Source organism: Anabaena sp. CCY 9613 (assembly GCF_963920895.1).
Lineage (GTDB): Bacteria > Cyanobacteriota > Cyanobacteriia > Cyanobacteriales > Nostocaceae > Cyanocohniella.
On record NZ_CAWUDE010000011.1, the window covers coordinates 1 to 57671 of the forward strand.

The 57671-nt window shown below is 41.0% G+C and carries 57 protein-coding genes and 1 pseudogene (1 of these 58 running past the window's edge); 33 read left to right on the forward strand and 25 right to left on the reverse strand.

The window, feature by feature from the left end; all coding sequences use genetic code 11:
* Positions 1 to 46: 46 nt before the first annotated feature.
* Both ACM0OT_RS14105 and grpE read right to left on the reverse strand, forming a co-directional pair.
* Positions 47 to 622, reverse strand: coding sequence for an Hsp70 family protein (locus tag ACM0OT_RS14105; protein WP_414564966.1), 576 nt, complete (start codon positions 620 to 622; stop codon positions 47 to 49).
* A gap of 72 nt (positions 623 to 694) precedes the next feature.
* Complete coding sequence (gene grpE / locus ACM0OT_RS14110; RefSeq protein WP_414564967.1) at positions 695 to 1528, reverse strand: nucleotide exchange factor GrpE; 834 nt, start codon at positions 1526 to 1528, stop codon at positions 695 to 697.
* Between the two features lie 526 nt (positions 1529 to 2054).
* Here grpE and ACM0OT_RS14115 point away from each other — a divergent pair.
* Positions 2055 to 2231, forward strand: coding sequence for a hypothetical protein (locus tag ACM0OT_RS14115; RefSeq protein ID WP_414564968.1), 177 nt, complete (start codon positions 2055 to 2057; stop codon positions 2229 to 2231).
* Positions 2232 to 2366: 135 nt separating this feature from the next.
* The gene (locus ACM0OT_RS14120) at positions 2367 to 2597 is read left to right on the forward strand and encodes a hypothetical protein (RefSeq protein ID WP_414564969.1); all 231 of its coding nucleotides are present in this window, start codon (positions 2367 to 2369) and stop codon (positions 2595 to 2597) included.
* 5 nt (positions 2598 to 2602) lie between these two features.
* Here ACM0OT_RS14120 and ACM0OT_RS14125 read toward each other — a convergent pair whose 3' ends face one another.
* Entirely contained in the window at positions 2603 to 4270 is a 1668-nt protein-coding gene (locus ACM0OT_RS14125) for an MBL fold metallo-hydrolase (RefSeq protein WP_414564970.1), read from the reverse strand.
* On the opposite strand from ACM0OT_RS14125, the gene ACM0OT_RS14130 reads away from it, so the two are divergent.
* The 3 genes from ACM0OT_RS14130 to ACM0OT_RS14140 all read left to right on the forward strand — a co-directional run bounded on the left by ACM0OT_RS14130 (position 4269) and on the right by ACM0OT_RS14140 (position 6068).
* Entirely contained in the window at positions 4269 to 4427 is a 159-nt protein-coding gene (locus ACM0OT_RS14130; RefSeq protein WP_414564972.1) for a hypothetical protein, read from the forward strand. The two genes, ACM0OT_RS14125 and ACM0OT_RS14130, sit on opposite strands and share 2 nt — an antisense overlap.
* Before the next feature lie 709 nt (positions 4428 to 5136).
* Positions 5137 to 5730, forward strand: coding sequence for a ParA family protein (locus ACM0OT_RS14135; protein WP_414564973.1), 594 nt, complete (start codon positions 5137 to 5139; stop codon positions 5728 to 5730).
* Positions 5731 to 5786: 56 nt separating this feature from the next.
* Positions 5787 to 6068, forward strand: coding sequence for a CopG family transcriptional regulator (locus tag ACM0OT_RS14140; protein WP_414564974.1), 282 nt, complete (start codon positions 5787 to 5789; stop codon positions 6066 to 6068).
* 10 nt (positions 6069 to 6078) lie between these two features.
* Here ACM0OT_RS14140 and ACM0OT_RS14145 read toward each other — a convergent pair whose 3' ends face one another.
* Positions 6079 to 6600 (reverse strand): sporulation/spore germination protein, encoded by a 522-nt coding sequence (locus ACM0OT_RS14145; protein WP_414564975.1) that lies wholly within the window; start codon positions 6598 to 6600, stop codon positions 6079 to 6081.
* Positions 6601 to 6724: 124 nt separating this feature from the next.
* Between ACM0OT_RS14145 and ACM0OT_RS14150 the strand changes: the two genes are divergently transcribed.
* The 6 genes from ACM0OT_RS14150 (at position 6725) to vapC (ending at position 10276) form a co-directional block, all read left to right on the forward strand.
* Positions 6725 to 8188 carry an integrase gene (locus ACM0OT_RS14150; RefSeq protein WP_414564976.1) on the forward strand — a complete coding sequence of 488 codons (1464 nt, stop codon included), beginning with the start codon at positions 6725 to 6727 and terminating at the stop codon, positions 8186 to 8188.
* A 79-nt stretch (positions 8189 to 8267) separates the two neighbouring features.
* The gene (locus tag ACM0OT_RS14155; protein WP_414564977.1) at positions 8268 to 8558 is read left to right on the forward strand and encodes a PAS domain-containing protein; all 291 of its coding nucleotides are present in this window, start codon (positions 8268 to 8270) and stop codon (positions 8556 to 8558) included.
* Between the two features lie 45 nt (positions 8559 to 8603).
* Entirely contained in the window at positions 8604 to 8771 is a 168-nt protein-coding gene (locus tag ACM0OT_RS14160; protein ID WP_414564978.1) for a hypothetical protein, read from the forward strand.
* Between the two features lie 47 nt (positions 8772 to 8818).
* Positions 8819 to 9457, forward strand: a complete 639-nt coding sequence (locus ACM0OT_RS14165; protein ID WP_414564979.1) for a Uma2 family endonuclease — start codon at positions 8819 to 8821, stop codon at positions 9455 to 9457.
* A gap of 148 nt (positions 9458 to 9605) precedes the next feature.
* Positions 9606 to 9872, forward strand: a complete 267-nt coding sequence (locus tag ACM0OT_RS14170) for a ribbon-helix-helix domain-containing protein (protein WP_414543858.1) — start codon at positions 9606 to 9608, stop codon at positions 9870 to 9872.
* Positions 9869 to 10276, forward strand: coding sequence for a type II toxin-antitoxin system tRNA(fMet)-specific endonuclease VapC (gene vapC, locus ACM0OT_RS14175; RefSeq protein WP_414564980.1), 408 nt, complete (start codon positions 9869 to 9871; stop codon positions 10274 to 10276). Before ACM0OT_RS14170 ends, vapC begins: the two co-directional genes overlap by 4 nt.
* A gap of 149 nt (positions 10277 to 10425) precedes the next feature.
* Here vapC and ACM0OT_RS14180 read toward each other — a convergent pair whose 3' ends face one another.
* From ACM0OT_RS14180 to ACM0OT_RS14195, 4 genes are all read right to left on the reverse strand, one after another.
* Positions 10426 to 12468 (reverse strand): SUMF1/EgtB/PvdO family nonheme iron enzyme, encoded by a 2043-nt coding sequence (locus ACM0OT_RS14180; protein WP_414564981.1) that lies wholly within the window; start codon positions 12466 to 12468, stop codon positions 10426 to 10428.
* Positions 12469 to 12700: 232 nt separating this feature from the next.
* A complete protein-coding gene (locus tag ACM0OT_RS14185; protein ID WP_414564982.1) occupies positions 12701 to 13039 on the reverse strand; it encodes a DUF86 domain-containing protein in 339 nt (112 codons plus the stop codon).
* A complete protein-coding gene (locus ACM0OT_RS14190; protein ID WP_414564983.1) occupies positions 13036 to 13347 on the reverse strand; it encodes a nucleotidyltransferase family protein in 312 nt (103 codons plus the stop codon). The genes ACM0OT_RS14185 and ACM0OT_RS14190 overlap by 4 nt, the downstream gene beginning before the upstream one ends.
* Before the next feature lie 120 nt (positions 13348 to 13467).
* Entirely contained in the window at positions 13468 to 13857 is a 390-nt protein-coding gene (locus ACM0OT_RS14195; RefSeq protein WP_414564984.1) for a hypothetical protein, read from the reverse strand.
* A 343-nt stretch (positions 13858 to 14200) separates the two neighbouring features.
* Between ACM0OT_RS14195 and rsmA the strand changes: the two genes are divergently transcribed.
* The 3 genes from rsmA (at position 14201) to ACM0OT_RS14210 (ending at position 16397) form a co-directional block, all read left to right on the forward strand.
* Entirely contained in the window at positions 14201 to 15037 is an 837-nt protein-coding gene (rsmA, locus tag ACM0OT_RS14200; protein WP_414564985.1) for a 16S rRNA (adenine(1518)-N(6)/adenine(1519)-N(6))-dimethyltransferase RsmA, read from the forward strand.
* Positions 15038 to 15057: 20 nt separating this feature from the next.
* Positions 15058 to 16002: a 4-(cytidine 5'-diphospho)-2-C-methyl-D-erythritol kinase gene (ispE, locus tag ACM0OT_RS14205; RefSeq protein WP_414564986.1), complete on the forward strand. Its 945-nt coding sequence runs from the start codon at positions 15058 to 15060 to the stop codon at positions 16000 to 16002.
* An 86-nt stretch (positions 16003 to 16088) separates the two neighbouring features.
* Positions 16089 to 16397, forward strand: coding sequence for a DUF3082 domain-containing protein (locus ACM0OT_RS14210; protein WP_414543852.1), 309 nt, complete (start codon positions 16089 to 16091; stop codon positions 16395 to 16397).
* Here the strand turns inward: ACM0OT_RS14210 and ACM0OT_RS14215 are convergent.
* Positions 16394 to 17272: a response regulator gene (locus ACM0OT_RS14215; protein ID WP_414564987.1), complete on the reverse strand. Its 879-nt coding sequence runs from the start codon at positions 17270 to 17272 to the stop codon at positions 16394 to 16396. The genes ACM0OT_RS14210 and ACM0OT_RS14215 overlap by 4 nt on opposite strands.
* A 57-nt stretch (positions 17273 to 17329) precedes the next feature.
* The gene (locus ACM0OT_RS14220; protein ID WP_414564988.1) at positions 17330 to 18856 is read right to left on the reverse strand and encodes an ATP-binding protein; all 1527 of its coding nucleotides are present in this window, start codon (positions 18854 to 18856) and stop codon (positions 17330 to 17332) included.
* Positions 18857 to 20149: 1293 nt separating this feature from the next.
* Here ACM0OT_RS14220 and ACM0OT_RS14225 point away from each other — a divergent pair.
* The 3 genes from ACM0OT_RS14225 (at position 20150) to ACM0OT_RS14235 (ending at position 23654) form a co-directional block, all read left to right on the forward strand.
* Positions 20150 to 20422, forward strand: coding sequence for a HetP family heterocyst commitment protein (locus ACM0OT_RS14225; RefSeq protein ID WP_414564989.1), 273 nt, complete (start codon positions 20150 to 20152; stop codon positions 20420 to 20422).
* Between the two features lie 72 nt (positions 20423 to 20494).
* Complete coding sequence (gene trpC, locus ACM0OT_RS14230) at positions 20495 to 21337, forward strand: indole-3-glycerol phosphate synthase TrpC (RefSeq protein ID WP_414565159.1); 843 nt, start codon at positions 20495 to 20497, stop codon at positions 21335 to 21337.
* 1057 nt (positions 21338 to 22394) lie between these two features.
* Complete coding sequence (locus ACM0OT_RS14235) at positions 22395 to 23654, forward strand: HhoA/HhoB/HtrA family serine endopeptidase (RefSeq protein WP_414564991.1); 1260 nt, start codon at positions 22395 to 22397, stop codon at positions 23652 to 23654.
* 52 nt (positions 23655 to 23706) lie between these two features.
* On the opposite strand, the gene ACM0OT_RS14240 is transcribed toward ACM0OT_RS14235, so the two are convergent.
* From ACM0OT_RS14240 to ACM0OT_RS14255, 4 genes are all read right to left on the reverse strand, one after another.
* On the reverse strand, positions 23707 to 24078 hold the full coding sequence (locus tag ACM0OT_RS14240) for a TSUP family transporter (RefSeq protein WP_414543847.1): 372 nt from the start codon (positions 24076 to 24078) through the stop codon (positions 23707 to 23709).
* Positions 24079 to 24090: 12 nt separating this feature from the next.
* Complete coding sequence (locus tag ACM0OT_RS14245; protein ID WP_414564992.1) at positions 24091 to 25056, reverse strand: acetamidase/formamidase family protein; 966 nt, start codon at positions 25054 to 25056, stop codon at positions 24091 to 24093.
* A gap of 401 nt (positions 25057 to 25457) precedes the next feature.
* Positions 25458 to 26417: an orange carotenoid protein N-terminal domain-containing protein gene (locus ACM0OT_RS14250; protein WP_414564993.1), complete on the reverse strand. Its 960-nt coding sequence runs from the start codon at positions 26415 to 26417 to the stop codon at positions 25458 to 25460.
* Positions 26418 to 26814: 397 nt separating this feature from the next.
* The gene (locus ACM0OT_RS14255; RefSeq protein ID WP_414564994.1) at positions 26815 to 27312 is read right to left on the reverse strand and encodes a hypothetical protein; all 498 of its coding nucleotides are present in this window, start codon (positions 27310 to 27312) and stop codon (positions 26815 to 26817) included.
* A gap of 233 nt (positions 27313 to 27545) precedes the next feature.
* Here ACM0OT_RS14255 and ACM0OT_RS14260 point away from each other — a divergent pair, with 233 nt between their 5' ends.
* The 4 genes from ACM0OT_RS14260 (at position 27546) to ACM0OT_RS14275 (ending at position 30690) form a co-directional block, all read left to right on the forward strand.
* Positions 27546 to 28220, forward strand: a complete 675-nt coding sequence (locus tag ACM0OT_RS14260; RefSeq protein ID WP_414564995.1) for an SDR family oxidoreductase — start codon at positions 27546 to 27548, stop codon at positions 28218 to 28220.
* Between the two features lie 171 nt (positions 28221 to 28391).
* Entirely contained in the window at positions 28392 to 29165 is a 774-nt protein-coding gene (locus tag ACM0OT_RS14265) for a class II glutamine amidotransferase (protein WP_414564996.1), read from the forward strand.
* A 32-nt stretch (positions 29166 to 29197) separates the two neighbouring features.
* Positions 29198 to 30421: a damage-control phosphatase ARMT1 family protein gene (locus ACM0OT_RS14270; protein WP_414564997.1), complete on the forward strand. Its 1224-nt coding sequence runs from the start codon at positions 29198 to 29200 to the stop codon at positions 30419 to 30421.
* A 2-nt stretch (positions 30422 to 30423) separates the two neighbouring features.
* A complete protein-coding gene (locus ACM0OT_RS14275) occupies positions 30424 to 30690 on the forward strand; it encodes a Precorrin-3B methylase (protein WP_414564998.1) in 267 nt (88 codons plus the stop codon).
* 287 nt (positions 30691 to 30977) lie between these two features.
* Here ACM0OT_RS14275 and ACM0OT_RS14280 read toward each other — a convergent pair whose 3' ends face one another.
* The 9 genes and pseudogenes from ACM0OT_RS14280 to ACM0OT_RS14320 form a co-directional block, all read right to left on the reverse strand.
* On the reverse strand, positions 30978 to 33053 hold the full coding sequence (locus ACM0OT_RS14280; protein ID WP_414564999.1) for a vanadium-dependent haloperoxidase: 2076 nt from the start codon (positions 33051 to 33053) through the stop codon (positions 30978 to 30980).
* A 970-nt stretch (positions 33054 to 34023) separates the two neighbouring features.
* Positions 34024 to 34953, reverse strand: coding sequence for a manganese catalase family protein (locus tag ACM0OT_RS14285; RefSeq protein ID WP_414565000.1), 930 nt, complete (start codon positions 34951 to 34953; stop codon positions 34024 to 34026).
* Positions 34954 to 35366: 413 nt separating this feature from the next.
* On the reverse strand, positions 35367 to 35708 hold the full coding sequence (locus tag ACM0OT_RS14290; protein ID WP_414565001.1) for a cupin domain-containing protein: 342 nt from the start codon (positions 35706 to 35708) through the stop codon (positions 35367 to 35369).
* Positions 35709 to 35722: 14 nt separating this feature from the next.
* The gene (locus ACM0OT_RS14295) at positions 35723 to 36892 is read right to left on the reverse strand and encodes a zinc-dependent alcohol dehydrogenase (RefSeq protein WP_414565002.1); all 1170 of its coding nucleotides are present in this window, start codon (positions 36890 to 36892) and stop codon (positions 35723 to 35725) included.
* Positions 36893 to 37044: 152 nt separating this feature from the next.
* A complete protein-coding gene (locus ACM0OT_RS14300; protein ID WP_414565003.1) occupies positions 37045 to 37431 on the reverse strand; it encodes a hypothetical protein in 387 nt (128 codons plus the stop codon).
* Positions 37432 to 37474: 43 nt separating this feature from the next.
* Positions 37475 to 37603 (reverse strand): annotated as a pseudogene (locus ACM0OT_RS14305) (glutathione-dependent formaldehyde dehydrogenase); the annotation flags it as partial.
* A 60-nt stretch (positions 37604 to 37663) separates the two neighbouring features.
* Positions 37664 to 38362 (reverse strand): SRPBCC family protein, encoded by a 699-nt coding sequence (locus ACM0OT_RS14310; protein WP_414565004.1) that lies wholly within the window; start codon positions 38360 to 38362, stop codon positions 37664 to 37666.
* Positions 38363 to 38466: 104 nt separating this feature from the next.
* The gene (locus ACM0OT_RS14315; RefSeq protein WP_414565005.1) at positions 38467 to 39570 is read right to left on the reverse strand and encodes a DJ-1/PfpI/YhbO family deglycase/protease; all 1104 of its coding nucleotides are present in this window, start codon (positions 39568 to 39570) and stop codon (positions 38467 to 38469) included.
* Between the two features lie 102 nt (positions 39571 to 39672).
* Positions 39673 to 40077 carry a DUF2267 domain-containing protein gene (locus ACM0OT_RS14320; protein WP_414565006.1) on the reverse strand — a complete coding sequence of 135 codons (405 nt, stop codon included), beginning with the start codon at positions 40075 to 40077 and terminating at the stop codon, positions 39673 to 39675.
* Positions 40078 to 40378: 301 nt separating this feature from the next.
* Here ACM0OT_RS14320 and ACM0OT_RS14325 point away from each other — a divergent pair, with 301 nt between their 5' ends.
* Positions 40379 to 40804, forward strand: coding sequence for a DUF6335 family protein (locus ACM0OT_RS14325; RefSeq protein ID WP_414565007.1), 426 nt, complete (start codon positions 40379 to 40381; stop codon positions 40802 to 40804).
* Between the two features lie 88 nt (positions 40805 to 40892).
* On the opposite strand, the gene ACM0OT_RS14330 is transcribed toward ACM0OT_RS14325, so the two are convergent.
* Positions 40893 to 41759, reverse strand: a complete 867-nt coding sequence (locus tag ACM0OT_RS14330) for a response regulator (protein WP_414565008.1) — start codon at positions 41757 to 41759, stop codon at positions 40893 to 40895.
* Positions 41760 to 41873: 114 nt separating this feature from the next.
* Complete coding sequence (locus ACM0OT_RS14335) at positions 41874 to 43871, reverse strand: scytonemin biosynthesis sensor histidine kinase (RefSeq protein WP_414565009.1); 1998 nt, start codon at positions 43869 to 43871, stop codon at positions 41874 to 41876.
* A gap of 1235 nt (positions 43872 to 45106) precedes the next feature.
* Here ACM0OT_RS14335 and scyA point away from each other — a divergent pair.
* From scyA to ACM0OT_RS14390, 11 genes are all read left to right on the forward strand, one after another.
* Positions 45107 to 46999, forward strand: a complete 1893-nt coding sequence (gene scyA, locus ACM0OT_RS14340) for a scytonemin biosynthesis protein ScyA (protein ID WP_414565010.1) — start codon at positions 45107 to 45109, stop codon at positions 46997 to 46999.
* 126 nt (positions 47000 to 47125) lie between these two features.
* Positions 47126 to 48187: a tryptophan dehydrogenase ScyB gene (scyB, locus tag ACM0OT_RS14345; protein WP_414565011.1), complete on the forward strand. Its 1062-nt coding sequence runs from the start codon at positions 47126 to 47128 to the stop codon at positions 48185 to 48187.
* 31 nt (positions 48188 to 48218) lie between these two features.
* Positions 48219 to 49187 carry a scytonemin biosynthesis cyclase/decarboxylase ScyC gene (gene scyC, locus ACM0OT_RS14350; RefSeq protein ID WP_414565013.1) on the forward strand — a complete coding sequence of 323 codons (969 nt, stop codon included), beginning with the start codon at positions 48219 to 48221 and terminating at the stop codon, positions 49185 to 49187.
* 11 nt (positions 49188 to 49198) lie between these two features.
* Complete coding sequence (locus ACM0OT_RS14355) at positions 49199 to 50437, forward strand: ScyD/ScyE family protein (protein WP_414565015.1); 1239 nt, start codon at positions 49199 to 49201, stop codon at positions 50435 to 50437.
* A gap of 121 nt (positions 50438 to 50558) precedes the next feature.
* The gene (locus ACM0OT_RS14360; protein ID WP_414565016.1) at positions 50559 to 51821 is read left to right on the forward strand and encodes a ScyD/ScyE family protein; all 1263 of its coding nucleotides are present in this window, start codon (positions 50559 to 50561) and stop codon (positions 51819 to 51821) included.
* A 36-nt stretch (positions 51822 to 51857) separates the two neighbouring features.
* Positions 51858 to 53033, forward strand: coding sequence for a scytonemin biosynthesis PEP-CTERM protein ScyF (gene scyF, locus ACM0OT_RS14365; protein WP_414565017.1), 1176 nt, complete (start codon positions 51858 to 51860; stop codon positions 53031 to 53033).
* A 95-nt stretch (positions 53034 to 53128) separates the two neighbouring features.
* On the forward strand, positions 53129 to 54019 hold the full coding sequence (locus ACM0OT_RS14370; RefSeq protein ID WP_414565018.1) for an EboA family metabolite traffic protein: 891 nt from the start codon (positions 53129 to 53131) through the stop codon (positions 54017 to 54019).
* Positions 54020 to 54030: 11 nt separating this feature from the next.
* On the forward strand, positions 54031 to 54939 hold the full coding sequence (locus ACM0OT_RS14375; RefSeq protein WP_414565019.1) for a TatD family hydrolase: 909 nt from the start codon (positions 54031 to 54033) through the stop codon (positions 54937 to 54939).
* A gap of 5 nt (positions 54940 to 54944) precedes the next feature.
* Positions 54945 to 55850 (forward strand): UbiA-like protein EboC, encoded by a 906-nt coding sequence (gene eboC, locus ACM0OT_RS14380; RefSeq protein WP_414565020.1) that lies wholly within the window; start codon positions 54945 to 54947, stop codon positions 55848 to 55850.
* A gap of 55 nt (positions 55851 to 55905) precedes the next feature.
* The gene (tyrA, locus tag ACM0OT_RS14385; protein WP_414565021.1) at positions 55906 to 56964 is read left to right on the forward strand and encodes a bifunctional chorismate mutase/prephenate dehydrogenase; all 1059 of its coding nucleotides are present in this window, start codon (positions 55906 to 55908) and stop codon (positions 56962 to 56964) included.
* 206 nt (positions 56965 to 57170) lie between these two features.
* On the forward strand, positions 57171 to 57671 hold the 5' portion of the coding sequence (locus tag ACM0OT_RS14390; protein ID WP_414565022.1) for a DsbA family oxidoreductase. Its footprint extends 147 nt past the window's final position; 501 of the gene's 648 nt are visible here — the first part of the coding sequence; it begins with the start codon at positions 57171 to 57173; its stop codon lies beyond the right edge, outside the window.

Below are 57671 nucleotides of genomic sequence, written 5' to 3' on the forward strand. Positions count from 1 at the left end.
CTTTAGATTCTTCTGATTCCTTGTGTCAAGCCTGATTGAGATGCTCTTACCCTGACACTCCTTCAAACATTTCTAATACTGAAATATCTAAAGTTCCACCCCCAAAGTCAAACACAACGATTTGTTCTTCAGACTCAATATTTTTGATACCAAATGCTAGTGCTGCTGCTGTCGGTTCATTGATCAAACGAAGTACATTTAAACCAGCTATCTCACCAGCGTTAAATGTTGCTTTACGAGCCGCATCTGGAAAGTTAGCAGGTACTGAAATCACGACATCTTTAATTGGATGTCCTAATGCCTCTTCCGCATTTTCCTTTAATTTGCGAAGAATCAAAGCAGCAATTTCTTCTGGGCGATAATCTTGTTCTTGCAAGCGAAAAACTTCCCCAGTTCCCATTAATCGCTTACTTTCTCGAACACCAAACCCCGGACGATCAACTGTTCCCCGTGCTGTTTCTCCCACCAGCAGTTTTTTTCGCTCATTAGTTGCCACAATTGACGGGATAATAGGAATTTTTGTAATTGGATCAGGAATTGGCAGAGGTTCATGATTTTTGTAAATACAAATTTCTGAAGTTGATGTACCCAAATCAATGCCAATGGCGTAATTAGTTTTCATTATTGAAATATCCTGAAAATAGCTTTCTTGGTGATGCAATTAAGGTTCAATCTTGAATATTGCTCTCTAAATTTACAGTGAAGTAGTTGTAGAGTCCTCTAAATGAGTGATTGTTTCCAAAACATTACTATTTACAGGGTTCTTGGCCATAATTACTTCTGCTCTCTCTAAGACTTTTGTATTTGATCTATAACCCCAGCGAATGCATTTTAAAATAGAACCATCTTCTGCCTCTGATGATAATTCTTCATCCTTATAATTATGCTCTTCTTCGTCAATGTTGCTATTGACAGGAGGATTGATTAGAGAGAAACCACGTTTTTTTACAATTAGTTCAAATTCTCGAATAATTTTCTGAATAAATTCCTGAATACCAGGATTTTTTTCATTTTCTAGGCTTCTTTCTAGTAATTTAAATAATTCAATAATGCTTTGATTCCAATTATCTAATTCACGATTTATGTTCCCCTTTTCTTGGCGTAGTTCCATTAATTCTTTGATTAGTTCTTTTTCAAGGGAATTATTGCTTTCTAAAAAACCTCTGATTTCCTGTCCAATATCATTATGTAATTTATTAACTTTCTGGCTATTTTCCTCAATAGCAGTAGTGTTTCTGTAATATTCTCTACCTACTCTCTTGATATCTTCAATTTCTTTTGGTAAATCACTAACAAATTTTTTGTCTTGCTCTCGCAAGTAAAACCACAAGAAAAAACTACAAGATACCAAAAGGTAAATTGCTGAAATAACGAAGAGAATATCGTGCTGAATTTTAAATTGGATATTAGGCAAAATCGCAACTGCAAGACCTACCAAAGAAATGATTAAAATAATTGTAGTAATACTATAAAAAATCCAATGCCCGTGAAAATAACTTAAACTTTTACGTTTATCTTTATTACGCATTTAAAAAACTTCCTTGGGAAAAATTTGTGATTTTTGGTTACTAGCTTAATTTGTGAACTTCCACAGCACATTAAATCTGCGATCGCCCGATTACAGACATCGCCACAACAAAACTAAATAAGGATCAATTTAATCAATACTTAGTCAACAAATTCTCAGCCTGAACGCCCACCTTTTCTCACATCTCCTCAATCTTTTCTGTCACTAGTATCGACGGTTTAGAATACTCATGTTCTTAGCGATTGATTGTAGAAAATGTCATACAATACTTACTGTGAACTATTCTGATGTCAGAGCAGTCAAAATTCACAGATTACGAATAATCTGTACTACCTACGGCTGTTTGATAGCAAAGGTTTATTGATAGTCATTGAGTACTTTTGACTTACTCAATCGAAGTAGCAGGTGCTATGTCATTTGCTACATCTTATCCATGCTAAAACGGAGTATTCATCCGTATATGTGCGGTAATATTTATTGCTTCACAGGATAAAAGTCTTGAACGTATTAGTTTTGGAGGTTTGCCATGAAAGTTAATATCAAAGATAGTGAAATACTCAAAACCGTTAATACTGATGTTGTCCAGGCGCACTTGCAAGCAACAGGTTGGCATGAAACGGGGCGTATCTATAATGATGCTGGGGCAATTTGGCGACTGAAAAAAGATAATAATTCTGAATATGAAATTTTGTTACCTCTTTAATATGATTTAGGAAATTATGCAGAAAAAATTAGCGATATATTAAAAACATTAGAGACTATAGAAAATAGAGAGCAAGTTGAGATATTAAGTGAATTTATTACCAATTATCGCCACTTTACTCTACAAGGCATAGTCATGCAAATTTCTACTCCATCAATTGATCAATTGCGTAGAGAAATTACTTTATTGGGTGAAGTTTTTCATAAATTACGAGAAATCAAAACCGAATTAGCAGACCAAGATTATATTTTAGCTATTAAACCTTATCAGGAAAGGTTCCCAATTCGCTGCACGGGTGATTTAGTAAAGGTTGATCACCATTTTATTCTCAAAAATCCCCACAATTTGCGAATTAATCATATTTAAATTATTCACTCAACATTAGACAAACGTTCAAAAGCCGGACAGTAACCCTCAAGAGTGACTTTGAAGTTATATAACGGGGAAGTAGGATTCCAACAGCGTTGTCCTCTTTGATGCCGACAAGTCCCACAACAATCTACATCAGTCCAGGTAAAGCGATCGCCATTTTGGTTGAGTAGTTCTCGGGGAGATAATCCCCGCAAGACTATTTCTTCACCTTGCCAACGCGCTTCAATTAAACCAGTATCAGCAAACTGTCGCCAGCGTGGGTCAGTTGTGATGGCATCGGGTAAGGAGATGGTAATGACTGTGCCTAATTCTGTGAGTTCGCCTTCATAGTTGGTTTCTGGGGGAGCGGGCTGTAAAAAGGTATCGCCAATGGGTAGTTGTACTAAGGTGTTAGCCAATGGAGAATGCACGTGATAACGGTTTTGTAGTTCCTCTAAGCTAGTCAAATCAGCCAAGTAAGCCGGGGAACCGTGGACAAAAACGACGTGTTGGGGACGCAAATTATGAATTAGCTGGGTAGTACCAGGGCCATCGCTATGTTGGGCGAGAAGATAGCTTTCGTCATTAGTGGGTGCAGCATATTCTTTATTAATTTTTATATCAATTTTTTCTGGTAACAGAATTACCCAAGGCCCTGTATCCGGTTGACAGTATTGATTTAAATTAGCTGTGGAGTCAGTCAGCACAATACAGGGAGACTTACCCACAGTACCCCGCTGTTGAGGTGGCAAACGTCGTACCCGTGGACGCACTCGTTCATCCCAAAATAAGGGTTGATGACGGGCAAAGTTCTGTACTGATGGTGGGAGGTGGGGCAAGAGTTCCAAGTAAGCATCACACCCTGTGGCCACAGCACCGTCAACCCAAATATCTAAATCTCTGCCTGTGAAGTGGTGATGAGAGCGTAACAACATCAGCAGTTCTTGACCCAAGCCTAAAGCGGGTGTGGGCAATAGCACTGAACAACGGTCGGCGATCGCTCGATTAATTCGCTCGGCTAGTTGATTTTCTTGGTTGCGGCGGTGGGGATGTCTGGCTGTGCCATATGTGCCTTCAATTATTAGTACATTTAACTCTAATCCCCGTAACTCTTCTAAACGCAATCCTTCTACTAAACGTGAGTTGGATAAGAAAAAGTCACCTGTATATAGTAGTTTATATGAGCGTTCTGCTGTGGTGTATGTCAGTAAAAATGCTACCGCCCCTGGTAAGTGTCCAGCGGGAAATAATTCTACTACCAGACCTTCTTGAATTTCCACAGGCGATCGCAACGGCAACGCATGACACAGTTGGGGAATATTTTTCGGGTCTTGGTCTAGCCAATTAAGTGGTAGTAATTTGCTGGTTACTTCGCTGGCATAAATCGGTAACAGAGGAAAAGCTTGATGTAAGTCTAGCAATCCTTTGGCATGATCTGGGTGAGCATGACTAATCAACACCACATCTGCGGGCATGGGCGATCTGCCTCGACGGGCTGACTTGGCCAACGAGTGTAGTAATAATGAAGTATCCTCCAAGCCACAATCTAGCAGTATGCGGTGTGGCCCCATCCGCACTAATAAACATACGCCCTCATCGTGATGCTGGACACTATAGGGCAAACAATCTAATTCATTAGCTACCTCCCCAGCATCAATGCCAGAGGATGCCGACAGATTATCCCTCATGCGCTCCTCTACTCCGACCTCATCATCATTGACATACCCCAAATACCAAGAACAGCGTAATTCTTGGTTTTGTGATCTAGGGGTAAGTTTTGCTGTGCGCCCCTACACCCTAAAAATGCAGATGATTGATTTGGGAGGACGCCATCAAGTTGGTTGACAAGAATGGGGCTAAATGAAGTTTGTCTCTTGCCTGATTTATCTTTTGCAGTTTTAAACGGTGAATTCTGTCCCAGGAAATTGGCTTAATGAGCAGAGCCATTACCGTGATAGTTATCTGAATCATAAAATCCATTTTTAGTGCCGAAGAATAGGCACAAAACAGTAAATATAACTGTTAACCCGGCTAAAATCAGCTTAACTTCCATTTGTTGGCTGTTCCTTACTCAAGACTTTCCTATATTAATAGAGTGCTTCCGCAATTCGGCTCAATCGCTAGAAAATCTTTACTATGGTTAAGTTGATTGGGCAATAGGTAATTTTACACAATTAGTTAAATTCTAAAACTTTTTGGGTCACCTGTCCATTTATTGTCAGGTTTCTACATCACCTACAGCTAGGGCAGGGAGCAGGTGGGAAAATATCACATGAATAAATTTCTGGAAGTACCTTACCCAACAGAATCTACACTTTCCATTCGCCAAGTATTTTTCTTGTGAATATTTTATTCATTTAAATACGGGTATTAAATTTACAACAATTACTCGATTTACTTGATAAATTTTGTATGTGTACTATTAGCTTATATATATTTAGTAAATAAAATATTAGTATATTAAGCATCTAGATGTTCAAGCATCCAAATAATTAAATATTCAGATGTTTAAATATACAGTAGAATCTTGACATTATTTATTTGCCACTGGAAAATGATCATCACCGTAGCAGCATTCAAGGGCGGTGTAGGAAAATCTACAACAGCTCTACACTTAGCTACATATCTGCAAAATCAAGCTGACACACTGTTAGTTGATGGCGATTTAAACCGTAGTGCTTTGGATTGGTCAAACCGGGGTTGTTTGCCATTCAAAGTTGCTGATGAGAAGCAGGGAGTCAGTTTAGCAAAACTTTATGAGCATATAGTTATTGACACACCAGTTAGACCAGAAGCGGATGAGTTAAAAACTATTGCTAAGGGTTGTGATTTATTAGTCATACCCACTACTCCAGATGCGATCGCTTTAGCTGCAACTCTACAAATGGTGGAACTACTCAAACCATTGAAGACGAATTATCGAATTTTGCTGACTATTATCCCCCCAAATCCCAATAAGGCGGGAGAGGAAGCGAGAACGGCTTTGTTAAATGCAGAGTTACCTATATTCAAGTCAGGAATCCGCCGCCTGGCTGTCTTCCAGCGCGCTGCTTTAGAAGGAGTACCAGTCAATGCTGTCAAAGACTCTTACGCCCAAATTGCTTGGCGGTGTTACGCCGAGGTGGGAAAAGAGATAATTAATTCGTAATAGAGCCTACGGCACGCTAACGCGAACGTAATTGAAGATGGAGAATTGGTATTACTTTGAATAACAAAAAGAAAACTAGCCGTTTTGATGACTTAATAGATGCTGCTCGTAGTCGTCAAATTAGAGATCAGCCACAGCCTACGGAAGACAAACCCACTTCCTACAGTAAAAGTACTGACCCAGCATATACCCGTACCACTATTTATCTCCCTAAACAATTGCATCGACAACTAAAAACCGTAGCCGCTTCACAAGAGCGACAGATGAGTGATATTGTGGCGGAATTAGTGGAGCAATGGCTGTTATCTAACACTCAGGAAAAAAATTCCCCTAGTTAAACTTTGCATTTTAAAGAATTACTTCTTTTCCTTGTTCTGTAAAGCGAACTTCTTGGATTTTCCATTCAGTATTACTGGTTAAAGTTTTGCGGAGACTACCAAATAAAGCAAACTGTTCACAACTAGAAAGAGAAACTAATTTGCGCTTTGACTCTGGGGATAAACGCAAATCAACTGTAGCTACACCATTTTCTACGTTGACACGATAACCGGACAAGTTAAAATCTGCTGTATCTCGTTCAGCGATAATTTTACCCACTGCACCTGTTACAGGTTGTTCTGCGGCTACTGACACTTGTTGGGGAATCAGTTCTTGACATTGGAGATCACTTGTATATAGGGTGACGTTAGTGGTTTTGCTTGTGGGATTTGTCGAGGTGGCTGCGGGGGTTTTAGTAACTGTGCTGGGTGTGGTGGTAGGCGCTGGTGTTTCACTATCAATACTAGTGGAAGTAGGACTGGAACTACAGCTACTAATGCTAGCTGCGATCGCTACTACAATTAACGGTAACAGAAGTCTTTGGCTTTTCATAATTTATAGTTCGCCTGTGGTTGTTAATTAACTTCAATACTGCTAGTATCAATTCCGCATAAATTTCCCAAAACTTTGCTGCTTGATTATTATTAGCTATCTTCTCACTCCCAGAGAAACACTTATGCCTAGCAACGAATCCAGCACTTATAATGTCCGAATATCTGAATGGGATGGTATCCCCATTGAGCAGTGGGAACCAGCTAAATGGAAGCTATGGAAACCTAAATATCCGGCATCAGATGAGTATGCCAAAATTGAGCGTGAATATCTCCGCATTAAACATGCTATTCAGCAGGCTAACTCGGCTTTAAGTTTAGATAGAATCAAGATTAAATTGAAACTAACTAGCCCGAAAACTATCGGTTTACAAGGCACATTTCCTTGTAGACCTGGTGATGTGGGCAGACACGGTAGTCCTAATAAGCAGTATACCATTTCTTGTGCTTTTACAGCTAATGAAACTGGGGTAAAAATGGCAGTTTTAAAAGCACGGGAATTAGATTTACAATTAATAACTAAACAATTCCAATGGACACCAGAATTATTAGGGAAGCAGTCTCAAAAAATAGAAATAAAAAATCAAGAAAGAAAGCTTGTTGATGAATTAATTCAAGAATATGAACAAGAGTTTTGGAAAAATCATCAAAAAAATCGCCAAGGAATTCGTACTTGGGAAACTCATTACATGAGGCATCTCAAAAAACTACCCCAAGATGTGCCGATGTCTGAACAAGCGTTGGTAACAGCTTTAGAAAAGACGCAACCCAATACATCATCGAGATTTTTTTTGGTGTGGCAACTGAAAAAGTTTGGCGAATTTTGTGGTATTGATGACTTTAAGGCAATTTATGCTTATATGACTCCCAATCCTCATCCAACTATTCGGAAAATCCCTTTAGATGAGGAAGTTTTACAAGGATTTGAGAAAATCGGAATGCCTTTATCAGCATATGCTAGTAAGGAGAATGTAACGCAACCTGAACAATGGCAATGGATCTATGGTATGTTAGCTACTTATGGGTTAAGACCTCATGAATTATTTGCTGTAGATATAGCAGCATTTTTAGACCCAGCTAATACCTTTCGTTTAGTAAATTTAAATCCCCAATTAACAGAGGGTACTAAAACAGGTGAACGCAGTTGTGGGATTCCACCATTACATCCCCATTGGGTAGAGTTATTTAATTTAAAAAATATTCGCTTACCCGATAGTGAAGGTACACTTAGTAATAAAACTGCCAAGATTCAAATTAAATTTAGAACTTCTCAGCTAGGTTTTAGACCTTATGATTTACGTCATGCTTATGCCATTCGTGGTCATCGCTTGCGAGTCCCTATTAAGACGATGGCTGATTATATGGGACATACCGTGCAAGAGCATACTCGAACTTATCAAAGATGGATGAATGAAGATACTAACTTAGAAATTTACAAAGAAGTGGTAATTTACAGACAAGGTACGAGTAAGGAAGCCTTGAAAGAGAGAATTAGGGAATTAGAGGCGGAAAACGTGGCTATCAAGGCCGAAAATGCCACCCTTAGAGGTTTGCTGGTTCAACATCAATTAGGCGAATTATTGAGTTAATTTCAGATTTTAAATTAGAGATTGGGCAAGATAGATACTGAAGTTAACTTCAGTCCCTAAGCTGGGAATAAACGAGACTATGACTGGTAATCTCATTACTGTAGATAAAAATACTTATGAATCCCTTCAACAAGAGTTGACAGAGCTGCGTCAGCAACTAGGGCAGAATAATTTGCAATCTAGCCCACAACAGATGGGTGTATTTATAGAATATACCCCAGCTGCGATCGCAATCTTCGATGAGCAAATGCGTTACCTGCTAGTCAGTCGTCGTTGGCGGGAAGATTACGGTTTGGGGAATCAGGATATTATCGGTTGTTCTCATTATGAGTTGTTCCCAGAGATTTCCCAGGCTTGGCGGGGAATGTGAAAAATGTGATGAAGATGCTTTTGTACGTGTCAACGGCAAAATAGATTGGGTGAAGTGGGAAATCCGCCCTTGGTACAAGGACTCTGGCGCAGTGGGTGGAATCATCATGTGGAACTTTATCAATTACACTTCCCTTATCCCCCAGAAGAAATTCAAACAGAAATAGCAAATATCGACCTTGATTTTCGTAGCGAGTGCGTAAGTCCTAAATAATTATCAATTATAATTAAGCGTAATTAGGCAATAGGAGCCAGACAGTTATGTTACTGGAACTCAACCAACTAATTGTACCTGTCGGTCATCAGTTATTGATTAAAGATATATCTTGGTCAACATACCAACACATTTTGACTGATTTGGGTGAAAATCGTAGTTCTAGAGTATCTTACAGTCAAGGGGTGCTGGAAATCATGGCTCCATTACCAGAGCATGAGGTAGCTAAGGTTGTTATTGGAGATTTAGTCAAAGCTTTATTGGAAGAATTAGATATTGAATTTTGGAGTTTGGGTTCTACTACTTTTGATAATGAAATTATGGATGCTGGGGTGGAACCTGATGATTGTTTTTATATTCAAAATGAAGCGGTTGTGAGGGGTAAGAATAGAATTGATTTAACTGTTGACCCACCGCCTGATTTAGCGATTGAAATTGATATTACTTCCCGCACCCGATTTAATAATTATGCCGTATTGGGAGTTCCTGAATTGTGGATATGGAATGGGACTCAGTTAGAAGTTAATGTTTTAGTTGATGGTAAATATATAGAATTTAGTAGTAGAATTTTTCCTGATTTACCTATTTTTCAAGTGATTCCCGAATATTTGAATCGCAGTAAAAGTGAGGGGAGAAATGCGGCGATGAAATCTTTTCGTACTTGGGTAAGACAGCAAAATATATAGTTTTTTAGGTTTGGTTGATGTAAGGAAAACCAAAATTTATATGTATTTACTCGGTTTGATAATTTTAAGATGTTGGGTTGCACTGTGCTTAACCCAATCTATGGGCCATTAATTCTTCATTATCTTACACACGCTGACATTAGAAGCCATGAATGTATCCTTGACTCCAGAGCTTGAACAATTCATCCAAATGCAGATTGCAAGTGGTAAGTATGCTTCGGCGGAGGAAGTAATTGTTGATGCTCTCAAAATGTTTGCAACTAAAGGTTATACTGAAGCGCCAGTACAGGTAAAAACACCCGATGAATTGGGTTGGCCTCCTGGTTTTTTTGAGCAGACGGCTGGCTGTTTGCAAGATGATCCTTTGGTGAGATATCCCCAAGGTGAATATGAAGTACGGGAGCCGTTAGAGTGATTTATTTATTAGATACGAATGCTTGCATTGTTTATTTAAATCGTCCTATATCTGGTGTCAGACGACGCTTAGAGTCTTTATCACCAAGAGATATTGCTGTTTGTTCAGTTGTGAAAGCTGAACTATTTTATGGTGCGAGAAAAAGTAAAAATCCTCAACGTACTTGGGCTTTACAGTCAGCTTTCTTGAATAATTTTGTTTCTTTGCCTTTTGATGATGCAGCTGCTACATTTTTTGGCAATATTCGTGCTGAGTTAGCAAATTTGGGTACACCTATCGGCCCTTATGATTTACAAATCGCATCAATAGCCCAGGCGCATAATTTAATCTTAGTGACGCATAATACGGGTGAGTTTAGTCGGGTGAATGGGTTACAGATTGAAGATTGGGAACAAGATTGTTGAGCCGGACAAGTCTTCTGTTTTGCAACCTACCAAGCTATCCGACTCGGTTTTATGTTCGGAGGTCGTTACCTTCCTCACTGGGACAGGTATGGACTCACTGGTGTACGCTCGATAAATTCCCATTTACCGACTCTGACTTTGGGGAGCGCTCACGCAACAACACGAAAACCCACATCGCGGCTCTGAGTCGCACGCGCATCCCACGTGCGATTAGCAGAACGGCAACCCCAAGTGCGGCTGACCCAACAACCGCCACGCAGCAGCCTTATGTTATTATCTTTACCATTGATCCACGCACTACCATCTGTGGGCGCACCTTGGTAATTATCATTATACACATCTTGACACCATTCCCATATATTACCATGCATATCGTATAATCCGAAAGAGTTTGGCGGAAATTCTCCTACATTTGTTGTCTGTTGACGATATTCACCTTTGGGTGCTGAACCGTAGGGGTAGTTACCGTCGTAATTAACTAAATCTGTGGTGATGGTTTCCCCAAAATAAAACGGCGTAGTTGTCCCTGCACGACAAGCATATTCCCATTCCGCTTCACTAGGTAGTCTGTAAGTTTTTCCTGTCTTCTGGCTGAACTTTTGACAAAACTCTACAGCATTATCCCAACTGACTTGTTCTACAGGTCGTCTATCACCTTTGAAAAGAGCAGGATTTTTCCCCATTATTGCTTGATACTGTGCCTGGGTGACTGCATATCTACCCATGAAGAAACCGGGAACTGTTACCTGACGCTGGGGACTTTCACGATCAAGTCGTTCCGCCTCCCCTGCTGGTGAACCCATTGTAAATGTTCCCCCTGGTATCTGCGCCATCTCCAATGTGACACCATCCCCTAAGTCTTCAAAAAAGGATTCTACTTCAATATTACGGCGCTCTATGATTTTCCCAGTTTTATCTACCGTTACGACTTGTGAATTATCTTTAGGCAATATACGCGGTACTAAAATTGCCAAACCTAACCCAGTACCCCCAAATCCAACAGCTTGAATCACTTTTCGCCGTGACCAGTTAGTTATGATTGGTGGCTGTTTTGGAGTAATGGGTCTTTGAATTGCCTTTTCTCCAGAATTTTCATTCTGAGCAGTATTAGGAATTGGTGAATTTTGCTTCTGAAGTGGAACTTGGATTGGTTTATTTACAGGTTTATTTGTAACTGACTGAGAAGGCTTTGGAGTCTCTACCGACTTAGAAGGATTAGGGCTGTTGGCGATACTTCCACTGTTTTGCTTGCCAGATTCCAAATGTGTTTGCAACTGTTCAGTCCTATTTGGCAACCTCGCAATTCTTTTGATTGCCTTAATTGCTTCTGCATCTTGCCCTGAAGCCGCAGCTAACACCCGCATCCATAATTGTTCTGCTAGTTCAAGATTACTGTTTACTTCTGCTTGGTAAGCATCATTTTTGAGTGTGGCAATATCCGCTAAGGTGGCATATTGGGGTACAAGTATCAAATGCGATTTATTTACAGGCTCTGCAATAACATAAGGTGTTTGTGTGCCCTTTTGATGTTGACTCACAATTTCCGGCACACGAAAATTGAGATACTGATTCAACCTTTCAACTGTGGCGCATTTACCTTGGATTCCCAACCCTTCTAATAAAGCCGTAGTAAAAGCACCTTGTTGTAAAGCTGCAATCTCATAAGAATACTCCTGAGGACTACAGGAAAATATACTGATGACTCCTTGTTGACGTGCTTTCTCCGCCGCTTGTCTTCCTATCCCTTCCCCTCCACGAGTAGCCAAACTGCGACAAGCATCCAGAATCAAAACTACATTATCCGCACCACAGCGACGCAGACGTTCTGTAACATAATTAATGGCAATTCCTGTATTTTCGATATCTTCTGGGTCGCCATCACAAGGCATGAGATAATCACGTCCAGCGTGTCTAATACCATGACCACTGAAGAAAAACCAAAAATTGTCACCCGCTCCCATGAAGGAAATTTCAAATAACTGTCGCAAGACTCGCAGTAAGTTAGCACGGTTGGGACGGGTTGATTTTCCAGCAATATCAGGGGAATCATCGGAGAAGAAATATATGTTCTCGCATCCCACCTCTTGGCGAAGAAACTGCTGCATTAACTGTGCATCCCGCTTGGCATAGTTTAGCGGTTGCAAATAATCATACTGGTTAATGCCGATTGCGATCGCCCAATTTTTCGCCATCTCGCTTTAGCTATTGCTGTTGAGATTGTAGCTTATTACTTAAGTATATTTAAGCAGGTTTGTATATCTGGTTGATTTTGAGGGTTTTACGTGAGGCTGTTGGGTGGCGCTTTGCTTAACCCAACCTACGTGTCAGATTATATCGTTTCATGGTGGAGGCGATCTTGGAGTGAGCGGAGTGCGATCGCCTTTCGTTTCATTTTGACTCTTGGCGTTTAAATTTCAGTTTATATTAATTCCAAAACTCCTGCGCCATTGTGTCGATTGTTCTTTCTAACTCTGGCAAATACTTTTCAACCACACTCCAAACTATATCGAGGTCTACATTTAAATATTCATGAGTTAATCTATTCCGAAAACCAGCTATGTTATTCCATTCAATTTCAGGGTATTGATTTTTCCAATCATTTGGTAATTTCTGCACAGATTCACACATTACCTGAATATTTCTTAACACAGCATCTTGGGTTTTTATATCCTGAAAAAATATGTCTTTGCCATCAACTGTATATTGCTTAATTCTGATGATGCAATCTCGAATATGAATTAAATAAATTCGGCTATCTTTCATAAATAGATAGCCTCATGAAAAACTTGATCTCGAATTAAATCATGTAAAGATTTAGGTGTGACAACATCGACTTTACGATTTAACAAATTTTCTAAATCTACAATTAACCCACCTGGAAACCAAGGGGAAATTTTATCTAAATCGTAATCAACTAAAAAATCAATATCACTTGCTGCTGTTTCTTCACCTCTAGCTACACTACCAAAAATACGCAGGTTATAGGCTCCATGTTTAGCCGCAATATCGAGGATTTCTGCTCGTTTGGCTTGTAGTAGTTTTTTTAATCCTATTTGTCTTTCTTCTGTCATGAAGGAAACCAATACTCAAGGAAATAATGTATCTTAGTTAAGAGGTTAAGATGTTGGGTTTCGCTTTGCTCAACCCAACCTACGGGGTATATCGGTGAGTGCTGAAGGCGATCGCTTATTTTATGACTTTGACTCTTGGCGTTTAAATTTCAGTTTAATAGCACCTTTCCCCCCAGTTTTCACACCGCTACCAATTAATTTAATTTCTCCTTCGCCGCTAATTTCTACTGATAACTCAATTTCATCTAACTGCATCCCGGAGTTGACTTTAGCTTCTTGTTCTGTACGACTAAATAAGCGCCCGACAACTTGCAAAAAGCTAGTCATGTTTTTCTCTAATTTTTCGGCGCTAACGGGAACAGCATCACCTACAACTTTGCTGTTATCCCTGGTTGGTTCTGGTTCCCAACTTCTTGTATTTGTAGTCCCGCCTTTCACTCCATCTGGAATAGAAATTTGAGGTGTGTCATCGGTAACTATCCAAATGGTATCTGAAGGTGTGTCTAACATGTTAATTTAGATGTTTCTCTGAAAATTTTCCTACAAATATCTATACAACAGCAGAAACAATAATTTCCCAAAAATGTTAAACATTCTTAAGAGTACAACGGCCCACAATATCATCTATGATGTATGCTCCACGGCAGACGATGGTGTTCCATTTGCTCTGCGATCGCCTTCTTCAGCGACAATGGTTTATCTCTTTTAATTGATCATCTAAATACCACTATTAATCAAAAATGCCTATACTTTGCTGGCTATTTTTAATAAAAATTTACATTAAAAAGTAAGAAAAAAGTAAGAAACGCGTTTTTCAATAAAAGCCAAAACTTAGATATAGTAAGGAAAATAAATGGTAAGACCGCGCAAGTCCTTTGCTCAGCATTGGCTCAAAAGTGAAAAGGCTTTGGACACAATTGTCAAAGCAGCAGCATGTCAAGGGAGCGATCGCATCTTAGAAATCGGCCCGGGTACAGGCATCCTCACTCGTCGTCTACTACCATTAGTGCAATCATTAGTAGCAGTAGAAATTGACTTTGATTTGTGCAAACTGTTAGCCAAACAACTAGGTAAAAAAGAAAATTTTTTACTATTACAAGGGGATTTTCTGACATTGGATTTATCATCTAATTTGGCAGCATTTCCCAAGTTTCAAAAGCTTAATAAAGTCGTAGCTAATATTCCATATAATATTACTGGGCCAATTATCGAAAAACTATTAGGAACTATCGCCAATCCCAACCCAGAACCATTTGATTTGATAGTACTGCTAGTGCAAAAAGAAGTAGCCGAAAGATTGTATGCTCAACCAGGTTCAAAAACTTTTGGAGCCTTGAGTGTGCGAGTACAGTATTTAGCCGATTGTGAATTGATTTGTACAGTACCAGCAGCAGCATTTTACCCACCCCCAAAAGTAGACTCAGCAGTCGTGCGGTTGCGTCCTCGACAAATAGAAACACCAGCCATTAACCCCCAGAGGTTTGATACTTTACTCAAGCTAGGGTTTGCAGCCAAACGCAAAATGTTACGAAATAATTTGCAATCCGTCGTCGAGCGCGATCGCCTGACCCAAATCCTGGAACAATTAGAAATAAATCCCCAAGCCCGCGGCGAAGAACTCAGCGTCCAGCAATGGGTAAATTTAGTCAATATCCTAGAGGAAGAGACTAAAAGTTACCAGGAAACCTAGATTAATTACTTACGAATTCAATGCATTCCTACACCTTAATTGCTCCTGCCAAAATCAACTTGTATCTAGAAATTATTGGTGACCGTCCTGATGGTTACCATGAGTTAGCGATGATACTCCAAAGTATTGACCTCGCCGACCGAATTGAGATATGTTCCATTAGCACTGACATTATTCGCATCAACTGCAAACACCCGCAAGTACCCTTAGACAAGAGTAATCTGGCATACCGGGCAGCAGAATTAATGGCCAAAAAATTTCCAGACGCTTTTGCTCAATATGGGGGCGTAGAAATTACAGTTAAAAAAAATATTCCCGTAGCAGCAGGATTAGCAGGAGGTTCCACAAATGCCGCCGCAGTATTGGTAGGCATAGATTTACTATGGAACCTGGGACTAACTAAATCAGAACTAGAAGAATTGGGTGCTATCCTCGGTTCAGATGTACCATTTTGTGTAAGCGGCGGCACAGTCATTGCTACAGGAAGAGGCGAGCAACTTTCTCCCCTACCAAGTTTGGATACTATATATATAGTATTAGCCAAATATCGTAGCCTCGAAGTTTCTACAGCATGGGCATACACAACCTATCGACAACAGTTTGGCAGTTCTTATCTACGAGATACTGAAAATTTAGCAGCGCGTGCAGCCGCAGTTCATTCAGGAGAAATAGTCCAAGCAATTCTCAAACAAAACCCAGTAACAATTGCCCAAAAAATGCACAATGATTTAGAACGTGTAGTCTTGCCAGCGTATCCCCAAGTTTTACAACTGCGAGAACTATTTGCCACTGGTGAGGGTGTTTTAGGAACCATGATGTCTGGTTCTGGTCCAACAGTTTTCGCTCTCATGGAGTCTGAAAAACAAGCACAAGCACTAAAGCAACAAGTGAGGGCAGCAATTCCTGATGAAGATTTAGAATTGTTTGTGACTCGGACAATTACACATGGTATTCAGGTGGCTTAGGGAGTAGAGAATTTTGGATTGCAGTTTGATCCAAATTTGAGCCAAAATTTAAAATCTAAAATCTAAAATCTAAAATTGAATGACCAATGACTAAAGAACCAGAAACTCAAGAACAAGTGCCACCAACTCCCTTACGCTGTATCACAGGAGCAATCTTCTCTGGGGGACTAGGATTTGCTATGTATTCGCTGATGATATCTATTGCAACAACTTTTGCTACTAAACCTATCCATTCTGATAATCCAATGGCAGTGAATATTGGCTCTGCCGTTCGGACTTTAGTTGTCGGTATAGTTGCCTTGGGAACCGGGATATTTGGTATAGTGACGATTGGTCTATTGGCCTTAGCAATCCAATTATTGGTACAGCAGTTCACAAAGCCCAAAAACAGTTAGTTCAAACCTGAAGATGCATACTTCCCATGCTGAGAGCGAGTATTAATTACTGGCAATTTTTTTCTATGAGAAACTTGAGAAACTTGAGAAACTTGATTTTGGTTTCTCCAAGATTTGGGAGGTAGCCCGTGGTGTTGGCGAAACTGCCGGGAAAAATGACAGGCATTTTGGTAGCCTAGAACTGTAGCAATTTGCTCAATTGTCTGATTTGTGTCTCGCAATAAAGGGCGGGCTGCTGCCATCCGGCGTTTAACAATCCAGCCATTAACAGTTTCGCCTGTTTTATTTGCTACTCTACTGGTTAAGTAAGCTGGTGAATAACCAACAGCCTCAGCCACATCAGACAAAGTAATTCCGCGATCATAGTTAGCTTCAATATAATCAAAAACTTCCTTGAGTTGGGGAATAGAGGGAAAGATTGATTCAGGAATGACAGCGGGAACAGTGTTGGTGGGTAATGATTCGGAAGTAGCATACCAGGAACGCAATAGAGATTGCTTTTCTAATCGAATTGCGATCGCCTTAAGTAACTTCTCTACAGTAGAAGGTTTAGTCAAATAATCGTCTGCACCCAACTCCATACCTCTACGAACATCTGCCATCTGGTCGCTACCTGTCAGAAAAATGAAGGGAATAACAGCAGTTAGAGGATCTTGGCGCATTGTATCGAGAACACCGTAACCATCCATATCCGGCATAACAATATCACAAACCACCAAGTCGGGTAAATATGTTTGTGCTTTTTGAATACCAACAAGACCATTTTCAGCACCTATCGTAACAAAACCTTCAGTTTCCAGACCATCTAGGAAGAGATTGCGGGTGACAGCATCATCTTCAATCACTAGAATTGTTTTCGACGATTCGTGCATCATTTTTCTATTGCTTAAGATTTTACGACAAGGTCATCATCAGCAAACACTATTGAGCATTCAAGATTTGGATTTCATCAATGGCAACATAATAGTAACTGTTGTACCTACATCAATATCACTTTCTAAGGCAATATGACCACCATGTAAATCTACCAAAGTCTTGACAATCGATAGCCCTAATCCAGTACCGGGAAGATTATCTATATTCCTACCTCGATAAAATGGCTCAAATACTCGCTGTATATCTGCGACAGGAATACCCACACCCCTGTCAGTAACTTGAAAAATTATCTTCCCACATTCACAATACAGTTTTACATCAACCGGGCTGCCAGTGGGAGAATATTTAATGGCATTGTCAAGTAAGTTTCGCAGAATCGGTTCTAGTAGTTTTTGATCAATGTAGACAGTTAAGTCGCCACCTTGACTCATAAAATTGATCGGCTGCTGACTACCACTTTTCTGTATTTGTACAATTAAATCATTGCAGAACTGGACTAGATCAAGTGGTTGAGCCTCAAACTTGAGTTGTGCCATTTCCGCCTTCGAGAATAACAAAATATCATCCAACATCTTGGTGATTTGTTCCACCGCCGATTCAATGTGATCAACTAATGGTAGTGCTTTTACCTCCATCGATTCATGGATACGCCTTTTGAGTAAACTATTAGAGAATGAAACCACATTCAGAGGGGTGCGGAATTGATGGCAAACCATAGACATGAAGTGCGCTCTCACTTCACTGACTTGTTTGGCTTGTTCTAAAGCTTGATGCAGACTTGATTCTGCCTTTTTATAGTCAGTGATATCAATACCTGCAATAATTTTCACTGGTGTTTCCTCATAATCAAGCATGGTGACAACACAACCTAGCCAGTGTTCTGTGCCATTTTTTGCCAGAATCTTGAGTTCTTGGTATTGTAGTTTCTGATTATGTAACTTTCTGTGCTTTTTATTTTTGATTAATTGGCGTGGATCAATGCCACTTAACAGTTCCTGTTTTGTGTAGCCACTTAATATCTCCGCGGCTGGATTAATGTAGGATAAATTGCCACCTTGAATTACGAAAATGCTAGCATCAGTTGTTTCTGCCAAAGTATGCCATCTAGCCTTGTTCAATTGTAGTAATTCTTCAGCGCGCTTATACTCAGTAATATCCCAAACACTGCACAATCGACCAATAATTTTGTCGCCTAGCCACTGCGGCTGAGAATATTGAGCGAAAACTCTCCCATCTTTCAACTCCAAAATATCGTAGCTATCCACATCAGGTTGAGCAGACATATTCCCCATCACCTTGCGAAAGGCTTCTGGGTTTTTTAGTTGGCTCTCGAAAAAAGTTTGGCATTGAGGAGAGTTATTAGATAATAGCCGGGAATCTGGAATTTGCCACATACCCAGGAACTGCTGATTACAGCCGAGAATATCACCTTCAAGACTGACGGCAATAATTCCGCTGCTACTATATACACACCGAGAACGGAGTATGGAAATAGATTTTTTTAGCTGTGCCTCCTGTCGCTTGAGGTGATAAACTTCCTTTGTTAAATGCTCTTTAGCCTCTTCTAATTCATTAATACACATTCTGCATACTCAACTCTACTAATTCATCACTCTTTCGCACCCAAAAACAAGATATATCCAGCATTTAACTTTGATTATCTACCTGCATAATTCACAGATATTTATATTAAAAATAACCGATGCATTCGTGCTTATCAGATGATAATAGAGTCATGAATGAATAGATTATCATAGCTTCCTCAAAGTCTTGATTCTTCTAATTTTGATAAAAAAATTAAATTATTCACCATTATTATGAAATTCATTGTACCAACAAAAAGTAACTATTTTATTTTTTTTATATAAAGCAACAATTTATTTTTGTAAAAAAATCATAAAAAAGAAACTACTTTGTTGAAGTAGCAACAGAAACACCCATATTTTTTAAGGCATCGTAAAAAAATATATAAGTACCAGATACCTTTGATATGAATTTTAAAAAACTAATAATTATTACAGTTTCATTAATAAAAATTTTGATTATATGATTATAAAAATCTAGGCAAGAATAGATTTTTTTACAAATAAGGAATTTATTTTTAATAATTTTATTATTTTAGATATCTAACTATAAAATAATCCTCTAGGTCATCTGCCATAAGATATAAATTTTAATTTAATTCATTAGCCTGTGATTAAAACATCTTTCAGAAGACATAAATAATGTTAAAAAATAGTGTGTTTATTAACACATCCAGCCTCAGAATCTAGATAATAGACACTGTTAACATCAAGTTAATAAATTGATAAAATTACTCTATCGTCATGAAGTGAATTTCTTAGATGATAGCTGAAATTCATACTATTAAAGGGTTTCAACTTTATCGAGAGAAGTTATGCTATGCGTTATGGATTTAAAGTAAGTAAATAGTAAACTTTAATACCAGTATAATTTTGAAGATAATCATAAATTCTTGCCGGGTATAAGTTCTCTGGTATACTGTGGCGAAAATATAAAATGTCTCTAAATTATTTGTTGTTCCTGGAATTAATCGCAACATCAGGCATGACAATAAATCAGATGCCATAAATAGCAATAACGAAAAAAGAGATAACTTTATCCAAAAATTGATCATATATCTGTTGGTAAAACTTGAGTAGTCTTAGAAAAGAGGCTGCTTCTGCAACACGGGTTATGTGTAGGGGATAGTTTAACCACATATCTCTATGTTTCTGAAACAATTCAAGCTGAGTGCTGGTTAAATTCACTCTATTTTCACAACCAAAGGAAACTTTAGAAAATAAACCTCAAGACAAAATTGCATCAGTTCTACGTTGACAAAGTGGGACTTCGAGTAAAAAAGAGGGAAAAATATGCATCAAACCAATACTAGTTATAATTCACAAAACGCTAAAAAAATTAACACAGAGCAAATAGAACAGATTATTAAAGCAATCATTGCCGGCAAGTATTCCTGGGCCTGTGTGTTAATTCTCCGGTTTTCTGGCTACAACCCCATCGACTACATACCATACCGCACCTACATTCGGCTGCTCAAAAACAATTGTTTAGGAGAAAACTCCAAATCAAAAGACACAGGCAATAAAGAAGTTTTTGACATGAACTCAAACTGGCTTCGACTCTGAAAACAGTAGGAATAAAATTTTCCGCTTCATACTTTCTGAGTCACCCTATCTCCAGGTACATAGCAGCTAATGATTATTTATCCACCACTTACTACTGTTAACACCCGTTTGCAACCAATTCTCAGAGAGATTGTCTGGCATAAAAAGCAAGAAGTCACACACATACATCAGCAGATGTCTTTGGCTTCTTTGCAACGCCAGTTAACAGCTGCACCAACTGTGCGAGATTTCTTGACGGCTTTGCAACAAAATCCCTACAAACCCAGCTTGATAGCAGAAGTCCAAAAAGCATCTCCGATTCATGGTACTATCTGCACAGATTTTGACCCCATTGCCATCGCCAAAGCTTATCAGCAAGGTGGTGCAGCTTGTATATCTGTTTTTACAGAAACAGCTTTCTTTCATGGCAGTTTTGAAAATCTGCGGGCAATTCGCCAAAGAGTAGCGCTACCCTTATTATGCAAAGAGTTTATTATTGACCCTTGCCAAATTTATTTAGCACGAGCAGCCGGAGCCGATGCTGTATTGCTCATCGCTGCCATTCTTACAGACCGAGAACTTCAGGACTTTTTACGAGTAATTCACTATTTAGGGATGAATGCTTTAGTAGAAGTTCATAACTTACATGAACTAGACCGAGTACTCAAGCTTGATGACATCCGCTTAGTGGGAATTAACAACCAGAATTTAGAAGATTTTAGCATCGATGTAGGCACTACACAAAGACTCATGGCAGCCAGGCGATCGCAGTTTAAAGACTTGGGTGTAGTTGTCGTCAGTGAGTCTGGATTGTATACAAACGCTGATTTATCCCTGATGGCTGAAGCTGGTACAAATGCCGTGATAGTGGGAGAATCTTTAATTAAACAAGAAGATATCGAACAAGCCGTGCGTCGTCTACTTAAAGGTCACTAAGTACAACATTGAGAACGCCACCGCCACCTTGTCGGAAAGTTTCTAGGGATGCGATGCAAAAAAGCAATCCGGGAGAATGGGGATTTACTGGATTCTCTAGTATCCCCATGTCGCCTAATTGCATTGCTTCTCTATGTGAAGTACTCCGGCTTGCTTCGCTGAAACCGGAGCTTCAGTAAAACAACCATCATCGTTTCGCGTCTCATTCGTCGTTGCCACGTTGGGTATATCACAAAGATATTCGGGACTAAACCCGATCATGGTCTTACACAGCGTCTCTGGTATTGCTACCTTGATCTTCTCAAGGAAGAACCCGCGCAGCCATCCCACTTCCTGGGACAGTTTGATTACTTTCTCGTACACCTCTGTATGGCTTATTTTTACCGCAGGACGTAACCTTGCGAACCAGTGACCGAGGTCTTTCCCCCTTTCTCTCGCTCTTAGACTTGGTAAGCGTGCGACCGCTACTGTGACCGTTTGTGATGAGTCGAGTGGGTGGGTCAACAACCATTTATACACTAACATATAAAGACATACATTGTACGTCTTTATATGAAAACTGGAAGATTGAATTTGAGGCTTTCCGAAAACAGGTTGAACAAGCTACGACTTTATGCACAAAGCAAAGAAAAAACAATCACGCAACTTGTTGAAGATTGGATTGATAGACTGCCATCCCAAACAATTGGCGACTCCTCAACGACCCCACTCCCTCATCAACCTAGTAGTTGATATTAGTCGGGGGTCAATCGTCACCGCCCACTGTCCATCCCCACCTTGCTTCGCTGAAAGTGGGGACTTCCGTGATTCCGTTAAATAGGAAATATCACACCAATGCAGACTTTAATATCCGTTAGGCGTGGTAGAATATAGAACTGATTAATACAAAATATAACAAAAGCCTAACAAGCAAAGCCAAGGCTGGATTGTGAAGACTTAGCCCAAAAAAGGCTAAAATACCAAATATTTCACAACAAAGCAACACCTTTGCAACAAAACCGTCACAAATAATATCTACATTATTAGTAATACATCATAAATATTCTTACAGACAGCAATGAACAAGCAAGTAGATGACAGAGATTATTTATTAAATAATATTTCCCAAAACAATTCTCATCCCCAACCTCAAAATAAAGCACCCTGGAAACAAGCAGCAGCCTCCTTATCACTAGTATTGTTGGGATCAGGGATGACACTAGCAGGGGGCTATTTAGCTGGAAACCCTCAACAGGTAACAGAAAGAGCATCTAACCTCGCAGTGAGTCGAGTCAATGCGGCCCCATTACCCATCGCCGCAGGATCTAACTTTGTCACTCAAGTAGTGCAAAAAGTAGGGCCAGCAGTAGTGAGGATTGAAGCTTCCCGGACTGTCACCAGCCGATTACCTGCTGAATTTAACGACCCGATATTCCGCCGTTTCTTTGGTCAGCTACCAGAACAACAAAGTCGTGTACAACAAGGTACTGGCTCCGGTTTTATCATCAGTAATGATGGTAGCATTCTTACCAACGCTCACGTAGTAGCTGGAGCTAATACCGTCAGAGTCATTCTCAGAGATGGGCGGAGCTTTGAAGGTAAAGTGATGGGGCGTGACGAACTAACAGATGTCGCCGTCGTCAAGATACAAGCTAATAATTTACCCACAGTAGCAGTAGGTAACTCAGACGAACTGCAACCAGGAGAATGGGCGATCGCCATCGGTAACCCCCTAGGATTAGATAATACAGTTACCACCGGAATTATCAGTGCCACCGGACGCACCAGTAATCAAATCGGCGCACCAGATAAGCGAGTAGAATTTATTCAAACCGACGCAGCAATTAACCCTGGTAACTCTGGTGGGCCATTGTTAAATGCTCGTGGCGAAGTAATTGGTATGAATACAGCCATTATCCAAAGGGCCCAAGGATTAGGTTTTGCCATTCCCATCAACACAGCCCAACGGATATCCAATGAATTAATTGCTACAGGTACAGTACAACATCCCTATCTCGGCATTCAAATGGTAGGGTTAACACCTCAAATCAAGCAAAATCTCAATTCAGACCCCAGAAGCGGTGTTACAGTCAACGAAGATAAAGGGGTTTTAATTGTACGCGTCATGCCCAATTCACCAGCAGCTAAAGCAGGCTTACGAGCCGGTGATGTCATTCAACGACTGAACGGACAAGCAGTCGAAGATGCAGGTAGTGTGCAAAAAGCAGTAGAAAGTACCCAAGTTGGTGGAGATTTGCGTTTAGAGTTACGTCGCAACGGACAAAGCGTGAATTTAGCAGTGCGAACCGGTGCTTTCCCCGCGCAACAAGTGCAATAAGAATAAGGGGGAGTGGGGAGTAGGGTGAAGTTCTTTCCCAGTCCCCAGTTCCCTAACGTCCCACCAAATACCGCAAACCTAGAAGTAATAAAAAAACACCATACAGCTTTTTCATCACTTCACTGCTAATAAATGGTTGATTGGCAAACAGCGCTCCAAATAAATTACCAACTACCAAACCAAGAGCAATGATCACCGCATATTTAATATTAATATTGCCATTACGATAATAAACTGCCGCACCTAAAATCCCAATGGGTAAAATTTGGGCAGCAATAGAAGTACCAGTAGCAAACTTTTGATCTAGACCCACGAATAAGACCATTGCAGGCACCATAATTGCACCCCCACCGATACCGAACATCCCACCAGCAACACCGGCAACTAAGCCAATAAGCAACATTTGAACGACTATATTAGACATATTTCTTACTAGCTATAAACTGATTTGATGTGACAAAATAGCCTTGGGTAACATCCCATGCACGCCTTTTTGGGGACTATTGACAACTTGGGTGATGCGAAAATTTACAGCTAAACTACACAAAACATACGCATCTTCCGCCGATAAATTTGTGAAACCTTCCAAAAAATCAATCATATTTTTCACCGCCATTTCCAAAGCTGCATCTAAAGTTTGACCAAACCCCATAGTAATAATATCTGTTGGTGTTTCCGCTATCGGTGTTGACAGTTTTAAATCCTTACGCAGGTCGAGCTTGATTTTACCATTCATGGAAGTTTCAATGGCAGTGACATTTACTTCCCCATCGCCCTGGGCTGAATGCCCATCACCAATGGAAAATAAAGCCCCAGGGACAAAAACAGGCAAAAATAAGCGCGAACCTGCTTGGAGTTCACGATTATCGATGTTACCGCCATAACAACCAGGGGGAATAGAAATGCGGGAATCTTCTGGGGTAGCTACACCAAGGATACCAAAAAAAGGTGTGAGGGGAATTTTGATGCCACTGTTAGCAGGAAACTCGGCGATATAATTGATTAAATCAAGGGGAATAAATCTCAATGCAGGTTGAGTAAACTGTTGTGGTAACGCTCCCCAACCAGAACGAATCGCATTGAAACCCATAGGGAAACTAGGAGCGATCGCTTGTAATTCTACCTGTAAAACATCCCCCGGCGCCGCATCCCGCACATAAATCGGCCCTGTGAGTAAATGCGGCCCACCAGCCACCTTCCTTTCTGGCGGTAGATTTTCGCAGATATCCAAAAATTCTGGCGAGAGAAACTCCCCTGGGGCGTTGTGGTACACATAATAACCAGTGTAAGTTTCTACATCAATCGTATCGCCAGAATCAATAGTCAGTGCTGGTTTTAATAAATGAGAAAAACCACCCAGATGCACAGTTTCTCTAGTGGCTTTTAAAATATGGTGAGTCATCTCTGCAATAGGTGTTACTGGGTATTGTTACTTAGAATACCCGGTTTTATCTCTCAACGCTCAAGTAATTGCCCAAGCGATGGCAGGTGGCAAAAATGACAGCTATCTGGTAAATGATTAATTTGAAATGAAGTGATTACCCTGCGATCGCCGACTCCTGCCTAGTTCAGCAAATTCATATACAGTAAGCTTTTTGCGTTTCCCTATCCGTCGAATTCACGTTAAGTTACGTAATTGTTCATTAGCCATCGCTTGCAGAAAATAAATGCCGCCAAAAAAACACCCAGCGTGCCGTAGGCATCACCCGCTTTATATCTCGCCACTGAACCTGATCAGGTTCAGTGGCGGACTTACGGCGTAATACTTAAGAAGTGCTACCCCAAATCAACAGCGAACAAATTTTACCCGCGAGTTAAATTGAGCAGTTCTTTAGGAGAAGCAAGCAAATCAATCGCTACAAAGTAAATTTGGCCTTGGGGATCGAGTAAAAATCGCCAAGCAATATTCATTCCCACATTACCTCCAAACCAAGGAGTTTCGACCGTACCAGTAATTTTGTGCTGTGTATAACCATCTTCTATACTTTCCGAGATGCCTTTTGTTGGCTTCATTACCAATCCTTGTCCTTCATCCCGCAAGTATGCACTGATAGCTGGCCGACCGACAATCGGTTTCTGGAATGGTGGTTGTAGCGCACCGTTGTTAGCAAATAAAGCAACAGCAGCATCAACATTATCTGCATTCATTGCTTCAATGTATTTTACTACTGTCGGCTCTGTTACCCCTTCAATAGTGAATTGGGGACTTTGAGATGTGCGTGGAAATGTGAAGTTTATGACTTCTGCATCTTTTTTGGAAGCTAAAGCCGGATCAAACCCCATATCTACTACAGTATTACGTAGTACAGTAATTTGCTGACCTGGATCGAGTTTCTGGACTGCTTCTAGTACTGCTTTAACTTCAGCTGACATTTGATAACCAGCAGGCATAGGAGCAACAATACCTTCTTTCATCCACTCTCCCAATTGCCACCAAAATCCCAGTTTAGCGTTGACACCAAAATATGCATAAGAACGGCTGATAGGAGTATCAGCGTTCGTAGCCAGATCCCTCATTAATTGAGTTTGTTCTTCATGAGACATCTGCTTAATTTGGTTGAATATACCTTCCATTAGTTGGAGGTTTGCTTTTCCTGGAGCAGCAGGAGTAATTGTGCTACCTAGCTCGGTGTAGGCGTACCAGAGAAATGCGAGTTGGTCATCAATATTAAGTTGATCAAATTTTGCTGTAGTGGCTGGAACAGCATCAGCAACCTGAGTATTAGAGAAAATGCTGCGAGCAGACTCGATAGTATAACTCATGGTTGTCACCTCAGATGTACCTGATAATTGTTTACTTTTGGTTTTTTTTTGGAACTTAAGAGATAAATCTAGGATTTTTTTAAAAGATCACACAAGCAATCCTAGATATCTAAATCCCAAAGCTTAAACACTCTGGTATCGTAGCTTATAAAGCTTAACAAAATACTAAGATTTATCTGATGGATATCATTAAAAAAAATCATCTCAATTATGTTTTAATCAGGATTTATTCTTTAAGCAAAGTAAAACTTTTTGTTTCTATTTTCACTAAAAAAACACATAAAAAATAAATAGCATCTATCTAAATAAATAAATAAATAAATAAAAACTCTATCCCTTATGAGCTAGAAAAACATCAAATTGAGGTTGAATATCGGTCATTAAAACACTTCTTCTGTTATTCCTTGACCCCAGCAATTACAGCTAACGCATTTGCATACTTCGCCAAGTCCTTCCTTAAGGATTCCAGTTCTGCTCGCAGTTGCGGTTCCTCAGACCAATTACGCTCATGCTCCTGGGGACTGAGGTGAGGGGGTCGTTGAGCTTCCCATGTTTGCAATAGTGGATGCCACTTAGACAGAAAAGGACGCAAGCCATTATTCAAAACTGCGATCGCAATTCCTCCCACAGAATCATGAGTGGCTCCGACATCCGGCCCACCTTCTTTGAGAACTTGCCGAGTTACAGGGAACAAATTATACAATGATGACAAAGCTTCTCGCAGCAGTCCATTATCAGTTGCTAAAGGTTGAACAGCAATACGAGTGATAAGTTCAACATAAAGTGACCAAGCGGCTTTGCGTTCTGTTGGATCTGCTTCCCATTCCACAGAACCAATGCCGAAGGGAAGGCTGAAAGACACTTTTTTGATTTTCGCAGGGTCGGATTTAGGCATAAATTTAAAAATTCTCAATATAGTTGGAAATATTAGCACCACATACACAAAATTAATTACAGATATTTGACTTCCCTCTAGCGGTACTGTGAATCAAGGGAATGCCACAATACCAATTAACCGGACATTCCCACAGGCGATAGCGCAGCGCTCCGAAGGAATCGCTGGGATAATATCTGGTAAAATCCTTTGTGCTGAAAAGTTAACGCAGTAATTCCCGATTCCAAATTAATATGACAAGTGCATCTTACATTTTTTTAGCTGGGGCAAGTCGCGGCGTTGGTCGAGAAATTGCCAACTATTTAACAGCACAAAATCTCCCAACCAAAGCACTCCTGAGAAATGAGTCTGCTGTTGCTGAATTACAAGCCATCGGTATTCATACTGTGATGGGAGATGCTTTAAATATCAGCGATTTAGAACGGGCAATCCTCACCGATGAGCCTATCCACACAGTTATTAGTACCATTGGCGGTTTACCATCAGAAGGTGAAAGGGCTGATTACTTAGGTAACAAAAATCTCATTGATGTCGCGCTCAAAGCCAAAGTACAAAGGTTTATTTTGGTTTCTTCCATTGGTACAGGTAATAGTGCTGGTGCTTTACCTCCTCAAGCCTTAGCGACACTGGGGCCTGTATTAGTCGAAAAAGACAAAGCTGAACAACACTTAATTGCTAGTGGACTCACCTACACCATCATTCGTCCCGGCGGATTAAAATCGGAACCAGCCACAGGCAATGGTATTTTAACTGAAGACCCACGGATTGTTGGCAGTATTCACCGTCCTGATGTCGCCCAGTTAGTTTGTAAATGTCTAAATTCTCAGCGTTCTCATAATAAAACCTTGTCTGCTGTAGACAAAAATATGTTGGCTGGCCAACCAGAGTTTGTAGAATTTACGTTCTAAATCATCCTTATAAAGGCTACAGTGTACACACAAACGAGATAATTTATGTTCTGGTGTTCCCTATGGTCGCCCATATTTGGGTGAATTTCTTAATTTCCAGATTGCAGCGATCGCACCAGAATAATCACAGCATTCTGAAGTATGGTGATTTTGAGGCATTAGTCAAAAATCATGTGTCAGTTGCTGGGAATGAATTGCAATGTACCAACAGATATCTGCTTTTCTTTTGAAGGCTTTTGTGCTAGAGGTGGAAAAACTGATCAGCATCGTGATGGTTGGGGTATAGCTTTCTTTGAAGGTAAAGGCTGTCGGATTTTTTTAGATGCCAAACCTTCCATTGATTCTGCTGTAGCGGATTTGGTAAGAAGCTATCCCATCCATTCTACCCATGTGATTGCCCATATTCGTAAAGCCACCCAAGGTGAAATTGCTTTACATAACTGTCATCCCTTTCAAAGAGAACTGTGGGGAAGGTATTGGGTGTTTGCCCACAACGGCAATCTACCAGATTTTGCACCGCCAAACAAGGGATTTTTTCAACCCGTGGGCAATACCGATAGTGAAAAAGCCTTTTGTATGATTCTCGAAACCTTACGAGAACACTTTCCTGATGGCCAGCCTCCCCTCAATGAATTGTATTATTTATTACGTAATATTTCTCAAGAATTAAATTCAAGTGGTATTTTTAATTACCTGCTATCAGATGGAGAACACTTTTTTGCCTATTGTTCCACCAACCTTTGTTACATTGTCCGTCAAGCGCCTTTTGCAGCCGCCCACTTGATTGACCAAGACATGACCGTAGATTTTAGCGAGTTGACAACCCCAAGCGATCGCGTCGCCGTAATTGCCACTACCCCCCTCACCGACAACGAAGTTTGGACACAAATTCCACCAGGAGAACTGCTAGTATTTCAGGACGGGTTACCATTGAAATTTAAGTAAAAGTTGGAGATTTGAGAGGAGCAATAAAGTTTGTGGTCAATTCATCTACCAGACCTAAATTACCATTACCATCGCCACTTGTAGCTTCAGAAGATGGCACTTTTACTGAGTACACAGTTACTCAAAGAATGCCTGCAATTGCTCGCCAAATTATTGCCGAAAATAATTTTTCTCAGGAAATTAATGCAAACCTAGAAAATCTAGCTACAGAACTGAAAACAGGATATCTATCACCTCTAAAAAATGATACTGGTCAAGATTTTGCAGATTGGAATATATACCTAAAACCTTATCAATGTCAGCGTTGGCTAGATGTTCCCTGGTTCTTTGCTGAAACCTATTTTTATCGATTAATTCTGGAAATTACTCATTACTTTCGCCCTGGTATCTGGCAATTTATTGACCCATTTCAATTACAAAAAACTCAAGGTTTAGAATCATGTTTAGATTCAACTATTTTACTATGTACTCAGTTAAAACAATGGTTAGAGCAGCCTCAAAGTGATGTCATCTCAAAATTATTATATTTTGATTTGTGGGGAAATCGAGTTGACTTGAGTTTGTGGTCAGCATCCGAAGGTGATAGAAGCCGATTTGATATTCAAAATCAACTAGCTCATATATTAGTAAATGATGCTTCACAAGTCAGTAAATTATTAATCAGTTCCTATGTAAATCGAGTTGATTTTGTTGTAGATAACGCTGGCTTTGAACTAGTATGTGACTTATGTTTAGTAGACTTTTTATTAAGTAGCAACTTAGTTAATCAAGTTTACCTGCACTTAAAACCACATCCGACCTTTGTGTCTGATGCCATGATTAAGGATGTACATGACACCACAAGTTTTTTAACTGCTACTAGTCATCAACCAGTGACATCATTTGCCCACAGATTAAAAGAGCATATTGCATCAGGGCGCTTAGTATTATCTGAAAATTACTTTTGGACATCACCCTTAGCATTTTGGGAAATACCCGACACCCTGAAAAATGAATTAGCTAAGGCAAATTTGCTGATAGTCAAAGGAGATGCAAATTATCGAAGATTATTAGGCGATCGCCATTGGCATCTTACAGATAGTATTGCAGATATCGTCTGCTACTTACCTACACCAATGGTAGCCTTACGCACCCTAAAGTCAGAAGTCACAGTAGGTTTACAATCTGAAGTAGTCGAGAAAGTCGCAAAATCTGACCCTGATTGGTTAACTAACGGACAATGGGGTGTGATTCAGTTCGTAGCTGAGGAAATTTGAGTATGGCAAAGCAAGATATTCCACTTACAGGAGACGCGCTGATTAAAGAAGTGTGTCGGCGGATTCGGGTAGCCCGTAGCTATTGGGATGCTCACAATAACGCTGCTTGTCGGGGTGAGCGAGAGCGCGCATTAGCCCTTTACAACACGTTAACGAAGGAAGAAAAACAGCAGATTCCTCAAGTGTTAAGGGTGTGGTTGCGCTACCGTAGTGAAAAGTACTTCGGCGCACATCGCACACCACCCAAATCAGCACGAAAATTAAAATAGCCCAGAAATTAAGTCCTGGGCTTGATGTGCTTAAATTACGAATTGCTTAATTACGCATTCTTCGTTTTAATCTGAGTGCGCTCAACTACAGGAGTTAGGTTGTGGTGGTTGTGGTTTAGGGCCTAGCGGTTTTGGATCAGAAATATAATGGAATTCCCCTTTACTCATGCTCCGCAACGCATGTAGCTTCCCCGGCTCAGATCACCCTTCTTCTATGCCTCAGTGGTCATTGTACCTCACTGGAGTTTAACCTAGTCTAAAGCAAACTGTAGTTCATATCTTGAATACTAATTTCCAAATGAGTTAATTACTAATTCAGCCACATTTCTACCGAGTTGAACTTCGGCATCCTGTTCTACGCGCAGCAAAACAAAACCTTGATTAGTCTCGACGGTAAGTAATTCTTGCTCTTCTACAGTTCTAGTTTCTGTAATTATCTCATCTGTAGTTGGACGGTCTAGTGTAGTTTGACGATCTGGATTTAAAGATTCAACATTAGGTACAGGTGTACTAATTACTCCTGAAGATGGAAAATGAACACCACCAAAAATTCGGCTAACAGCATTAGCCTCAATAGCCGCACTAATGGTGTTGTAAGTGATAGCTTCACCAGGTAAATCTTGCGAAGGAACAGTAAAACGTGTAGCATCCCCAAAAAAATTAATTAACACTTGTCCGGCGGTGGCGCCAAATGCAGCGTGTCCAGAGTTGTAATCTGGAAAAGGCGGAGTTAAGGGAATCTCAAAAAACCGTTCAGGTTCATGATACGAAATCAGTGGTAGCCAGTGGCGATCGCTAACTGCGCGTGACACAAATAGACGATTGTCTTGACGAATGGCTTGAATCGGTCTTAATTGATTGTATGTATACTTGGAATCCCAAGTGAGAATACCGACATCAGCCTGTGCAACATTCAACTGAGCAAATAAAAGCGCATTTTGAGCTAGCGTAGTATTTCTATCTAAAGCAATTTGTTGTGCGTATTGGTTCCATTGACCAGGTGGTCTAAATGTGTTGGGGCGATCTAAAGCCCAGAAAATCGCAGTTTTAGTTTGATCAGAAGTGCGAACAATGTTTGTGACAGTAGTGTTACGGAAAGCACCTACTTGCCTAACAAGATTTACTTCATCTCTAAACTGTGGACTACCGAATGGTGTAGGGCCAGTCAATCCGAATTTTTGTAGCCGAGTCAGAGGATTAAGTGGGTCGCGAGGAGGGATATTAGATGAAAATGGAGTAATTGATCCCCACCCTGGTAATAACGCTGCTGAAAAAGTTGGAAAAGTGGGTTGCCATTCTCCTAACGAATTTCCGCCTGTGTAAACCGATTGTAGTGCTTGAGCTAAACCATCATTGCTTCTTAAAAGCAATATTTGATTAGCAACCTCTCTACCTACAGCTCTACCGTTGTTTTTAGCTCTACCATCAGGTATTGCTGCTAAAGAAGTTGTTAACTGTCGGTCAAATACAGCTCTAAGTTGGGGATCTGGAAACAGATTAATCAAGGCTGTATAAGCTGCTTGGATAGCCGCGGCACGCGCATTAGCGTTACCCGTTAGTCCCAGGCTAGCAGGGGTGACTGTCACAGCATAAGGTGTACCGATACGCTGAATCGAGTTGACAGCATCGTAAATTGATACGTGAACGATGGCCTGACTGCGTGCTGCTATTGGGGGTGGAGTTCCACCTCTGGCTAAAATAACGCCACTTGGGTCACGTTCAATACCTGTCATCAAGATGGCATTTAGAAGCGTTGCATTCCAAACAATTACAGGATTACCAGCATTCACCAATCTTTCGATGATTTTATTATCTTTAGTAGACTGAAGAATAGTAGTGTCAACCTCAGCAATCAGATGGTAAGCGCCTGGTGCTACAACACTCGGACTGACGAAATTAGAGTTAGCAAGGTTCACGGTAACAGTTTGAGACGCACCAGGAAGTAAGTTCACAGATGGAATTGTTCGAGTTCCTAGTAGTTCGTCCGTACCTACTAAAGGCTCGTTTATAGTAGTACCTAATGTCGATACTGTAGTAACGGTTTTAGGAGTACTCAGAGGATTTTTATCTAAGATAGCGTCTGGGGATGCGTAAATATTGATATTTAAGGCCCCTCGATAAATTGCCGTACCGCGATTAGTAATAACGATATCAAATCGACCTCTTTTCACATCTGCACCTAATAGTGTCGGTCTTTGGAACGTTTCACCAAAAGCGATTTGAATATCTGGGCTTGGCCGCGTTATTTGTGCATAACCACCAGGGATTACCGCAACAGTGAGTACAGATGCAACTGCTGTACTTTTAACAAATAACGAAACAAAGTTGGAGATGGTACCTGATCTCAAGTGAAAATATGTCATGAGGTTATCTTCTTCAATCTGAATTAGTTCTTGTTTTACGAGGGTGGCAAGACAGTGATCATACTTACCCTATCTGTCGGATGCAGGATAATTATGCAAAAACTGAAAATATAATTACTTGTATCGCACTGAGAAACTGTACCTTCGCTGACCTTGACCTGACGAGGAGGAATTATGTCTTACACAGCGTAGGTTCGAGATCATAAAGGAATTCAGGCATTTTCATTGCGGAAAGAATCTGTTTTTGAAGTTGAGTGAAAGTGACAGGCAAGTTTGTGGGAGTCAGAAGTAAGCAGTGATGCGATCGCTTACTGTCAAATTTGTCAAACTCAGTGTAAATGCATCCCTCAACTACATTACGGTAGCAATGACAGAATGTGGCATCAGTATATTTTATAACTGAACACAGAATTTCAAATCAATTTCATTTATAAAAATCCGTAATCTTCCCATTACTAGTTGAAGAACTCTACAGTGATGAATACGGAACCCGGATTTCTCACAAGTGAGAAAAAAACGCTTAGGTTAGCCAAAATCAAAATACCTCCAGAGATAGGTATCTCAAAGTAAAAGCCGAAGTACCCAAGGATATATCAAATACATTAAAAGTGATTAATACTGAATTGAAAAACTTTGAATAATAAAAATTGGCATACTAAATGAATCAACTATTTAGTCCCCGCATTTCCGTAGAAGAGGTGGAAGAAGGAATGCAGAGATTTACAAAGTGCGTTTAACGTTAGATTTCGATTTTGTCCGCTTGTGCTGGCTTTGAAATTCTTTACTATTGGCGTAATACACTGACCAAAGAAGAAAAACAGCAGATTCCTCAAGTGTTAAGGGTGTGGTTGCGCTACCGTAGTGAAAAGTACTTCGGCGCACATCGCACACCACCCAAATCAGCACGAAAATTAAAATAGCCCAGAAATTAAGTCCTGGGCTTGATGTGCTTAAATTACGAATTGCTTAATTACGCTTTCTTCGTTTTAATCTGAGTGCGCTCAACTACAGGAGTTGCACCAGAACCATTACCGCTTGTTTGCTGATTTTGGAGTGTACCGTGTAATTTTGGATCAGGTTGTGGTGGTTGTGGTTCAGGGGCTAGCGGTTTTGGATCAGAAATATAATGAAATTCCCCTTTACCATCCATAGAAGGCCCTTTTGCCCAACGACCATCGGCGCTTTCATTACCTTCTGAGTGATTCCAGAATTGATAAGCAAATTCACGCTTTTCTAATTCTAGAGGGAAGGAACTAGGAACAGGAGAGCTTTCTAATCCAGATTGCTCTAAATCTTCAATCGCTGCTAGCCATAGATTTTGGTGCATGGTGTCACGGGCAATCATAAAGCTTAAGGTATCTTTCACCCCAGGATCGTCGGACATTTCATACATGCGTACAGCTTGCAAGCGTCCTTGACTTTCAGCATGGAGATTAGAACGAAAATCGGCTAACAAGTTACCACTAGCAACAATGAAGCGACCATTCCAGGGATAGCCAACACTGTCAGCCGGCATAGCACCCAAACCAGAAACAATGGCATGTTGGGGGTTCATGGCTGCCGCCATAATCATGTCCCGTGGATTTGTACCACCCATCACCGCACCCACTACTGCATCTTTTGCCCCTTCTTCTTGAACTTTCACTGGGGCTTTATCTAAGAGATGGGCAATCATTGTCGCTAGCATCTCAATATGACCGATTTCTTCAGTACCAACATCTAGCAGCATATCTCGATACTTCGCAGGGCCACGGCAGTTCCAACCTTGAAATAGGTACTGCATCATTACAGTCATTTCCCCAAAAGTCCCACCAATGAGTTCTTGAATTTTCATCGCGTAGACTGCATCTGGTTTTTCTGGTGGCTTAAAGTACTGTAATTTCTTATTGTGATAAAACATTTTGTTTTCTACTTGATATTTCTTGAATGACACAAAATCAGATTTTTAGTTAAACTTTATCCTGATATTTGTGTTAAGGCTTTCTTCTAGGAAACTAACTATAACTTATAACTACATCAGACTTAAGGTATATAAAAAACATGGTAAAATTTCCAATATTTTCTAACCATAGATGCATAAAAATACCGATAAATTACCTGTGCTCATAAAATGATAATTGCTAAATATAACGACTAAATTAACGTGAGTCTCCAAGGAAGGCCCACCTGCGGGAAGGGCGAAAGAAAACCTTTCGTTTTCTTAGGAGTTCGACGGATTTTAAAACCCCCAGAGGTTCATCAAACTCACCTTAAATTAAATAATATCCCCAACTTCTGTGAGAAGCAGGGGATATATGTTTTTACCTTTCTCTATTAATTTTCATCGCGCCCATGAATTTGAGCAGGTGGACTAGTCGCCTCAACTGCGGTAAATGGTTCCAAAATTTTGTAACTATGGGTTGCACCTTTGGGTACTACCCAAGAACTTCCTGGTTCCAATAAAATCATTTGGCCTTCAATGTGCAACTCAGCACGACCTTTCATCGCATAACCAACTGTTTCATAATCACGGGCAGTTGGTTGTTTATCTTCACTTGGTTGTTCATCTTCCCAAAGACGCATAGCAATTGATTTACCAGAGGCCAGATATTTCTGACCGAGTTGTCCTTTGGGAGAATGGGTAGAGTCTATTTTTTTTACACTTGTATCAGACATATTTTATAACCACCTTATGGTTTGAGTACAACTTTGATGCAGTTATCTTTCTTGTGTTTAAAAATCTCGTAGCCTTGGGGTGCTTGTTCTAAAGGCAACTGGTGGGAGATGATAAATGTGGGATCAATATCACCGTTTTGGATGTGTTCTAGTAAAGGCTGTAAATACTTATGGACATGTGTTTGTCCCATTTTCAAGGTTAAGCCCTTGTTCATAGCCGCACCCATTGGGAATTTATCAATAAAGCCTCCATAGACACCCGGAATTGAGACATGACCAGCTTTACGACAAGATAAAATTACCTGTCGTAATGCAGTTGGGCGGTCTGTTTCTAGGCGTACTGCTTGTTTTGCTTGGTCGTAGAAAGCCATAAAATCAGTACCGTGTGCTTCCATACCCACCGCATCAATACAAGCATCAGGGCCACGTCCACCAGTCATTTCTTTGAGTGCTTCGCCTACATCTACTTCTTCGTAGTTGAGGACTTCAGCTTTGCCGTATTCTTTGGCCATTTGCAGACGTTCAGGAATGCGATCGCACGCAATCACTCGTTCTGCACCTAGTAAATAAGCACTGCGGATAGCAAATTGTCCCACAGGGCCGCAACCCCAAACGGCAACAGTATCACCGGGTTTGATATTGCAATTCTCGGCTGCCATATAGCCAGTCGGGAAAATATCTGTCAAAAATAATACTTGTTCATCCGTTAAACCATCAGGAATCTTGAACAAGCCGACATCCGCAAAAGGTACTCTGGCATACTCTGCTTGACCACCAGCGTAACCACCTAACATATGGGAGTAGCCAAATAGACCCGCTGGAGAATAGCCCATTTGGGCTTCTGCCATCCAAGCATTAGGGTTAGAGTTGTCGCACAAAGACCACAAATCACGCTGACAGAAGAAACAAGAACCGCAAGAAATTGTGAAGGGAACCACCACGCGGTCGCCTACTTGCACATTTTTGACTGCACTCCCTAATTCCACAACTTCTCCCATAAATTCATGCCCCAGGATATCACCCTTTTGCATTGTGGGAATGTAGCCATTATAAAGATGCAAATCTGAACCACAAATTGCTGTGGAAGTAATTTTTACAATGGCATCACGCGGGTTGAGAATTTGCGGATCGGGGACTGTTTCTACCCGGATATCGTTTGCTCCATGCCAGCAAACAGCTTTCATAATTATTATTCCTTAATTTACCAACAAATCGTTAGTTAATATCTGCAAAAATAGCCCTAATTTTTTTGTAGAGAAGGTGTTTTACCTACTAATCTCTAAGGACGGGCAAGATGCCCATCCCACATGGGATAATTATTCCCTGAGAGAATTATTTAGCGAGCTTGAGGAGGTGTTTGATAGTATCCCTCTGGAGTTTTTGTTAATGGTCTAACTGCTTTTTCGGTTCTTCTTTCGGTATTTCTCAAAAACTCCTTGGTACTTTGAGGTACTGGTTCATCAAGGTTGAGTTTTTCTCTGATATTATCAGCTGTATTTTGCAAACCACTTTGAGCATTCCGCACTTGTTGGTCATTTCTAATGGAGGCGTTACCGTCGGGTTTACCTTTGTAATAAACTCCCTCTGGAGTTACAGTATCAGCTTGGGCCACAGCTATGGTATTACCGTAGCTAATAAATCCGAAAAATGATGTGACTATCAGCAGAACTATTAATACCTGACGTAGAACAATATTTTTGAGTTGCGAGAATAAATGCTGCATAAAAAACCTCGATTGTGTAGTTTGTGAATAGCTAAAAGCTATTTCATGGTTTGAGTACAACTTTGATGCAGTTGTCTTGTTTCTGTTGAAACATCTGGTAGGCGTGGGTTGCTGATTCTAGTGGTAATTGATGCGTAACCACAGATGTATCAAGTTTCCCATCCAAGATTAGCTATAATAAAAACAGCTTTCATATAAATTCTAGATGTGATGTTTTAGTTCCCAGAAATAATCAACCTTTGCCTTTTGGTTGACCTTCAGTAGTGGCTATTTCACCAGCTTCCATTAACATTTTGAAACGGCGTAATTCATCACCAATTTGCTGTTCTGGTTCTTCACCAAAAAGTTTGGCAATTACAGATGCTAACGCTCCACCAGGAGGATTGTATTCTAGAACTACCTTGACTTCTGTGCCGCGATTACTGGGTGCTTTGCGAAAACGCACAAAACCAGAATTTTCAATGTCTGCACCTTCTACAGAAGCCCAAGAAATAAACTCATTTTCTCGATCTTCTAAAATATCGGCATCCCACTCAACATTATTACCCAAAGGTGCATTCGCAATCCAATGCGATCGCTTGTCGTTGTATACCTTCACAGATTTGAGATGCTTCATAAATGTGGGCAGATTCTCAAAGTTGTGCCAAAAACGATACAGTTCCTCTGCGGGCTTATTAATTGTCACCGTCTTTTCAACTTTGATGGGCTGATTAATACCCATTGCCGACTGTACTTGTTCAATTGTGCTGTGTTTCGTCACACCTTGATAAATCAAACCACCACCAGCTAATGCTGTCAGGACACCCCGTAAAGAGTTTTGTCTTAAACCTGTCAACACCATCGCCCCACCACCAATCAAAGAAGCCCAGCGCTCCATATCGCTAGCTTCACCTTGATTGGGACTTGGCTGATTTTCAGATATTGAAGTCATTGTTGATATCTCTCAATAAGTAGGGAACAGGGAACAGGGAACGGGGAGCAAAAAAGTCAAAATTAAACTTTTTTGACTTCCCCGCAGGGGTTTCCCTACTCGCATTACATAGAAGTAGCCGCCCCTGTAGTAGCTTTGGCAGCCTTCACCTCGGTAGCGGTAGCAGTACGGGCCCGATATAGCTGCGCCAATTGCTGCTCGTATTTCCGCAGATTTTGGTAAATCTCTTTGAAAATAGCCGTTGCTACGGGATCAGTGTACATGGCACACAAATTGCCAACATCGCCAACACCTGTTTGTGCATCACCTAAGGCGCTATGTAACTGATAGATGTCATCACTACCAGTCAAAGCACTTTTCACCTTGGCATATTGATTAGCGATATTAGCCGCTAAAGAAGGTTTTTCACCGAGGATGTCAAGATATGCCTCCAGTTTTTCAATGTGACGCTGCTTATGAGTAATCATCTCTCTAAACAGCGATCGCACTTCGGTATCTGATTCTTTTTCTGCATACTTTTCCAAGGCTTCCAATGAATAACGCTCACCACTTAAAGCAGTATTCAAGCCTTTAGTAATGTCACCTTTAGTAGAACCACCCCAAGCATCAGCCAGTTTCCACCAATCGGCGGTGGTGTCTTTTTCATCTGGAAGGGCAGCATCTTTGCCACCATAACCTAGACGACTTAACAATGCTGTGGAAAAAATTGCTAAATCTCCAGGTTCACGGGAGGTAATCAAATTACCATCAACCACCAACGGCTCATCAAGATAATTTGCCCCCGCATTGATCATGTCTTTGCGGATAGCAGTATAACCTGTGGCTTTTTTACCTTTGAGTAAATCGCCTTCAATTAAAAGTTGTGGCCCGTGACAAACCGCAGCTACCCATTTACCTTGTTGTATTGCCTCTTTTACAAAGCGGACAGTGTTGGGGTTACGCCGCATTGTGTCGGGAGCCATACCGCCCGGAATCACCACCGCATCAAATTCAGATGCTATTGCTTCGGTAGTGGTAGCATCTGCTTGCACAGATACTTTGCCTTGTTTACCCCTATATTTTTCATTCATGCGGGAACCAAGAACAACTACTTCCATCCCCGCTTGTTTTAAGGCATGACAAGGAATGGTAAATTCCATATCCTCAACCCCATTTTCAATGAGGATAGCCACTTTTTTCTTGCCAGAATGATTGTTAATATTGGTCATTGATTTTCTCTGTTTCCACTAATTGATTGCTGAATCGTGTAAGCCACAATTATGCGGCGCTTACTGGCTGATGCTAAAATTTTTTCATTTTTTAATCGCCGATTAGACTGCTGGCGCTTCACTCGTTGGCGCAGTCGTAAAGAGTTCTTCATAATCGTGAGAAAAATAAGTGTGCAACTTCGCAAATTTCTCAGGATTAACGGCGTTTTGTAGGACAGCAAACACAGCCCGCACATGAATTGCGGTCGTTGTTGGTTCTATATTTTCCTTTTGACTGACTCGCATAATAAATTCTTGCAAGTTGAAAGACTGCTCATTTTCCGCCTCCCGTTTTTGCAAACAATTGGCTAATTCCTGTGGTAATTGCCTTGCTAACTCTTGGATTTCATCACCTGAAACACGCTCTTTCAAGGTTTCCAGAGTAGCACGGGTAGCGCTTTCTGCCTCTTCACGAGAATTTGATTGAGCCAGGCTTTGTACATGTGTAATAAACTCGTTATATTCCACTTTATGACCTCCGCTAATCAAATCAATTATTATTGATTAATTAAACATCTAATACATCTAATAATTGATGAAACTTACAAACAGCTTTGAGGCAAAATAAATATTTTTATGACCTCATAACTAAATAGATTCAACTACTACTCGACATGAATATTGACACTTACAAGTGTAGGCTGTAAAAACTGTTTTATCTTCGTTCTCAGGGGATAGATAGTTTTATGACTAAAGTAATACAACCTTAGCCAGACAAAGTTTAGCTGCAAAAACGTTATTGTAAAGATATTGATAAGGTTAAATATTTATGGTGGAAAATCTTCACAATCAAGAAAATAACTCTGATGATTTACCGCAGGAAATTACCGAATCCTACGGCACTGGTGTAAAAGAGATGCCAGGAAACAATATTGGTGGGCGATCGCAAAGCGCTACTGCTTTCAGCAGATCGCAACGGCAAAGAAATCGCCAATATACACACACTAGCCCCGAAATCACTGGTGGTGATGTTGATGCTAATTGGCAAGAAGAAGACGCAGTGGGAGATGAAGCTGTCGGTGGTACAGCGCCTACACCTGATCAAAATGTGACTGACGAGTTAGGAGCAGCGGTAGGTTTGGAAATGAATGACAAAACCTTTCTCCGCACCAATGATATTTTAGAGGAGCGTGATGATGCTCGCTGGGAATTAGATCCCATGTCTGCTAATGACTATGAAGAACGCCAAGAATAAACGCCAATAAAAATACGTGTATTGCTTATCTAGCAATGGTTTTAGGCGTTTAGCTGGACATGAAAAATATTTTCTTTTCTTCCCTAGCTCATTTCAAGACGAACTCACGATGAACGCGTTGCTCTTCCCCAGCGTTAGTGTCGGGATCAACTACGGCATGAGCCTTTCTCCAAGTATCGGGAGGTAATCCATGATGTTGTCGAAACTGGCGCGAGAAATGGCACACACTTTGATAGCCCAACGCCTTTGCAATACACTCCACTGTCTGGTTTCCATTTTGGAGTAAGAAACGCGCCCCCGCCATCCGGCGTTTGACAATCCAGGCATTTACAGTCTCTCCTGTGAGCTTGGCAACTCGGTTAGTTAAGTAAGCAGGTGAGTAACCAACAGCTTCGGCTACATCACATAAGGTAATTCCTTGGTGATAATTAGCTTCGATAAAGTCGAAAATTTCTTGGAGTCGGGGAATGCAAGGGAAGATTGATTTAGGAGAGGTAGGCGGTAAAGTTTCCCCTGTGGGTACTGGATTCGGCGCTTGTTGGGATTTAGTAACGCACCAACGTTGAAGAACAGCTTGCTTTTGTAACCGGGTAGCGATCGCTCTGAGCAATTCATCTATTGTCGAAGGTTTAGTCAGATAGTCATCTGCTCCCAACTCCATCCCTTTACGAATACATGCCTTGGTGTTACTACCAGTCAGAAAAATAAAAGGAATAATTGCTGTAAGTGGATCTTGGCGTAACGTCGTGAGAACGTCATAGCCATCCATTTGCGGCATCATCACATCGCAAATCACCAAATCGGGTAAATGCTCTTGTGCTTGCTGGATGCCATCAAAACCATTTCCAGAACCGATGACATCGAAACCTTTGTTTTTCAGTCCTATTAAGAAAAGATCACGGGTAGCAGTATCATCTTCTATGAACAAAATTTTTTTTGACGCTTGATGTGTCATTTTTTTGCAACTATAAATTTTGGCAGACAAAGGGTATCAAAATCTCGATAATTTAAGTAAGAAAAACATTAACTACTTCCCAGAGTTATGATTATTAAAATAACTACTTAACATTCATAACTCGGAACAGCTAGCATTATCTTGAAATAAAGGTAGTCTCACAGTAAATGTAGTACCTACACCAACTGCACTTTCCACAGCGACTTGACCACCATGCAAGTCTACAAGGGTTTTGAGAATCGATAGACCTAAACCAGTACCAGCTATATTATTAATATTACTGCCCCGATGAAATGGCTCAAATAGTCGTTTTTGATCGGCTAAAGGAATACCAATTCCCCTATCTTGAACCTGGAAAACTACATTATCATTGTTACAAGCAAGCTTGAAATCAATCTCACTGCCATCGGGAGAATATTTACTTGCATTATCAAGTAAATTTTTCAATACAGGCTCTAGCAATTTTTTATCCATGTAAGCTGTTAGTGAGCAAACTGGAGTAATAAAATTAATGTGATTTTGGTTGACATTCATCTGCATTTGTGCAACTAAATCAGTACAAAACTGAACTACATCTAGTGATTTTGGCTCAAAGGTAATTTTGGCTGCTTCTGCTTTAGCAAACAACAAAATATCGTCCAACATTTGGCTGATTTGTTCACTTGCTGTTTGAATATGATCGAGTAATGGGCGAATCTTTTTTTCTGTGCGTTTGTCTACTTGTTCTTTTAATAAGCTATTAGAAAAAGAAACTATATTTAATGGAGTCCGGAATTGATGACAGACCATAGAAAGAAAACGCGCCCTCAGTTCGCTGAGTTGTTTTGCTTGTTCTAAAGCTTGGCTTAGTTCCGATTCTGCATATTTGTAATCAGTAATATCGATACCTGCAATCAATTCCACTGGTTGTTTGCCAAAATCTAGCACCCCATCTAAAGTGGTCACTGCACAAGCTAGCCAACGCTCTGTACCATTTTTAGTTAAAAGATTTATTTCCTGATATTCAAAATTCAGTGCTTCACTTGAGTTGCGTACCTGTCTGCGTTTTTTGCTTTTGATTAATCGGCCAAGATCAAAACCAGTTAGCAATTCTTCTTTGGTGTAGCCAGTGAGTGTTTCAACAGCAGGATTTATATAGCAAAGTCGCGTACCTTGAATTAAGAAAGTATTCGCATCTGTAGTTTCTGCTAAAGTCCGAAACCTAGCTTCATTCAGCTTTAGTGCTTCTTCTGTCCGCTTGGAAACAGTAATATCCCAGATACTCCAGACTCTACCAATAATTTTGTCCCCCAGCCAGTGAGGTTTGGAATAGTGTGCAAAAACTCTTCCATCCTTTAATTCCAGAATGTCGTAACTCTCGAAATCAGATTGGCTAGAAACTTCCCAAATCATCCGCACAAAGGCTTCTGGGTCTTTGAGTTGGTTCTCAAAAAAGGTTTTACATTGAGGACATTTTTTAGAAAGAATCAGGGAATCTGGAATCTGCCACATATCTAGAAACTTCTGATTCAAGCTCAGAATATCTCCTTCAAAGTTAACCGCGACAATACCAACGGCAGTAGATTCGAGAGTGGAATGCAGCAGAGATAAAGATGTTCTCAGTTCTGCTTCTTTGTTTCTTAGTTGAAAAACTTCTTGTTGAAAATGGTTTTTGGTGTCTTGTAATTCATTAATCCATTTTTGTACACTCAATTCGACAATTTCATCACTCTTTTCACGCACAAAAGCACAGCTAAACTCTATTCCTTGGTAGTTTACATAGGTCATAGATATTTCCACCAAAAATATTCGACCCCCCTTTGTTTGATAACGAGATTTAAAGATGAGATCATCTTGTGAGCCTTTTTTTATAAGACATTGCCATAGCTGTGACCAATTGTGTAAAGGAAGGTCTATATCTACATCACCCAGCGACATGGATAGTAATTCTTCGCGGGAATACTCACTCATGCGGCAAGTTGCGTTATTGACATAGAGAAACTGCGCGTCTGAGCCTAAGCAGAAAGCAGCTTCTACAGACTTGTTGATCAGAAAATAAGCAAATTCCAAATCTAGTTCTGGCTTTAGCACTAAATCAGAGTTGGACGAAACTACCCTTAAATGAGCGGCCATATTGTTCACCACCTTAATAGAGGCATCCTATCTGTTACTTATCTTTACATAGTTTAGTTTTTTTATGCCAGCCTAATAACCAGTTAATAAGCCAGTAATCACAGCCGGCTCAAGTTTTTTCGCATTTACCAAACACAGTTGAATATTTCTGAGAGTCCGGGGCAGTGATTTCCTCCAGAAAGAGGAAAAAATGTCATGTCAACAATATTTCATCCTCTAACAAGCCAATGACAGTAGAGGTTTGCAGCTATCGAGTCATAGACTTAAGCGCTTTTGTATCCTCTTAATTGGCTTAACTTTTCTTAACTTTATCTCTCATGAATCTAACTATAGCAGAATATGCTGAGTCATCCGCCAAAAGAGATACATTCTTACTGGTCACAAATTTTGATTATTAGTTGAAGCAATGTCGCTTTTAGTCTTCTTCCGTGGTTAAAAAATTAAGGTGATGGCAGTTACTCCTACCGTAAAGGACACATAAAATGTTGATTTATCAGCTTTGTAGGCTTACGTACGTATCTCATTTCATCTCTACTTATTATTAATAATTTTGTCAATAAGCAATATTACTTAAAATCTTCTGGGAAATCGGAGACAGAAACACAATTTTTAGGCAGGTTTATCGCCTAATTTTGATCCGCACCACGCATTGTGTCCCCCACAAATTCAGTACAAAGTTTAATTTAATACCTTTTGATTTTTTGGATTTTTAGCATAATTACTAATTTCAGACTTACGTATTGACAGAATTATGAATTATATGTGTTTGTCATATTTTTATTTTTTGTAGACATCTATCCCTAGTAGTAAACTTCAATTACTGGTATTACATAAGAGATCTACTAAAAGGCATAGATACAAAAAAATAATTACTGGAGTACTGAATAGTGATAACAAGATATTGACAATTTTGTGATTTTCAAATCGAAATAACCTCTATGGGTGAGTTAAGCGAAAGAATTGACACTCTCATCAAAAGATTTTTCATTGTGAATCAGTCTGTATGTCCTCTACTCTGGTTACTAGAAGCACATCCTTGATTGTTTTATTTTTCTCAATAGATTTGCCAATACTGGAGTTAAAAACGGCAATCAGCAAAAATTTGACTATCTCTACGATTGTCAAGCTCAGTCATAAACGTAAAAAACAACAGAGTTGTTTGTATTAGATATTCTCAGCAGTCGAAGTTTAGAATAACGAGCCTTGATGCAAGTTTCTGGAATTACTTGAAAGCAATGAGTAAAAATTATACTGGTTCAAACTCTCCCATAGTGACGACTGAAACATACAAAGAATTACCGGCAAAGAGCAAATACGTAGAATATCCATCAGACGATTCCCATCAGTTTGAGGATTTGGAGAAGGGCAGAGAAACGCAGCCTTTTCTATACGACGAAACAGCGCCAAAGCTCTCAGTGGCAAATGCCATCGCCCAAATGTTGACGACTTTAGGAGTAAACTACGCTTTTGGTGTTGCGGGTGGGGCCATGGCCAGCCTTTGGGGTGCCTTGTCCAATAGCAATATTCAGGTATTGAACTTTCGCCATGAAGCAGGGGCTGCCTTTGCCGCAGTGGAAGCATACTTTGCTAGCGATCGCCCGACAGTAGTTTTCACCACAGCCGGGCCGGGGATCACCAATTCCCTCACGGGTTTATTTGCAGCTCGTGGGGAAGGTGCAAAAATTATATTGCTGTCGGCTTGTACCTCAGCACCACAGCGTGGACGTTGGGCAATTCAAGAAACCAGCAGCCATACCTTACCCAGTGGGGGCATGTTTACCTCAGGCGCACTGTTTAACTATGCAGTCACCTTGGAATCTGCGGCACAACTCCCACAGATTTTTCGCAAACTGGCCTTGGCTTTAGCCCAACCAGGAGGATTTGTAGCCCACTTAAGTATTCCCACTGGTGTGCAAACAAGTTTAGTTGATGATATAGCTTGGCCCCAACTAGATATTGCCTATTCTCCCATCGCACCAAATAAAGAAGCGATCGCTAAATCTGTAGAGTTATTATCTGCTGGCCCCTTCGCTATCTGGGTCGGTTTTGGGGCGCGTGCAGCAGCAGAGGAAATCCGCCAACTAGCTGAAAAAACTGGCGCACCAGTCATCTGTTCACCCCGTGCTAAAGGCATCTTTCCCGAAGATCATCCCCAATTTGTCGGTGTCTCAGGCTTAGGTGGTCACGCTAGTGTCTTTACATATATGCAACAGCAACCGCCACTACGCACACTCGTTTTGGGAACCCGTCTAGGTGAACCAACTTCCTTTTGGAGTCCGGCCATGGTGCCCCCAAGAGGCTTTGTCCATGTAGATATTGACCCAGAAGTCCCAGGGGTAGCATATCCATCGGCGGAAACCTTCTCAGTTCGGGCTGATATTAAAACCTATGTGCAGGAACTGTTACAGCAGTTACCAGATGTTGCACACCGCCCCCAAATCTCATCCTTACCTCATCCAGAACGCGAAGAAGTTGCCCTAGACCTAGATATAGATTATCCAGTACGCCCAGAAGTATTGATGGCAGCAATTCAAAAAGTCATTGTTGAGGGTAGCGATGCCATCGTCATGGCAGAGTGTGGCAACTCATTTACTTGGTCAACTCATTACCTGCGATTTAATCAAGCAGATCGTTACCGAGTTAGCACAGGCGTAGGGGCAATGGGTCATGCTGTCACAGGAGTTTTGGGTGCAGCCCAAGCCCAAAATCGCAAAGCAGTAGCCATCGTTGGTGATGGGGCCATGTTGATGAATAACGAAATCAGCACAGCCGTGAAATACAAAATTCCTGCCATTTGGATTGTACTCAACGATGCGCGCTATAACATGTGCCATCAAGGCATGAAAGTGTTGGGATTAAAAGGTGCTGATGCCACAATGCCAGTGACAAACTTCACCATGATTGCCCGGGGAATGGGAGCCGAAGCCATCGCCGTCGTCAGAGAAACAGATATTGAAGCAGCTCTAGAACAAGCGATCGCCTCAACAGTTCCCTTTTTAATTGATGTAGTAATAGACCCTGACCGACTTGCACCTTCTGGTGGACGTAATAAGAGTTTGGCGGCTCAAGGAGTCAAATCTAACCAAGGGAAAAATCCCGCCAAGTCAGTTTCATTTCCATCTGTTTAAGACATCCAAAAAGTACCAAGCATCCCAATTTTCCCATTCATACCTAATTGGTATCACTAAACTCGCGCTCTTTCTAGCACTTTAAATTAGACAAAGCTCTGCATACTTGATCATTGGGACACAAAAATGCTGCTATTTGAAACTGTAAAAGAAATGGGCCATGAACAAGTTCTGTTCTGTCATGGCAAAGACCCAGATATTAAGGCAATAATTGCCATTCATGATACAACCTTAGGCCCAGCAATGGGGGCCACAAGACTATTGCCTTATGTCAACGAAGAAGCCGCCTTAAAAGACGCTCTACGTCTGAGTCGGGGTATGACTTACAAAGCTGCCTGTGCCAACATTCCGGCTGGTGGCGGTAAAGCAGTGATTATTGCCAATCCTGAAAATAAAACAGATGAGCTTTTAAGAGCCTATGGACGTTTTGTTGATAGTCTCAATGGGCGTTTTATTACAGGACAAGATGTTAATATTACCCCTGAAAACGTCCGAACCATTGGTCAAGAAACTAACTATGTAGTAGGCGTATCCGAAAAGTCCGGCGGCCCTGCACCCATCACAGCAATGGGAGTATTCTTAGGCATTAAAGCTGCTGTTGAATTTCGTTTGCAAACCAAAAACCTCACAGGGCTGAAAGTTGCAGTTCAAGGGCTAGGAAATGTCGGTAAAAATCTTTGCCAGCATTTGCATGAAAATGGGATGCAACTTTTTGTTAGTGATGTCAATCCAGCTAAAACAGCAGAAATTAGAAGACTGTTTGGTGCAACTGTTGTAGAACCAGAAGAAATTTACTCTCTTGATGTCGATATTTTTGCCCCTTGCGCTTTAGGCGGAATGCTCAATAGTGAATCCATTCCTCTGTTGAAAGCTCCCATTATTGCTGGTGCTGCTAATAATCAATTGGGTGACGAGCAGACACATAGCCAAATGTTGACAGAAAAAGGCATTATTTACTGCCCGGATTATGTAATTAATGCCGGAGGATTAATTAATGTTTATAACGAAATGATTGGCTATGACGAAGAAAAGGCTTTCCAACAGGTGCATAACATTTATGACACATTGCTAGCAATTTTCGAGATTGCCAAACAACAACAAATTACAACCAACGAAGCCTCTAAACGATTAGCAGAAGCACGAATCATGAATGCTAAAAAAATTAAGACAAAAGCAATTGCTGCTTAATTGTTAATTATTAACTTGTTAGGAGCCACAAATGGAAAAAAATACCTTTGCAACATCAGCTTATATCGCCACTTCACCAGAAAGCGCCTTTGAATACCTGTGTAGTCTCAAAAACTTAGATGATTGGACGCTTTTTAGCCGGATGCAAGAGCAAGTTGACGAAGACACCTGGTTAGGAACTGCTTCTGGATATCACAAAAATCTCTACTATCACGTTAAAAAACTAGAAAATCCGCTTTTTTATGGCATTGAGTGGCATTGCGGATTTGAGTATCAGAAATATTTTCAAGTTTACCCAGTGTTACTTTTTCCTCCCGACTACATCGAGCCGGGAACAGATGAAAAGGGTGTGTACTTTCACTGGTTGAGTTTTGTTGATCCCAAACGACAAACTCAAATGATTATGCAGGGAATACACACTGTACATACTTCCGAATGTCGTTCTCTTAAGGGAATTTTAGAACGTCAAACTGGTCGAACTACAGCCGCAAAAGGACGCTATTTCATCGATACCGACACCATCTATATTGATGCACCAATTGAAATTGGAGTTGAATACTTATCAGACCTCCGCAATTTGGATGAATGGGCGCATTTGGTCAGACCATCTGGTGAGATTACTCGTCAGTCAGGTGAATTTAGAGATGAATATGACCAAAAAGTCAATATTTCTGTAAAACTACATGCTCTGAGTAAATACTACTTACTGGAAGAAGAATACTTCTATCCAGATTATGAATACTATCAACGCTCCGTGGCACTGTTAATTCCCACCTCTTATGCTTTCGGTGACCCAGACGCGTCTGGTTTGATTTTGCATCGAATCACATTCTGGAAAGCCAATGCACCTCTTGATCATGGCAAACTCCAAATTGAAGACTTTGGCGCTGAGAGCATGAATATCAAACGGATGCTGGAAGCCAAAGCAGGTAACCTCCAATCTTTTGACCGGGGAATGAGTTATGTACCGAAAACTCCAGAATTAGTCACTAGTCATTAGTCATCTGACAAATGAAACTCAAACAACTTACTATTACTCTTTTTAGTTTTTGTGTTGCTGCTTTTTCTGCAACAACAGCTGCGGAAGCTGCATCATTTTCGGTAATTGCCGATGGACTTGATAATGCTGGAGGTCTGAGCTTTGGCCCTGATGGTAGTCTCTATGTTACCGAAGCAGGAATAGGGGGAAATGGAAATTGTGTTCCACCTCCTAGTGGTCAAGGCGACTCTTTATGCTATGGTACAACCGGTGCAGTTACCAAGATAGAGAATGGTAAGACTAAACGTATACTTACAGGGCTTTCTTCCTTAGCATTACCAGATGGTACAGGAGCTTCCGGCCCTCGTGATATCAAATTTGATGCCACAGGTCTGCCTTATATTTTGCTGGGGTATGGAGCTAATCCAGCCTTTGGCGATCGCCTGGGTGATACTGAACTAGGTAACATTATTACTGCTGATTTTCAGACTAATTCCTGGACAAGTATTGCTGATTTAGCTAACTACGAACTAGTTAACAATCCTGATGGCAGTGATATCAATAGCAATCCCTTAAGTTTTCTCATAGATGGTAATCAACTTGTGGCGGTGGATGCAGGTGCTAATGACTTGCTAAGTGTTAAGACTAATGGCAGCGATTTACAAGCGATCGCAGTATTTCCTCCAGATATATTAACTAATCCAGTCTTCCCTCCTTCCGGTTCTCCATCCAATGAACCTGCACAAGTTCCCTCTCCAAGTGAAACGCCATCGTTGCAGTTTCCCAGTCAAGCCGTCCCCTCTGGTGTTACCAAAGGCCCCGATGGTGCTTATTACATCAGTCAATTTACTGGTTTTCCCTTTCCAGAAGGTGGCGCCAAAATCTATCGCGTTGGTGCTGATGGACAACCAACAATCTATGCAGATGGCTTTACCCAACTCACAGACTTGGAATTTGATTCTGCGGGTAACTTGTATGCTTTGCAATACGCCAATGAGTCAGCTTGGAAGGGTAACTTAGAGGGTTCTTTAATTAAAATAGCTGCCAATGGCACTCGTACAACCATCCTCAGTGGCAATGAATTAGAGTCACCCAGCGCTTTTACCCTTGGTGCTGATGGGGCAATTTACATCACCAACCGAGGCGATCGCCCAGGCCAAGGCCAAGTACTCAGAATTGCAAATATCCAGTCTGTTCCTGAACCTAATTCTGCATTAGGTGCATTGACTCTTGGCGCGTTGGGCCTTGTTTGGTTGCGAAAAAGTCAATAAGTTCCTGGCGCTCAGGTAAAAAGTTTCCCATCCATATCAGTGTGGACTCTAAATGCTCTGAGGGCAAGAGATTCCTTGTGATCAAAGTTTCCCCAAATTATCAACTCTTAATCCTAAAAGTATGAAACTCAAGTCATTTGCTCTAACGCTTGCTAGTCTCTGCATTGCTGTTGTTTCTGTACCAAGAGCAGCTCAAGCAGCTACATTTTCCGTGATTGCGGACGGTCTTGATAATGCACGGGGTGTGAGTGTTGGCCCTGACGGTAGTATCTACGTCACAGAAACAGGTATAGGCGGAGACGGAGGATGTATACAATCCCCTAGTGTACAATTTGCCTCTTTATGCTCTGGTAATACTGCTGCCATTACGAGAATTAAAAATGGCCAACAAGAGCGGATATTTCAGGATCTACCTTCTCTAGCATTGCAAGGGAGTGGGATTGAAGGTGCTGGGCCTCAAGACCTCAAGTTTGATTCCCAAGGTAACGCTTATCTAGTTTATGGCTTCGCTGGCGACCCCACAAACCGTGACACAGTTTTCAATAATTCCACCTTCGGACAACTTTATAATATTGACTTGAACACAGGTGCGCTCAACAGTCTTGCCGATTTAGCACAATTTGAACTCTTCAATAATCCTGATCAGGGTGATGTCATCTCCAACCCTTATGCTTTAGCTATTCAAGGTGATACAGCTTATGTAGTTGACGCAGGTGCCAATACCTTAATTAGTGTGGCACTTGATGGCAGCGGCATTACAGATGTAGTGCCATTTTTTAGCCGCCCATTTGAAAATGCTGTTTTCCCAGAACTTCCACCGGGACAAGAGCCACCTCCAGGCGTAGATCCGAATGCACCAATAAACGAAATTCCATTACAACCAGTACCTACAGGTGTAGTAATTGGGCCAGATGGTGCTAGATATGTGAGTGACTTTTCCGGCTTTCCTTATCCAGAAGGTGGATCGCGTGTCTATCGAGTCGGGGATGATGGTATACCAACAGTCTTCGCTGATGGTTTTACACAAATCGGTGACTTGGAGTTTGACCAAAATGGCAACTTGTTAGTTTTACAATATGCCGATAAACCAGCATGGCAAAATGATTTTGCTGCTTCTTTATTTCAAGTAGCCCCTGATGGTACTCGTACAACTCTGATTAGTGCTGGTGAAGGACTAGAATCTGCTACTTCTCTAGAAGTTGGTTCCGACGGCACTATTTATATTACCAACCGAGGCGATCGCCCCAGTGTCGGACAAGTCCTCAGCTACAATCCTAACTTTGTGGCAACAAAAGTTCCCGAACCAACAACTGTCCTCGGTCTTATAGTGGCTGCTGCATTCGGCACAACTTCTTTGGCGAAGCGCAAACGCATTAGTCATTAATCATCCCTTTCCCCACCTTTCAGGAGCTTAACTCAGATGGCATTTGTAAAAAAATTATCAATCGCACTGGCTAGCGCTGGATTGATGACATTGGCAGTAGTCGGTGAAGCCGAAGCTTTAAGTTTAAAATATGAAACGAGTATTGGTAGACCTGCTACCTTTACCGATGGTGATTTTCCTGGTGTTCCAGGGGTAATTACTGTTCCCCAGGGCATAGGAGTACAGGATTCAACCCAGAATATTTTTGTGAGTAATGGTCGGGGTATCGACCGTGTAGATGTCTTTGATCAACAAGGTAACTATCTGAGAGGCATTGGTAGCACAGGCTCAGGCCCTGGAGAGTTCGACGAACCAGCAGACCTCAGATTCAACCCCATCACAGGTGATCTGCATGTGGGTGATGTTTTCAACAGCCGGATTAACGTCTTCGATGCCCAGGGTAACTTTAAAATGTCCTATGGCTCATTTGGTGGGGCTGTAGAAGATAGATTATTCTTTGGCCCTGGGGGTATGGATTTCGATGCGGCTGGTAATTTACATGTCACTGACTTTAGTGCTGATATTATCAAAGTATATAACTCAGAAGGCCAACAAATTAGAACTATTGGTAGTCCTGGCAGTGGTCCTGGTGAATTTTCCGGGCCTGGTGGTTTAATTATCTCCGAGAATACTGGCAGAATTTATGTTAATGACCAGTACAACGGTCGGGTTCAAGTTCTTGATTCCAATGGTGATTTTCTCTTTGCCTTTGGTTCCACCGGCTCTGAACTCGGAGAGTTTAGAGAGCCAATCGGCATTGATGTGGACGAGTACGAAAATATATATGTAGCAGACTCGCAAAATAGCCGGGTTCAAGTATTCGATCAAGACGGGAACTTCTTAACTACCTTTGGTGAACCAACCCGCAATTCATTTGGCGAAATTGTACCACCTCCCATACCCCCAGCTTTGGGTGGAACCACGCCCTACGGCACCCCCATCGACCTGTCTCCAGGCAAATTTAACTGGACTGCTGGTTTGCATTATAACAATGACACGGTTTATGTAGGCGATTTCTTTCAAGGTCGGATTCAAGTCTTAAGTGTAGAGCGCGCAGCTAAAGTACCTGAGCCTGCTTCAATATTAGGCCTGGGAATATTTGGTCTTGGGGCTAGTGTTGTGAAATTGCGGAAAAATAGGCAGAAGAAGAAACTGGAAATGACTTCTGTTTGATAACTTCGCAACCATAATCTTTCCCTGATTTAATTTGAGATTTTAAAAATCGAAATTGAGTCAGGGCAAGAATACAAAATATTGAAATAGTAATTATGTCTAATGTAATTTATTGTAAAAAAACCAGTATTACCAGCTTATTACATCACTGGATTGCTCAAAAAACCACTCCAGAAGCTGTTAATTGGCTCTCTAGAAAAAGAGAACAAATTAGTAACTGTGGTATTAGTCGAGACTTTTTCACAGCATTTAGTGCAGTGTCTCGTCATATAGGTAAAAATCAGCTTCACCTCCCTCCAAAAGATTTAAAAGCAGCCTCGGCACTCAAAAATGGTTGGGTTCCTAGTCATTGGAGTGTAGATCAAGCTGCTCGGACATTATTGTTACTAGCTCTTCCACAAGATAATCCAGAAATATATTTGCATACCCTAGAGCAAGTATTTGCAACGGCTGACATAGGAGAACTAATAGCACTATATCAAGCGTTACCCTTATTACCTTATCCAGAAAGACTGCAAAAGCTTGCCGCTGAGGGAGTCCGCAGCAATATGACAGCAGTTTTTAATGCTATTGCCTTACGAAATCCCTACCCAGCCCACTATTTAGATACCTTGGCATGGAATCAAATGGTGTTAAAAGCTTTATTTGTAGGTAGTCCGCTACATTTTATTCACGGTCTTGATTTTCGTGCTAACCGCGAACTAGCGAGGATGTTAATTGATTATATCCACGAACGTCAGAGCGCTAATCGTTCAGTCCCGGCGGGAATTTGGCGATTGGTAGGAAAATTTGCCGATGCTGCTATTTTAGTCGATTTGCAGCGAGCGATCGCCGACCCCGATCCTATTCAACAAGCCGCTGCGGCCCTTGCTTGTGCTGATTGTCCACTACCACAAGCTCAAATTCTTCTGGCTAGTTACCCTAACTTACAGAAATTTATAGATACAAAGTCTTTGACCTGGAAAAGCTTAAGTCCACAACTTTAAAGGTAGAAATAATGAGATTTATTGATCCTCATATTCACATGAGTTCTCGCACCACCGACGATTACCAAAAAATGCGGCAGTCGGGAATTATCGCAGTCATTGAACCAGCATTTTGGTTAGGACAACCCCGCACCAATATTGGCTCCTTCCAAGATTACTTTAGTAGTCTCGTAGGATGGGAACGGTTTCGGGCGGCTCAATTTGGGATTAAACATTACTGCACAATGGGGCTAAACTCAAAGGAAGCCAATAACGAAGCCTTAGCCGAGCAAGTAATGGAACTTTTACCTTTGTATGCGTGTAAAGAGGGTGTAGTTGCCATTGGTGAAATTGGCTACGATGACATGACCCCAGCCGAAGATAAATACTTTCGTCTCCAGCTAGAATTAGCCCAAGAACTGGACATGCTAGTGATGATTCATACACCCCACCGCGACAAAAAAGCAGGTACAAGTCGTAGTATGGATGTCTGCATTGAGCATGGCTTAGATCCATCACGGGTAATTATGGATCATAACAACGAAGAAACAGTAGAGGAAGTTTTAGACCGGGGATTTTGGGCAGCATTCACCATTTACCCCAATACCAAAATGGGGAATGCGCGCATGGTAGAAATTGTCCGCCAATATGGAAGTAATAACATCATCGTAGACAGTAGCGCTGATTGGGGGGTGAGTGATCCCCTGGCTGTGCCTAAAACTGCCCAACTAATGCTAGAACGAGGTATTTCCCCAGCGGCTGTGCAAGCAGTCTGTTATCAAAATGCCCTTGTAGCTTATAGCCAAAGTGGTCAAATGCAAGAGTCAGACTGGCTCAATTCTACCCCCATCGATCAACGACAGATGTTCAATGATAATTCTGTACTCCGGGGACAACAACCACTAATAGAGCCAAGCCGTGAATATGCCCTAATTGAGTAATGATTATGAATACTGCAACATTAACTTCCTATCGTTTATGGGCATATCTGCAATTAATGCGACCGGCTAACATTGTCACCGCATGGGCAGATATCCTCGCTGGGTTCGCGGCTTCAGGGTGCATTTTTGCGGACAATGCAGCAATTGGTTCATTGGCATGGTTACTGCTAGCAACCACTGGGTTGTATGGTGGAGGTGTGGTATTTAATGATGTATATGATGCCGAATTAGATGGTCAAGAGCGCCCAGAGCGACCGATTCCCAGTGGTAGGGCGACTCGGAAAGGAGCAATTTTACTAGGTAGCTTGCTTTTAAGTATGGGGGTAGCAGCAGCGGCTCAAGTCTCATGGTTGAGTGCTACTTTGGCTATGGGTATCGCCTTGGTTGCCCTATTTTATGATGCTTTCGGGAAGCACCATTCTCTTCTCGGCCCCATCAATATGGGAATTTGCCGGGGAGGTAATTTATTGCTGGGTGTGAGTGTCTTACCAGCAATGATAGGAGAGTACTGGTTTTTGGCTTTAATTCCCATAGTTTACATTGCGGGAATCACTGTTTTAAGCCGGGGTGAAGTGCATGGAGCCAAGCTGAGTACTGCGGTAGTAGCACTGTTGCTAATTTCAACGGTAATTGGTGGACTTTTAGGGCTGGGGTTATTACAAAACTATCAAGTTCTCGCAGCATTAGCATTTTTACTTTTGTTCGCTATCCGGGTGTTACTTCCTTTTATTAAAGCTGTATGTGAGCCGTCTCCAGAGCAAATTCGCATTGCCGTCAAGGCTGGGATACTATCACTAATTGTTTTAGACGCCACAGTTGCTGCGGGGTTTGCAGGTTTGCCCTATGGATTCATAGTCCTGAGCTTATTGCCGATTTCCACGGCATTGGCGCAAATGTTTGCTGTGACTTAAAGCATAGAAATTTTAATTTTGACTGAACAATCTTTTGGGAAATGATATTAGGTTTATGATCCCAGAAAAGCTGAAACAAACCGACCAAAACTTGATCGCCTTATTGAGCGATCGCCTATCATTACTAGCAGCATCAAAATGTCTTTCTTTAGAAGAACAACTAGCTGATGTGGCTCCTCTACTTGCTCAAGCTGGTATTCCTGAATCTGTTTGGGCGGGTGTGGTAAATAGTTGTCATGCCACAATTACCCCTGAATCTACATCGGTAAATCATCCTCGACCCCGACAAATTACAATCATCGGTGGACATGGTAGGATGGGAAGATTCTTTAAAGAGCAGTTTGTAGCGGTAGGTCACAATGTTAATATTCTCGAACACGAAGATTGGGAGTATGCAGACCAATTATTAAATCAGGCAGAATTAGTATTAGTCAGTGTGCCAATTGCATATACAGTTGGTGTTATTAAACGCGCAGCTAAATATCTATCTCCAACTACAGCGTTATGTGACATTACAAGTATTAAGAGTCTGCCGACTCAGGCAATGCTCAAACACCATTGTGGTCCTGTAATGGGATTACATCCTATGTTTGGGCCTAATATTACATCGTTCTTAGAACAAAAAGTTGTGGTATGTCCAGGTCGGCATGATGACTCTTTTGCATGGTTATTAGATTTAATTAAAAGTCAGGGTGGGGAAATAATCACCTGTTCGCCTGAAGAACATGACCAAATGATGGTAATTATTCAAGCTACCCAGCATTTTTTAAGATTTAGTTTAGGCGTTTTTTTAGCACAGGAAAATATTGATATAGAACGCAGTTTAACAATTTCTACCCCAAATTATCGTCAAGAAATTGATATTGTTAAACGGTTATTTTCTCAAAGTCCTAACTTATGCGTTGATATTATGTTGGCTACAGAGGAGAGATGTCAGGCAATTAGTTCTTTGGCTAATACATATAGCCGCTTGGCAAAATTGGTAGTAGGCAAAAACCGGGATGCATTAATTAAAGAGTTTGAAAGTAATCAAAGTTTTTGGGAAGGGGAAATTAACTATTCTCTACAAAGATTAGACATGATTGATCAAAAATATCAGGCGACAAATTTTTGATTTTTTGGTTGTGAATATAGAAAGAATATCACGCAGAGACAAGGCAGCGTGTTGGGCGGGTTCCCCGACTTGTTCGCGGAGCGTCTCGTTAGCGCAGCCTCTCGTAGAGAAGAGAAGCAAGTGGCGTACCCAGAGGCGCGGAGGTAAGAGGAGGATATTGTATATGAAATTTTCTAAATAGCTTCAGTAGTTCAACAATAATAATTATGCTTATAGATATTTTTCACGATACAGTATGTCCCTGGTGTCGAATTGGGAAAAAGCATTTGTTTAATGCATTGGCACAATTTACAGAACAGGCGGTGGATATTCGTTGGCATCCTTTTTTATTAGATGATAGTGTTCCTAATTCTGGTTATGAACTTCGTAGCTTTATGCAAAAAAGAAAGGGCATTTCAGCAGAACAAATCCAAAGTTTGTTTGATTATACGCAATGCCAAGGTGAGGCTGCTGGAGTTAAATTAGATTTTGATAAAGTTCGTTTGGCTGTCAATACTAAGCTTTCTCACCGACTGATTGAAATTGCACCAGTAAATATCAGAAATAATGTTGTAGAAGCAATTTATCAGGCTTACTTTGAAGACGGTTTGAACATTGGTGATATTGATGTTTTGGTTGACATCGGTACAAGTCACCAAATGGATGCAACTGAACTGCGATCGCAATTGCTAGATGATACCGCTTTAGAGGCAATTGTGACGGCATCA

Bases quoted from the DNA above. Each gene is read 5' to 3' on its own strand.
- ACM0OT_RS14235 (WP_414564991.1), top strand. From the start codon at position 22,395: ATGAACAAGCAAGTAGATGACAGAGATTATTTATTAAATAATATTTCC.
- ACM0OT_RS14120 (WP_414564969.1), top strand. From the start codon at position 2,367: ATGCAAATTTCTACTCCATCAATTGATCAATTGCGTAGAGAAATTACT.
- ACM0OT_RS14255 (WP_414564994.1), bottom strand. From the start codon at position 27,312: ATGCCTAAATCCGACCCTGCGAAAATCAAAAAAGTGTCTTTCAGCCTT.
- ACM0OT_RS14215 (WP_414564987.1), bottom strand. From the start codon at position 17,272: ATGATGCACGAATCGTCGAAAACAATTCTAGTGATTGAAGATGATGCT.
- ACM0OT_RS14195 (WP_414564984.1), bottom strand. From the start codon at position 13,857: ATGTTAGACACACCTTCAGATACCATTTGGATAGTTACCGATGACACA.
- ACM0OT_RS14145 (WP_414564975.1), bottom strand. From the start codon at position 6,600: ATGAAAAGCCAAAGACTTCTGTTACCGTTAATTGTAGTAGCGATCGCA.
- ACM0OT_RS14220 (WP_414564988.1), bottom strand. From the start codon at position 18,856: ATGTGTATTAATGAATTAGAAGAGGCTAAAGAGCATTTAACAAAGGAA.
- ACM0OT_RS14135 (WP_414564973.1), top strand. From the start codon at position 5,137: ATGATCATCACCGTAGCAGCATTCAAGGGCGGTGTAGGAAAATCTACA.
- ACM0OT_RS14285 (WP_414565000.1), bottom strand. From the start codon at position 34,953: ATGTTTTATCACAATAAGAAATTACAGTACTTTAAGCCACCAGAAAAA.
- scyF (WP_414565017.1), top strand. From the start codon at position 51,858: ATGGCATTTGTAAAAAAATTATCAATCGCACTGGCTAGCGCTGGATTG.
- ACM0OT_RS14290 (WP_414565001.1), bottom strand. From the start codon at position 35,708: ATGTCTGATACAAGTGTAAAAAAAATAGACTCTACCCATTCTCCCAAA.
- ACM0OT_RS14115 (WP_414564968.1), top strand. From the start codon at position 2,055: ATGAAAGTTAATATCAAAGATAGTGAAATACTCAAAACCGTTAATACT.
- ACM0OT_RS14360 (WP_414565016.1), top strand. From the start codon at position 50,559: ATGAAACTCAAGTCATTTGCTCTAACGCTTGCTAGTCTCTGCATTGCT.
- grpE (WP_414564967.1), bottom strand. From the start codon at position 1,528: ATGCGTAATAAAGATAAACGTAAAAGTTTAAGTTATTTTCACGGGCAT.
- ispE (WP_414564986.1), top strand. From the start codon at position 15,058: ATGCATTCCTACACCTTAATTGCTCCTGCCAAAATCAACTTGTATCTA.
- ACM0OT_RS14105 (WP_414564966.1), bottom strand. From the start codon at position 622: ATGAAAACTAATTACGCCATTGGCATTGATTTGGGTACATCAACTTCA.
- ACM0OT_RS14155 (WP_414564977.1), top strand. From the start codon at position 8,268: ATGACTGGTAATCTCATTACTGTAGATAAAAATACTTATGAATCCCTT.
- ACM0OT_RS14170 (WP_414543858.1), top strand. From the start codon at position 9,606: ATGAATGTATCCTTGACTCCAGAGCTTGAACAATTCATCCAAATGCAG.
- ACM0OT_RS14245 (WP_414564992.1), bottom strand. From the start codon at position 25,056: ATGACTCACCATATTTTAAAAGCCACTAGAGAAACTGTGCATCTGGGT.
- ACM0OT_RS14355 (WP_414565015.1), top strand. From the start codon at position 49,199: ATGAAACTCAAACAACTTACTATTACTCTTTTTAGTTTTTGTGTTGCT.
- ACM0OT_RS14265 (WP_414564996.1), top strand. From the start codon at position 28,392: ATGTGTCAGTTGCTGGGAATGAATTGCAATGTACCAACAGATATCTGC.
- ACM0OT_RS14150 (WP_414564976.1), top strand. From the start codon at position 6,725: ATGCCTAGCAACGAATCCAGCACTTATAATGTCCGAATATCTGAATGG.
- rsmA (WP_414564985.1), top strand. From the start codon at position 14,201: ATGGTAAGACCGCGCAAGTCCTTTGCTCAGCATTGGCTCAAAAGTGAA.
- ACM0OT_RS14125 (WP_414564970.1), bottom strand. From the start codon at position 4,270: ATGAGGGATAATCTGTCGGCATCCTCTGGCATTGATGCTGGGGAGGTA.
- ACM0OT_RS14180 (WP_414564981.1), bottom strand. From the start codon at position 12,468: ATGGCGAAAAATTGGGCGATCGCAATCGGCATTAACCAGTATGATTAT.
- ACM0OT_RS14250 (WP_414564993.1), bottom strand. From the start codon at position 26,417: ATGAGTTATACTATCGAGTCTGCTCGCAGCATTTTCTCTAATACTCAG.
- ACM0OT_RS14210 (WP_414543852.1), top strand. From the start codon at position 16,089: ATGACTAAAGAACCAGAAACTCAAGAACAAGTGCCACCAACTCCCTTA.
- ACM0OT_RS14310 (WP_414565004.1), bottom strand. From the start codon at position 38,362: ATGACTTCAATATCTGAAAATCAGCCAAGTCCCAATCAAGGTGAAGCT.
- ACM0OT_RS14130 (WP_414564972.1), top strand. From the start codon at position 4,269: ATGCGCTCCTCTACTCCGACCTCATCATCATTGACATACCCCAAATAC.
- ACM0OT_RS14330 (WP_414565008.1), bottom strand. From the start codon at position 41,759: ATGACACATCAAGCGTCAAAAAAAATTTTGTTCATAGAAGATGATACT.
- ACM0OT_RS14295 (WP_414565002.1), bottom strand. From the start codon at position 36,892: ATGAAAGCTGTTTGCTGGCATGGAGCAAACGATATCCGGGTAGAAACA.
- ACM0OT_RS14225 (WP_414564989.1), top strand. From the start codon at position 20,150: ATGCATCAAACCAATACTAGTTATAATTCACAAAACGCTAAAAAAATT.
- ACM0OT_RS14240 (WP_414543847.1), bottom strand. From the start codon at position 24,078: ATGTCTAATATAGTCGTTCAAATGTTGCTTATTGGCTTAGTTGCCGGT.
- ACM0OT_RS14280 (WP_414564999.1), bottom strand. From the start codon at position 33,053: ATGACATATTTTCACTTGAGATCAGGTACCATCTCCAACTTTGTTTCG.
- scyA (WP_414565010.1), top strand. From the start codon at position 45,107: ATGAGTAAAAATTATACTGGTTCAAACTCTCCCATAGTGACGACTGAA.
- tyrA (WP_414565021.1), top strand. From the start codon at position 55,906: ATGATCCCAGAAAAGCTGAAACAAACCGACCAAAACTTGATCGCCTTA.
- ACM0OT_RS14165 (WP_414564979.1), top strand. From the start codon at position 8,819: ATGTTACTGGAACTCAACCAACTAATTGTACCTGTCGGTCATCAGTTA.
- ACM0OT_RS14370 (WP_414565018.1), top strand. From the start codon at position 53,129: ATGTCTAATGTAATTTATTGTAAAAAAACCAGTATTACCAGCTTATTA.
- scyB (WP_414565011.1), top strand. From the start codon at position 47,126: ATGCTGCTATTTGAAACTGTAAAAGAAATGGGCCATGAACAAGTTCTG.
- ACM0OT_RS14190 (WP_414564983.1), bottom strand. From the start codon at position 13,347: ATGACAGAAGAAAGACAAATAGGATTAAAAAAACTACTACAAGCCAAA.
- ACM0OT_RS14275 (WP_414564998.1), top strand. From the start codon at position 30,424: ATGGCAAAGCAAGATATTCCACTTACAGGAGACGCGCTGATTAAAGAA.
- ACM0OT_RS14185 (WP_414564982.1), bottom strand. From the start codon at position 13,039: ATGAAAGATAGCCGAATTTATTTAATTCATATTCGAGATTGCATCATC.
- scyC (WP_414565013.1), top strand. From the start codon at position 48,219: ATGGAAAAAAATACCTTTGCAACATCAGCTTATATCGCCACTTCACCA.
- ACM0OT_RS14325 (WP_414565007.1), top strand. From the start codon at position 40,379: ATGGTGGAAAATCTTCACAATCAAGAAAATAACTCTGATGATTTACCG.
- ACM0OT_RS14375 (WP_414565019.1), top strand. From the start codon at position 54,031: ATGAGATTTATTGATCCTCATATTCACATGAGTTCTCGCACCACCGAC.
- ACM0OT_RS14260 (WP_414564995.1), top strand. From the start codon at position 27,546: ATGACAAGTGCATCTTACATTTTTTTAGCTGGGGCAAGTCGCGGCGTT.
- ACM0OT_RS14315 (WP_414565005.1), bottom strand. From the start codon at position 39,570: ATGACCAATATTAACAATCATTCTGGCAAGAAAAAAGTGGCTATCCTC.
- ACM0OT_RS14300 (WP_414565003.1), bottom strand. From the start codon at position 37,431: ATGCAGCATTTATTCTCGCAACTCAAAAATATTGTTCTACGTCAGGTA.
- ACM0OT_RS14335 (WP_414565009.1), bottom strand. From the start codon at position 43,871: ATGGCCGCTCATTTAAGGGTAGTTTCGTCCAACTCTGATTTAGTGCTA.
- eboC (WP_414565020.1), top strand. From the start codon at position 54,945: ATGAATACTGCAACATTAACTTCCTATCGTTTATGGGCATATCTGCAA.